This is a genomic window from Streptomyces sp. NPDC054783 (genome assembly GCF_053611725.1).
The window spans coordinates 227,579-285,249 of record NZ_JBSHAY010000006.1 but is presented as its reverse complement, the minus strand read 5'-3'; the positions used below and the strand labels follow the sequence as shown (position 1 = coordinate 285,249).

41 protein-coding genes and 2 pseudogenes (2 of these 43 running past the window's edge) are annotated in these 57,671 nt (G+C 70.4%); 33 read left to right on the top strand and 10 right to left on the bottom strand.

Annotation, left to right across the window (positions count from 1 at the left end):
• From dapF to hflX, 4 genes are all read left to right on the top strand, one after another.
• Positions 1–89, top strand: the 3' end of a protein-coding gene (gene dapF / locus ACWGJ5_RS14390) for a diaminopimelate epimerase (protein WP_453310042.1). 787 nt of this gene lie to the left of the window's left edge; only the last 89 of its 876 coding nucleotides appear in the window; its start codon lies beyond the left edge, outside the window; its stop codon occupies positions 87–89.
• 282 nt (positions 90–371) lie between these two features.
• Entirely contained in the window at positions 372–2,642 is a 2,271-nt protein-coding gene (locus ACWGJ5_RS14385) for a RelA/SpoT family protein (protein WP_453310041.1), read from the top strand.
• Between the two features lie 159 nt (positions 2,643–2,801).
• A complete protein-coding gene (locus tag ACWGJ5_RS14380; protein ID WP_453310040.1) occupies positions 2,802–4,370 on the top strand; it encodes a M1 family metallopeptidase in 1,569 nt (522 codons plus the stop codon).
• A 156-nt stretch (positions 4,371–4,526) separates the two neighbouring features.
• Positions 4,527–6,017, top strand: coding sequence for a GTPase HflX (hflX, locus tag ACWGJ5_RS14375; protein ID WP_453310039.1), 1,491 nt, complete (start codon positions 4,527–4,529; stop codon positions 6,015–6,017).
• 146 nt (positions 6,018–6,163) lie between these two features.
• Here the strand turns inward: hflX and ACWGJ5_RS14370 are convergent, their stop codons facing one another.
• Entirely contained in the window at positions 6,164–7,387 is a 1,224-nt protein-coding gene (locus tag ACWGJ5_RS14370) for a trypsin-like serine peptidase (RefSeq protein ID WP_453310038.1), read from the bottom strand.
• Positions 7,388–7,792: 405 nt separating this feature from the next.
• On the opposite strand from ACWGJ5_RS14370, the gene ACWGJ5_RS14365 reads away from it, so the two are divergent.
• From ACWGJ5_RS14365 to ACWGJ5_RS14350, 4 genes are all read left to right on the top strand, one after another.
• A complete protein-coding gene (locus tag ACWGJ5_RS14365; protein WP_453310037.1) occupies positions 7,793–9,229 on the top strand; it encodes a diaminobutyrate--2-oxoglutarate transaminase family protein in 1,437 nt (478 codons plus the stop codon).
• 281 nt (positions 9,230–9,510) lie between these two features.
• Positions 9,511–11,466 (top strand): IucA/IucC family protein, encoded by a 1,956-nt coding sequence (locus ACWGJ5_RS14360; RefSeq protein ID WP_453310036.1) that lies wholly within the window; start codon positions 9,511–9,513, stop codon positions 11,464–11,466.
• A 68-nt stretch (positions 11,467–11,534) separates the two neighbouring features.
• A complete protein-coding gene (locus tag ACWGJ5_RS14355; RefSeq protein ID WP_453310035.1) occupies positions 11,535–12,377 on the top strand; it encodes a GNAT family N-acetyltransferase in 843 nt (280 codons plus the stop codon).
• Between the two features lie 169 nt (positions 12,378–12,546).
• Positions 12,547–14,538: an ATP-dependent DNA helicase gene (locus ACWGJ5_RS14350; protein ID WP_453310034.1), complete on the top strand. Its 1,992-nt coding sequence runs from the start codon at positions 12,547–12,549 to the stop codon at positions 14,536–14,538.
• A gap of 166 nt (positions 14,539–14,704) precedes the next feature.
• On the opposite strand, the gene lexA is transcribed toward ACWGJ5_RS14350, so the two are convergent.
• Positions 14,705–15,484, bottom strand: a complete 780-nt coding sequence (gene lexA, locus ACWGJ5_RS14345; protein WP_055710152.1) for a transcriptional repressor LexA — start codon at positions 15,482–15,484, stop codon at positions 14,705–14,707.
• A gap of 564 nt (positions 15,485–16,048) precedes the next feature.
• On the opposite strand from lexA, the gene nrdR reads away from it, so the two are divergent.
• Both nrdR and ACWGJ5_RS14335 read left to right on the top strand, forming a co-directional pair.
• On the top strand, positions 16,049–16,600 hold the full coding sequence (gene nrdR / locus ACWGJ5_RS14340) for a transcriptional regulator NrdR (RefSeq protein ID WP_453310033.1): 552 nt from the start codon (positions 16,049–16,051) through the stop codon (positions 16,598–16,600).
• 165 nt (positions 16,601–16,765) lie between these two features.
• Positions 16,766–19,669 (top strand): vitamin B12-dependent ribonucleotide reductase, encoded by a 2,904-nt coding sequence (locus ACWGJ5_RS14335; RefSeq protein ID WP_453310032.1) that lies wholly within the window; start codon positions 16,766–16,768, stop codon positions 19,667–19,669.
• Between the two features lie 60 nt (positions 19,670–19,729).
• On the opposite strand, the gene ACWGJ5_RS14330 is transcribed toward ACWGJ5_RS14335, so the two are convergent.
• The gene (locus ACWGJ5_RS14330) at positions 19,730–20,260 is read right to left on the bottom strand and encodes a TerD family protein (protein ID WP_453310031.1); all 531 of its coding nucleotides are present in this window, start codon (positions 20,258–20,260) and stop codon (positions 19,730–19,732) included.
• 152 nt (positions 20,261–20,412) lie between these two features.
• Here ACWGJ5_RS14330 and ACWGJ5_RS14325 point away from each other — a divergent pair, with 152 nt between their 5' ends.
• The 3 genes from ACWGJ5_RS14325 to ACWGJ5_RS14315 all read left to right on the top strand — a co-directional run bounded on the left by ACWGJ5_RS14325 (position 20,413) and on the right by ACWGJ5_RS14315 (position 22,747).
• The gene (locus ACWGJ5_RS14325) at positions 20,413–21,018 is read left to right on the top strand and encodes a YdbC family protein (protein ID WP_453310030.1); all 606 of its coding nucleotides are present in this window, start codon (positions 20,413–20,415) and stop codon (positions 21,016–21,018) included.
• 152 nt (positions 21,019–21,170) lie between these two features.
• Positions 21,171–21,830, top strand: coding sequence for a histidine phosphatase family protein (locus ACWGJ5_RS14320; protein ID WP_453310029.1), 660 nt, complete (start codon positions 21,171–21,173; stop codon positions 21,828–21,830).
• 11 nt (positions 21,831–21,841) lie between these two features.
• On the top strand, positions 21,842–22,747 hold the full coding sequence (locus ACWGJ5_RS14315) for an ADP-ribosylglycohydrolase family protein (RefSeq protein ID WP_453310028.1): 906 nt from the start codon (positions 21,842–21,844) through the stop codon (positions 22,745–22,747).
• Positions 22,748–22,940: 193 nt separating this feature from the next.
• On the opposite strand, the pseudogene ACWGJ5_RS14310 reads toward ACWGJ5_RS14315, so the two are convergent.
• From ACWGJ5_RS14310 to ACWGJ5_RS14300, 3 genes and pseudogenes are all read right to left on the bottom strand, one after another.
• Positions 22,941–23,191, bottom strand: a pseudogene (locus ACWGJ5_RS14310) (MFS transporter); the annotation flags it as partial.
• A 175-nt stretch (positions 23,192–23,366) separates the two neighbouring features.
• Positions 23,367–24,839, bottom strand: coding sequence for an MFS transporter (locus ACWGJ5_RS14305; RefSeq protein WP_453310027.1), 1,473 nt, complete (start codon positions 24,837–24,839; stop codon positions 23,367–23,369).
• Positions 24,840–25,711: 872 nt separating this feature from the next.
• Positions 25,712–25,906, bottom strand: a complete 195-nt coding sequence (locus ACWGJ5_RS14300; RefSeq protein WP_453310026.1) for a CU044_2847 family protein — start codon at positions 25,904–25,906, stop codon at positions 25,712–25,714.
• A gap of 1,130 nt (positions 25,907–27,036) precedes the next feature.
• On the opposite strand from ACWGJ5_RS14300, the gene ACWGJ5_RS14295 reads away from it, so the two are divergent.
• The 4 genes from ACWGJ5_RS14295 to ACWGJ5_RS14280 all read left to right on the top strand — a co-directional run bounded on the left by ACWGJ5_RS14295 (position 27,037) and on the right by ACWGJ5_RS14280 (position 29,755).
• Entirely contained in the window at positions 27,037–27,450 is a 414-nt protein-coding gene (locus tag ACWGJ5_RS14295) for a hypothetical protein (RefSeq protein WP_453310025.1), read from the top strand.
• 197 nt (positions 27,451–27,647) lie between these two features.
• The gene (locus ACWGJ5_RS14290; protein WP_453310024.1) at positions 27,648–28,271 is read left to right on the top strand and encodes a TetR/AcrR family transcriptional regulator; all 624 of its coding nucleotides are present in this window, start codon (positions 27,648–27,650) and stop codon (positions 28,269–28,271) included.
• 81 nt (positions 28,272–28,352) lie between these two features.
• A complete protein-coding gene (locus ACWGJ5_RS14285; protein ID WP_453310023.1) occupies positions 28,353–29,054 on the top strand; it encodes a ribonuclease HII in 702 nt (233 codons plus the stop codon).
• Between the two features lie 68 nt (positions 29,055–29,122).
• Positions 29,123–29,755: a hypothetical protein gene (locus ACWGJ5_RS14280; protein ID WP_453310022.1), complete on the top strand. Its 633-nt coding sequence runs from the start codon at positions 29,123–29,125 to the stop codon at positions 29,753–29,755.
• Between the two features lie 529 nt (positions 29,756–30,284).
• Here ACWGJ5_RS14280 and ACWGJ5_RS14275 read toward each other — a convergent pair.
• Positions 30,285–30,905: a hypothetical protein gene (locus tag ACWGJ5_RS14275; RefSeq protein ID WP_453310021.1), complete on the bottom strand. Its 621-nt coding sequence runs from the start codon at positions 30,903–30,905 to the stop codon at positions 30,285–30,287.
• A gap of 266 nt (positions 30,906–31,171) precedes the next feature.
• Positions 31,172–33,337 (bottom strand): RecQ family ATP-dependent DNA helicase, encoded by a 2,166-nt coding sequence (locus tag ACWGJ5_RS14270; protein ID WP_453310020.1) that lies wholly within the window; start codon positions 33,335–33,337, stop codon positions 31,172–31,174.
• 143 nt (positions 33,338–33,480) lie between these two features.
• Between ACWGJ5_RS14270 and ACWGJ5_RS14265 the strand changes: the two genes are divergently transcribed.
• The 7 genes and pseudogenes from ACWGJ5_RS14265 (at position 33,481) to ACWGJ5_RS14235 (ending at position 45,430) form a co-directional block, all read left to right on the top strand.
• On the top strand, positions 33,481–35,046 hold the full coding sequence (locus ACWGJ5_RS14265) for a DUF4192 domain-containing protein (protein WP_453310019.1): 1,566 nt from the start codon (positions 33,481–33,483) through the stop codon (positions 35,044–35,046).
• 830 nt (positions 35,047–35,876) lie between these two features.
• A pseudogene (locus ACWGJ5_RS14260) lies at positions 35,877–37,787 on the top strand (glycogen debranching N-terminal domain-containing protein).
• Between the two features lie 130 nt (positions 37,788–37,917).
• The gene (locus tag ACWGJ5_RS14255; protein ID WP_385317948.1) at positions 37,918–38,676 is read left to right on the top strand and encodes an NUDIX hydrolase; all 759 of its coding nucleotides are present in this window, start codon (positions 37,918–37,920) and stop codon (positions 38,674–38,676) included.
• Between the two features lie 164 nt (positions 38,677–38,840).
• Positions 38,841–41,408, top strand: a complete 2,568-nt coding sequence (locus ACWGJ5_RS14250) for an ATP-binding cassette domain-containing protein (RefSeq protein ID WP_453310018.1) — start codon at positions 38,841–38,843, stop codon at positions 41,406–41,408.
• Between the two features lie 162 nt (positions 41,409–41,570).
• A complete protein-coding gene (locus ACWGJ5_RS14245) occupies positions 41,571–42,458 on the top strand; it encodes a FadR/GntR family transcriptional regulator (RefSeq protein WP_055706109.1) in 888 nt (295 codons plus the stop codon).
• 446 nt (positions 42,459–42,904) lie between these two features.
• Entirely contained in the window at positions 42,905–44,449 is a 1,545-nt protein-coding gene (locus tag ACWGJ5_RS14240) for an RNA polymerase sigma factor (protein ID WP_453310017.1), read from the top strand.
• A gap of 120 nt (positions 44,450–44,569) precedes the next feature.
• Complete coding sequence (locus ACWGJ5_RS14235) at positions 44,570–45,430, top strand: serine protease (protein WP_453310016.1); 861 nt, start codon at positions 44,570–44,572, stop codon at positions 45,428–45,430.
• 100 nt (positions 45,431–45,530) lie between these two features.
• Here the strand turns inward: ACWGJ5_RS14235 and ACWGJ5_RS14230 are convergent, their stop codons facing one another.
• Positions 45,531–45,761: a DUF7455 domain-containing protein gene (locus ACWGJ5_RS14230; RefSeq protein WP_030735014.1), complete on the bottom strand. Its 231-nt coding sequence runs from the start codon at positions 45,759–45,761 to the stop codon at positions 45,531–45,533.
• A gap of 440 nt (positions 45,762–46,201) precedes the next feature.
• Here ACWGJ5_RS14230 and ACWGJ5_RS14225 point away from each other — a divergent pair, with 440 nt between their 5' ends.
• From ACWGJ5_RS14225 to ACWGJ5_RS14200, 6 genes are all read left to right on the top strand, one after another.
• Positions 46,202–48,325 carry a DNA gyrase/topoisomerase IV subunit B gene (locus ACWGJ5_RS14225; protein ID WP_453310015.1) on the top strand — a complete coding sequence of 708 codons (2,124 nt, stop codon included), beginning with the start codon at positions 46,202–46,204 and terminating at the stop codon, positions 48,323–48,325.
• 1,096 nt (positions 48,326–49,421) lie between these two features.
• Positions 49,422–49,943, top strand: coding sequence for a DUF1453 domain-containing protein (locus ACWGJ5_RS14220; protein WP_453310014.1), 522 nt, complete (start codon positions 49,422–49,424; stop codon positions 49,941–49,943).
• Positions 49,940–51,091 carry a sensor histidine kinase gene (locus ACWGJ5_RS14215; RefSeq protein ID WP_453310013.1) on the top strand — a complete coding sequence of 384 codons (1,152 nt, stop codon included), beginning with the start codon at positions 49,940–49,942 and terminating at the stop codon, positions 51,089–51,091. Before ACWGJ5_RS14220 ends, ACWGJ5_RS14215 begins: the two co-directional genes overlap by 4 nt.
• A complete protein-coding gene (locus tag ACWGJ5_RS14210) occupies positions 51,088–51,777 on the top strand; it encodes a response regulator transcription factor (protein WP_453310012.1) in 690 nt (229 codons plus the stop codon). The genes ACWGJ5_RS14215 and ACWGJ5_RS14210 overlap by 4 nt, the downstream gene beginning before the upstream one ends.
• Before the next feature lie 69 nt (positions 51,778–51,846).
• Positions 51,847–52,395, top strand: a complete 549-nt coding sequence (locus ACWGJ5_RS14205; RefSeq protein ID WP_453310011.1) for a DUF485 domain-containing protein — start codon at positions 51,847–51,849, stop codon at positions 52,393–52,395.
• Positions 52,392–53,984, top strand: coding sequence for a solute symporter family protein (locus ACWGJ5_RS14200; protein ID WP_453310010.1), 1,593 nt, complete (start codon positions 52,392–52,394; stop codon positions 53,982–53,984). The genes ACWGJ5_RS14205 and ACWGJ5_RS14200 overlap by 4 nt, the downstream gene beginning before the upstream one ends.
• Positions 53,985–54,000: 16 nt before the next feature.
• Here ACWGJ5_RS14200 and ACWGJ5_RS14195 read toward each other — a convergent pair whose 3' ends face one another.
• Positions 54,001–54,693, bottom strand: a complete 693-nt coding sequence (locus tag ACWGJ5_RS14195; RefSeq protein WP_453310009.1) for a response regulator — start codon at positions 54,691–54,693, stop codon at positions 54,001–54,003.
• Between the two features lie 158 nt (positions 54,694–54,851).
• Here ACWGJ5_RS14195 and ACWGJ5_RS14190 point away from each other — a divergent pair, with 158 nt between their 5' ends.
• From ACWGJ5_RS14190 to ACWGJ5_RS14180, 3 genes are all read left to right on the top strand, one after another.
• Positions 54,852–55,667 (top strand): ABC transporter ATP-binding protein, encoded by an 816-nt coding sequence (locus ACWGJ5_RS14190; RefSeq protein WP_453310008.1) that lies wholly within the window; start codon positions 54,852–54,854, stop codon positions 55,665–55,667.
• Complete coding sequence (locus ACWGJ5_RS14185; RefSeq protein WP_453310007.1) at positions 55,657–56,535, top strand: ABC transporter permease; 879 nt, start codon at positions 55,657–55,659, stop codon at positions 56,533–56,535. Before ACWGJ5_RS14190 ends, ACWGJ5_RS14185 begins: the two co-directional genes overlap by 11 nt.
• A gap of 132 nt (positions 56,536–56,667) precedes the next feature.
• On the top strand, positions 56,668–57,671 hold the 5' portion of the coding sequence (locus ACWGJ5_RS14180; protein WP_453310006.1) for an ABC transporter substrate-binding protein. 55 nt of this gene lie beyond the right edge of the window; the window shows 1,004 of its 1,059 coding nt (coding positions 1–1,004); the start codon lies at positions 56,668–56,670; the stop codon falls past the right edge of the window.

The following is a 57,671-nucleotide window of genomic DNA, read 5'->3' as shown; positions in this document are numbered from 1 at the left end:
CCGACGGCGAGATCGAGATGACCGGACCCGCCGTGATCGTCGCCGAGGGTGAAATCGACGGCGAATGGCTGGAAAACACCCTCCGCTGACGCCGTGTCACCGCGAGGAGGACGCCCCGCGGCTCCCGGATCAGCGGTTTCCGGTGCCCGGGGCGTTCGAAGCCTCGGGCGATTCCAGGGCAGTTGGCGCAAACGCTAAACCTCCTTTTCGTCGCTCGAATGGGTGATCCGTTTCACGCTCGGCGAGAGGCGGTCGGTCGCACGTGGTGGGCTCGATAGCATCAAGCACCGGCACGGACGGGGGAACGTCGCCATCCCTGAGCCGCGTACGCCCTGGGGCCCCGTCCGCCGGTCCACGAGCCGGAGGTGCCCATGAGTGCGGAGGCCACGAACCCTGCGACCCCTGGCCCGGTAGCGCCCACGGCGTCCGCGGCGGCGACCGCCCCCGCGGTGCCCAGGTCGGACCGCAGGAAGTCCCGGGCCCGGATCGACCTGCGCAGGCTCGGCCGGGCCGCGCTGCTCGGCCCCGCCGTTCGCGGCAAGCTGCCCGACGCCATCGGCCATGTCGTGGAGGCGCACCGCGCCCATCACCCCGACGCGGACCTCGATCCGCTGCGCCGCGCCTACGTCCTCGCTGAGTCCTCGCACCGTGGCCAGATGCGCAAGAGCGGCGAGCCGTACATCACCCACCCGCTCGCCGTGACCCTGATCCTCGCCGAACTCGGTGCCGAGACCACGACCTTGACGGCCTCCTTGCTCCACGACACCGTCGAGGACACCGATGTGACGCTCGATCAGGTGCGGGAACAGTTCGGTGAGGAGGTTCGATATCTGGTCGACGGCGTCACGAAACTGGAGAAGGTCGACTACGGAGCCGCCGCCGAACCGGAGACCTTCCGCAAGATGCTCGTCGCCACCGGCAGCGACGTGCGCGTGATGTCGATCAAACTCGCCGACCGTCTGCACAACATGCGCACGCTCGGCGTGATGCGCCCGGAGAAACAGGCGCGGATCGCCAAGGTCACCCGGGACGTCCTCATCCCGCTCGCCGAACGCCTCGGCGTGCAGGCCCTGAAGACCGAGATGGAGGACCTGGTCTTCGCCATCCTGCACCGCGAGGAGTACGAGCACACACGCGGACTCATCGCGCGGAACGCCGCCCGCTCCGACGACCCCCTCGCCGAAGTCGCCGACGAGATGCGCGGGGTGCTGCGCGAGGCCGGCATCCAGGCCGAAGTCCTCATCAGGCCCCGGCACTTCGTCTCCGTGCACCGCGTGGCCCGCAAACGCGGACGGCTGCGCGGCACCGACTTCGGCCGCCTGCTGGTGCTGGTGAACGAGGACGCCGACTGTTACGGCGTCCTCGGCGAACTGCACACCTGTATGACGCCGGTCGTCTCGGAGTTCAAGGACTTCATCGCCGTACCGAAGTTCAACCTGTACCAGTCGCTGCACACCGCCGTTGCCTGCCCCCAGGCTCGAACCGACTCGCCCGGGGGGACCCCCACCGCCGCCCAGGTCGTCGAAGTCCTCATCCGCACCCACCAGATGCACAAGGTCGCCGAGGCCGGCGTCATCGCCCTCGGCAACCCCTACGCCCCCGCCTCCGACACCTCCTCCTCCGACGCCCCCGCCGACGGTGAGCGCGCCGACCCCACCCGTCCCGGCTGGCTCTCCCGGCTCCTCGACTGGCAGCAGGCCGCCCCCGACCCCGACACCTTCTGGTCGACCCTGCGCGAGGACCTGGCCCAGGACCGCGAGATCACCGTCTTCCGCCCCGACGGCGGCACGCTCGGCCTACCCGAGGGCGCCACCTGCGTGGACGCCGCGTACGCCCAGTACGGCGAGGACGCGCACGCCTGCATCGGCGCCCGCGTCAACGGCCGCCTGGCGACCCTCAGCACCGTCCTGAAGGACGGCGACACCGTCCAGCTCCTCATGGGCCAGGACCCGGCCTCCGAGCCCTCCCGTGAATGGCTGGAGCACGCCCACACCCCGGCCGCCCGCATCGCCATCCAGCGCTGGCTGGCGACGCACCCCGGCGGCGGCACCGGCACGGACGACATGACGGGCACCCGCGCCGAAACCACCGAGGGCACCGCCCCAGCGTGGCGCGCCGACCCGGCCCCGGGCACCGCCGCACCCCACCCGGCGGCACCCGCCGAGGGCGGCTCCGCGGCCCGGTCTCGCGGCGCCGACGTCCTCGCGGACCGGCCGGGGGCCTCCGTACGGCTCGCCCGGTGCTGTACGCCCGTGCCGCCCGACGAGATCACCGGCTTCGCGGTACGCGGGGGAGTGGTCACCGTCCACCGGGTGGAGTGCGCCGCGGTGGCGCACATGAAGAGCAGAGAGCGCGCGGAGATCGGCGTGCGCTGGGGGGACACCACCGAGTGCCGGGTCACCCTGGTCGCTGAATCGTTCGGCCGCCCTCATCTGCTCGCCGACCTCACCGAGGCGATCTCCTCGGCGGGCGTCGACATCGTCTCGGCGACCGTGGAACCGCCCACCCAGCAGCGGGTACGCCACACGTACACCCTCCTGCTCCCCGACGCGGCCCGCCTCCCGGCCCTGATGCGCGCCATGCGGGACGTCCCGGGCGTGTACGACGTGGCCCGCGCCCAGCACCAGGCCCCGGCCTCCTGAGGGCGCGTGAGGCGACGGGGGAGCGCCAGGCACGGCCGAGGAAGGCCGGCGCTTGACGGGGGGCGGCTTGGATCAGAAGGGCCTCGGAACCGAACCCGTTCGGGTGGGCCGGGCGCGAGTCGCCGTCGTAGCACGGGAACGCACTGGTAGCGGTGGTGCATGCTGCTCACCCCCCGCGTCGGCCTCCGCGCCTCCTCCGAGTCCCGGACCCGGTCAAGGACTCGGTCCGGGACACCCCGGACCCAGCCCCGGGTCTCCCGGCACCGGAAGGCGGCCCTGCTCGCCTCCGCCGTCTCCGTCTGCCTCCTCGCCGCGGCGGCCCCGGCCGAGCCCCTCGGCGTCGGCGACCGGCTCTACCCGTACCTGGGCAACCCGGGCTACGACGTGGCGACGTACGACCTGTCCTTCACCTATCCCGGCACCAACGACAAGCCGCTCCAGGCCGTCACCACCATCGACGCCCGGACCACCGCCGACCTGGACCGGATCAACCTCGATTTCTCGCACGGCACCGTGCAGTCCGTCGAGGTCGACGGGCATCCCGCGGCCTTCACCAGCGCCGGCGAGGACCTGGTCGTCACGCCGGAGCACGGCCTCGCGCAGGGCAGCTGGACCAGGATCACCGTGAAGCACACCAGCGATCCCGTCTTCACCAAGGACCAGGACGGCGGCTGGGTGCGCACCTCCGACGGCCTCGCCATGGCCAACCAGGCCGACGCGGCCCACCTGGTCTTCCCCTGCAACGACCACCCGTCCGACAAGGCGACGTTCACCTTCCACATCACCGCCCCGAACGGCTACACCGTCGTCGCCAACGGCCTGCCCGCCGGGGTGGACCGGGCCGCCCGCAGCACCACCTGGACCTTCCGCACCCAGCACCCCATGGCCACCGAACTCGCCCAGGTGTCCATCGGCCGGTCCGCCGTGCTGCACCGCGAGGGACCGCACGGCCTGCCGATGCGTGACGTCGTGCCCAGCGCCGACGCCAAGGCCCTCGAACCCTGGCTCGCCAAGACGCCCGGCCAGATCGCCTGGATGGAGGGCAAGGTCGGGAAGTTCCCCTTCGAGACGTACGGCGTGCTCATGGCACAGGCCTCCACCGGGTTCGAACTGGAGACACAGACCCTCTCCCTCTTCGAGAAGAACCTGTTCACCGAGCCCGGCTACCCCAAGTGGTACATCGAGTCGATCATGGTGCACGAGCTGTCCCACCAGTGGTTCGGCGACAGCGTCAGCCCTCGCAGCTGGTCCGACGTCTGGCTGAACGAGGGGCATGCCTCCTGGTACGAGGCGCTGTACGCCGAGGAGACCGCGCACCGGTCCATGGAGGACCGGATGAAGGCCGCCTACGGCGCCTCCGACCGCTGGCGCGAGGCCGGTGGCCCGCCCGCCCGGCCCAAGCCGCCCGCCCCCGAGCAGAAGATCAGCATCTTCCGGCCCAACGTGTACGACGGCGCCGCACTCGTCCTCTACGCCCTGCGCCAGAAGATCGGCCGGCCGGCCTTCGAACAGCTGGAGCGGACCTGGGTCCGCGAACACCGGGACTCCACCGCCTCCACCGCCGACTTCGTCCAGCTGGCCTCGGCGGTCTCCGGCCAGGACCTGAGCGGCTTCTTCAAGGGCTGGCTGTACGGCGAGAAGACCCCGCCGATGCCCGGCCACCCCGACTGGAAGCAGCTGGCGCCGGACAAGTCCGCCGGGCACAAGGCAAAGCGGAGCGCGCGATAACACGGTGACGAGACGGGCCGCCTCGTGCGACCATCATCGGGTCGGCGCGAGCCGGGGCACGGAATTTCCCGGGGTACTCGTACGTTGACCAGATGCGCGGTCCAGCAGGACCGCCCCACCGACGCCGTAACGGCATCCCATCGACGTAAGGATCCAATGACCTCCTCTTCTTCCCCTTCCCAGGACACCAAGCGCCTCGCCTACGACTTTCCCGAGGGTCTTCGGGCCGATGCCCTGATGGAAGAGGACGTCGCCTGGAGCCACGAGATCGACGGCGAGCGGGACGGCGACCAGTTCGACCGCTCCGAGCGCGCGGCCCTGCGCCGTGTGACGGGTCTGTCCACCGAGCTGGAGGACGTCACCGAGGTCGAGTACCGACAGCTCCGCCTGGAGCAGGTCGTGCTCGTCGGGGTGTGGACCACCGGCACCGCTCAGGACGCCGACAACTCCCTCGCGGAGCTGGCCGCCCTCGCCGAGACCGCGGGCGCGCTCGTGCTCGACGGCGTGATCCAACGCCGCGACAAGCCCGACGCGGCCACCTACATCGGCTCCGGCAAGGCCCAGGAGCTGCGCGACATCGTCCTCGAAACGGGCGCCGACACGGTCATCTGCGACGGCGAGCTGAGCCCGGGCCAGCTGATCCAGCTGGAGGACGTCGTCAAGGTCAAGGTCATCGACCGTACGGCCCTGATCCTGGACATCTTCGCCCAGCACGCCAAGTCCCGCGAGGGCAAGGCGCAGGTCGCGCTCGCGCAGATGCAGTACATGCTGCCGAGGCTCCGCGGCTGGGGTCAGTCGCTGTCCCGGCAGATGGGTGGCGGTCGCGGCGGTCTCGCCACGCGTGGCCCCGGTGAGACCAAGATCGAGACGGACCGGCGACGGATCCGCGAGAAGATGGCGAAGATGCGCCGGGAGATCGCGGACATGAAGACCGGCCGCGAGATCAAGCGCCAGGAGCGCCGGCGCAACAAGGTGCCGTCCGTCGCCATCGCGGGCTACACCAACGCCGGCAAGTCCTCCCTGCTCAACCGCCTCACGGGCGCAGGCGTCCTGGTCGAGAACGCCCTGTTCGCGACCCTGGACCCGACCGTCCGCCGGGCGGAGACCCCGAGCGGCCGGCTGTACACGCTGGCGGACACCGTCGGCTTCGTCCGGCACCTGCCGCACCACCTGGTCGAGGCGTTCCGCTCCACCATGGAGGAGGTCGGCGACTCCGACCTGATCCTGCACGTGGTGGACGGCTCGCACCCGAACCCCGAGGAGCAGCTGGCCGCCGTGCGCGAGGTGATCCGGGACGTCGGCGCCACCGACGTGCCCGAGATCGTCGTGATCAACAAGGCGGACGCGGCCGACCCGCTGGTCCTCCAGCGGCTGCTCAGGGTGGAGAAGCACTCCATCGCCGTCTCGGCCCGCACCGGCCGGGGCATCGAGGAACTGCTCGCCCTGATCGACAACGATCTGCCGCGCCCCTCGGTCGAGATCGAGGTCCTCGTGCCGTACACGCACGGCAAGCTCGTCGCCCGCGCCCACACCGAGGGTGAGGTGATCTCCGAGGAGCACACCGCGGAGGGCACCCTGCTCAAGGTCCGGGTGCACGAGGAACTGGCGGCGGACCTGGCGCCGTACGCACCGGTGTCCGCGGCCTGACCCAAGGCCATGCGAAAGGCCCGCTCCCTTGTCGGGGGCGGGCCTTTCGCGTCCCGTCAGGGGCGCGGGGAACTGCGCGGATCAACCACGACGGCCGTCAGCCGCCCGCGCACAGTCACCCCTGCGCCGAGAGGCGAAGCCAACCGTCACTGCCCGGCGAACTTCTTGCTCACCGACTGATACACACCCTTGGCCACGTCACCGAACCGCGGCCCGGCCAGCCAGCCCGACGTCACCGGGCCGATCGACGTGTTGGACACCAGCGCCGGCTTACCGTCGGAACCCGTCTCCACCCAGCCACCGCCGGATGAACCGGCGGTCATCGTGCAGCCGATCCGGTACATCGTCGGGGCCGACTGCTCGATGGACAGCCGACCCGGCTTGTCCTTGCACTGGTAGAGCGCCTGACCGTCGAACGGAGCCGCCTCCGGGTAGCCGGACGCCGTGATGCTGTCGACCTTCGGTACCGCCGGAGCGTTGAAGTTCACCGGCAGCGCCCCGCCGACGGTCTCCTCCAGCGACTTGCCGCCGTTGCCCTGCTCCGGCGTCACATGGATCACCGCGAAGTCGTACGGGGCACCGTTGCCGCCGGTCTCACCACCCTGGTCGATCCACTGCTGCGAGGTCCGCGCCGCGTCGGCCCACCAGACGCCGTACGGGGCGATCTCGGACCGGCTGGCGTTCTGCAGCTGGGCCACCGACTTGCCGGAGTTGTTGTACGACGGCACGAAGGCCATGTTGCGGTACCAGCCGCCCTTCTTGCCGGCGTGCACACAGTGACCCGCCGTCCAGACCAGGTTGGACTTGCCCGGGTGCGCGGGGTCCTCCACGACCGTGCCCGAGCACACCATGTGGCCCTCGGGGGAGTCGAAGAACACCTTGCCCGAGGCGGCCGCGTTGGTGTGGTACGGCGGCGCGACCGCCTGGGCCTTCACCGGCTGCGGGGTCGGGTCCGTCACGCCCTGGTCACCGGAGATGTCGTTGTCGTTGACACCCTTGTTCGGGTCGTTGGCGTGGCGCATCCGGTTGGGATCCCACAGGCCCTTGATGATCGGGTTGATGAAGTCGTTGGCCTCGCGCAGCCAGTCCTGCTGATTCCAGTTCTTCCAGGCGCCGTTCTTCCACTTGTCGATGTCGATCCCGTGTTCCTTGAGCTTCTGCTTGAGGTCGTCCGGGATCCTGATCTTTCCGTCGCCGCTGCCGGCCGCGGTCGCGGAGGCGGTCGGCTGGCCGTCGGCCTTGTCGTCGCCGTTGCAGGCGGTGGCGGTCAGTGCCAGCGCCGAAGCGAGGGCGACGGCCGCCAGTGCGGAGGAGGCGCGGCGGGGGCCCCTCCCTCGCCGAACGGTGGACGACGGCCGTATGGATCGCATGTTGTGACTCCCCCTGCTGTGAAGGTACTCGGCGCTTCGGTCGTGCCACCGGCCGCGAACCCATGAGGAGTTCACGCCGGTCTCACGACCGTCTAGGAACGGCATCACACACTATGCGCTCGCTGTGGGGGACTTCCGACGGAACGGCAACGGTTCGGCTACAAGCCGTCTGACCAGGCCAGTCATCCCTGGATTGCCCGATTTGACGCCCACTCACCGCTGCGGTCTTCCGGGTTGCCGCGCATGCTGTCGTCCCGTCGTGGCAATGATCTTGCGCAAACCCGTAACCCGCCGAACGGACCACGGTTGTAGCGGTGGGGGGCCAGCTGCCTGTACCCGGTCCCCATGGATCAACTCGCCTCTGGACAGCGGGGAGGACAGCGAGCCGTGGCCGTTACGGAGTCGATGGCTGGAGGCCGACACGGGGAAGCGCGTGCGGTGCACGAGGGCATCCTCAGACGCCAGTCGGCGCGTGAGTCCGCCGCCCGCACCTATGCCCGGGCCCTGCCCATCGTCCCGGTCCGGGCACGAGGGCTCACCATCGAGGGCGCCGACGGCCGCCGCTACCTGGACTGTCTCTCCGGCGCCGGCACACTCGCCCTCGGGCACAACCATCCGGTCGTCCTGGAGGCCATCCGCAGGGTTCTCGACTCCGGTGCTCCTCTCTCCGTCCTGGACCTGGCGACCCCCGTGAAGGACGCCTTCATCACCGAGCTGTTCCGCACCCTCCCGCCCGGACTCGTCGACCGCGCCCGCGTCCAGTTCTGCGGCCCGGCCGGTACCGACGCCGTCGAAGCCGCTCTCAAACTGGTCCGGGCCGCGACCGGCCGCACCGGCATCCTCGCCTTCGCCGGCGCCTACCACGGCATGACCGCCGGCGCCCTGGCCGCCTCCGGCGGAGCCCGGGACGTCCAGGTCACCCGCCTGCCCTATCCGCAGGACTACCGCTGCCCCTTCGGCGTCGGCGGACCGCGTGGCGTCGAACTCGCCGCCCGCTGGACCGAGTCCCTCCTCGACGATCCCAAGTCGGGCGTGCCCCTGCCCGCCGGGATGATCCTCGAACCCGTCCAGGGCGAGGGCGGGGTGATTCCCGCCCCGGACGACTGGCTGCGCCGTATGCGCCGGCTCACGGCGGACCGGTCCATCCCGCTGATCGCCGACGAGATCCAGACCGGAGTGGGCAGGACGGGCGCCTTCTGGGCCGTCGAACACAGCGGCATCACCCCCGACGTCATGGTCCTGTCCAAGGCCATCGGCGGCAGCCTTCCGCTGGCAGTGATCGTCTACCGTGACGATCTCGACGTATGGCAACCCGGCGCCCACGCCGGAACCTTCCGAGGCAACCAACTCGCCATGGCCGCCGGCACCGCGACCCTCACCCACGTCCGGGAGAACGGTCTGGCCGAACGAGCGGCCGACCTCGGCTCCCGCATGCTGACCCAACTCGGGGAACTGACCGACACGTTCGCGTGTGTGGGCGAGGTGCGGGGGCGCGGGCTGATGATCGGGGTCGAGCTGGTGGATCCGGCGGGCACCGGACCCGAGCCCGTCGACCACCATCCCGCGACCACGGATCCGGAGCCCAGCCACGCCCCGTACCCGGCCGCGCCCGAACTCGCCGCCGCCGTACAGCGGGAGTGCCTCCAACGCGGCTTGATCGTCGAGCTCGGCGGCCGTCACTCGGCCGTGGTCCGGCTGCTTCCCCCGCTCACGATCAGCGACGAGCAGGCGGCGGCCGTTCTGGACCGCCTGTCGGACGCGGTGGCCGCGGTCGCCCGCGGTCACGAAGAGCAGGGCCCACACCGCGACGGACACCACGGCCCCGGCCACCGCGCGGGCTGAGGCCCACACCCACACCGCCCGCCCCTCGAAGCCGCCACCAGCCTTCCGACCCCTGTCTTTCAACATCCAACCGCACCTCCTGCCAAGGACGTCAGGCCGAAACGGCCTCCCATGACACACCCACAGCCCTCTCGCCCACACCCGCTCTGCCCGCCGACCCGGCCCTTCGACCCGGCCGAGCCAACCGCCGACGCCGCCGAGGCAACCCCCGGCCCAGAAGGAACGGCGCCGCGGCGACGGCACGCGCCCAGCACCACCTCAGCCAGCCACGAGGAGCCGTCATGAACGCCACTCCCACTCCCGACGGCAGCTCCGGCGCTCCCGACGAACAGGGAGACTCCGCCGCCCCGGCCTCTTCCGTGCCGCTCGCCGAGTCCGTCCCCCCGCAGAAGAGGCGCACCGCGGATCTCACCCGAGTGACCGAGCCCGGCGCAGACCTGCTGGAACATCCCGACCCGCACATCGCGGCCCAGGCCGCCGCCGTGGAGAACCTGCTGCGGTGCTGGGTACGCGAGACCGACCTCGACGCCCCCCCCGGCTTCACCCTCCGCATCCCCCTTCCGGCCAGCGGCACCTCTCTGCTCGTGCCCGTCCGGTACTGGTCGCCGACCGGCACGCACCGCTTCGGTCCACCACGCCTGTTCACCGCCTCCGACGCCGCCCCGGCCGTCGACGCCGTCACCTTGGCGGCGCTGCTGGCCCGGGAGACACCCGGTGACACCGGCAGCTCTTCCCGCGCACAGTCCTCCAGCGCAGCCGACCCGCACGACGGCGGCGATCTCACGGTCAGGGTGGCCGACTCCCTCCGCCGCACCGCGACCTTCATCCACGACCGGCGCGAGCACCCCACCGACGCCACCGACCTCTTCCTCTCCGCCGAACAGGCCCTCCTCCTCGGCCACCCCCTGCACCCGACCCCCAAGAGCAGGGAAGGGCTGACCGAGGCAGAAGCCCGCCTCTACTCACCGGAGCTGCGCGGCTCCTTTCCCCTGCACTGGATGGCTGTCGCCCCCTCTCTCCTGGCCACCGACTCGGCCTGGACCGAACGTGGTCGTCCCGTCCCTGCCGACCACCTCACCCGACGCCTCGCCGCAACCGACCTCCCTCTGCCCGACGGCCACGCCGCCCTTCCCCTGCACCCGTGGCAGGCCCGCGAGCTGCGCCACCGTGAACCCGTCGCCGCCCTGCTCGACTCCGGTCTCCTCCGGGACCTCGGTCCCCTCGGCACCGGCTGGCATCCCACCTCCTCTCTGCGTACGGTCCACCGATCCGGCACCCCCGCGATGCTCAAGCTGTCGCTGGGCCTGCGCATCACCAACTCCCGCCGGGAGAACCTGCGCAAGGAACTCCAGCGAGGAGTCGAGGTGCACCGGCTGCTGCGCACCGGCCTGTCCAAGCAATGGCAGGCCGTACACCCCGGCTTCGACATCGTCCGCGACCCGGCCTGGCTCGCCGTCGACGCCCCGGACGGCCGGCCCGTGCCCGGACTCGACGTGGTGATCAGGCACAACCCGTTCAGCCCGACCGACAACGTCGGCTGTGTCGCCGGACTCGTCTCGCCCCGGCCCGTTCCCGAACCCGGCGGCAACTCCTCGATCCAGCAGGCGGCCTGGCCCATGCGCTCCCGGCTGGGCCGGCTCGTGGCGGGGCTCGCCGCAGGCACCGGGCGGCCCGTCGGAGCCGTTGCCGCGGAGTGGTTCCTGCGCTACCTGGAGCAGGTCGTCCGCCCCGTGCTCTGGCTGGACAGCGAGGCCGGCATCGCCCTCGAAGCACACCAGCAGAACACCCTGCTTCTCCTCGACGGGCATGGCTGGCCCGTCGGCGGCTACTACCGCGACAACCAGGGCTACTACTTCCGCGAGTCCCGGCGAGCCGAACTGGACGCCCGGTTGCCCGGTATCGGTGAGCGCACCGACACCTTCGTCTCCGACGAGGTCACCGACGAGCGCTTCGCCTACTACCTCGCCATCAACAACGTGCTGGGCCTGATCGGTGCGTTCGGTTCGCAACGCCTGGCCGACGAGCGACTCCTCCTCGCGGCCTTCCGCCGCTTCCTCACCGATGTCGCCGCAGGACCCAACGCCCTGCGCACCTTCCTGCCCCGCCACCTCCTCGACTCACCCGTGCTGCGCTGCAAGGCCAACCTGCTGACCCGGCTGCACGGCCTCGACGAACTCATCGGCCCGGTCGACACCCAGTCCGTCTACGTCACCATCGCCAACCCCCTCCATTCCTGAACGCATCGCACCTTCTCCCCGCACTTCCGAGGACCATGACCCCCCTCGTCTCCTGAGAGGAGCGCACCATGCCTCCCACCGACGCGAACACCGGCCCCGGCCCCACCCCTGCTCGTCCGGGAGCCCCTGCCGACCCGGGCGCCCCTGCCCACGTGGGGGTGCCCCCGCGCGAGCGAAGCCGAGTGTGGGGGAGCACCGTCGGCCCCCGAGCGGACGGCACGGGTGCCTGGAGGGCCCCGTTCACCGGGTTCGCCATCGAGGACGACGAGGTGGACTGCGAGGACACGCTGGACCTGCATCTGCCCGCCGAGTACCTCGCGCTCTTCGCCAGCGGCACCTCCTACCTCCTGGACCAACTTCACACGTGGGGCCCCGTGGTCACTGGTTTCGGCTCCTTCCAACTGGCTCCTGTCCGCCTCGATGAAGACCTGCCGCTCGTCCATCGCTGGATGAACGACCCGGCCGTCGCGCAGTTCTGGGAGCTGGCCGGGCCCCAGAACCGGACGGAGGGCCACCTGCGCGCCCAACTGGACGGTGACGGACGCAGCGTGCCGTGCCTCGGCGTGCTGGACGGCACACCGATGAGCTACTGGGAGATCTACCGGGCGGACCTGGATCCGCTGGCCCGCCACTACCCGGCCCGTCCCCATGACACCGGGATCCACCTCCTCGTCGGCGCAACGGCGGATCGAGGGCGGGGGCTGGGATCCTCCCTGCTCCGAGCCGTGGCCGACCTGATCCTCGACCGACGCCCATCGTGCGCTCGGGTCGTAGCGGAACCGGCTCTTCGCAACACCCCCTCCGTCGCAGCGTTCCTGAGCGCCGGCTTCCGGTACGCGGACGAGGTCGACCTGCCCGACAAGCGGGCCGCCCTCATGATCCGGGACCGAGTCCTGCGCGATGTGCTGTAGCGCTGTGTGACTGCGCGTTCACATGTAGTACGAAGGGCGGGGCGCCGGAGTTCCCCCGTTCCGAGAAATTCTCGAAGCCCGTTTCCCCCAGGAGCCCGGCCGTGATCCCGCCCTCCCTCACCCGCTTGACCGCCCGTTTGTCGGTGCCGGGCCGTAGGGTGGTCGGGCTATGACGAAGCCCTCCCTCCCCGAACTCCTGCATGCCGCTGTCACAGCCGTCGGCGGCACGGAGCGCCCCGGCCAGGTGACCATGGCCGAAGCGGTCGCCGAGGCGATCGACGACGGATCCCATCTGCTGGTCCAGGCCGGCACCGGCACCGGAAAGTCGCTCGGCTATCTCGTGCCCGCGCTCGCGCACGGGGAAAGAGTGGTCGTGGCGACGGCAACCCTGGCGCTCCAGCGCCAGCTCGTGGAGCGTGACCTGCCGCGCACGGTCGAGGCCCTTCAGCCGCTGCTGCGCCGCCGCCCGGAGTTCGCGATGCTCAAGGGCCGGTCGAACTATCTCTGCCTGCACCGCCTGCACGAGGGCATGCCGCAGGACGAGGAGGACGGCCTCTTCGACCAGTTCGAGGCCGCCGCGCCCACCAGCAAGCTGGGCCAGGACCTCCTGCGGCTGCGCGACTGGTCGGACGAGACGGAGACCGGCGACCGGGACGACCTCACTCCGGGCGTGTCGGACCGCGCCTGGGCGCAGGTGTCGGTGTCGTCGCGGGAGTGCCTGGGCGCGTCGAAGTGCGCGTACGGCGCCGAGTGCTTCGCGGAGATGGCCCGCGAGCGCGCCAAGCTCGCCGAGGTCGTGGTCACGAACCACGCGCTGCTGGCCATCGACGCCATCGAGGGCGCGCCAGTGCTGCCGCAGCACGAGGTGCTGATCGTGGACGAGGCCCACGAACTCGTCTCCCGGGTCACCGGCGTCGCGACCGGCGAGCTCACGCCCGGCCAGGTCAACCGGGCGGTGCGCCGAGCCGCCAAGCTCGTGAACGAGAAGGCCGCCGATCAGCTCCAGACCGCCGCCGAGGGCTTCGAGCGGCTGATGGAGCTGGCTCTGCCGGGCCGTCTGGAGGAGATCCCGGAAGACCTCGGCTATGCCCTGATGGCGCTGCGGGACGCCGCCCGGACGGTCATCTCCGGGATCGGCGCGACGCGCGACAAGTCGGTGCAGGACGAGGACGCGGTCCGCAAGCAGGCGCTGGCCTCGGTGGAGACGGTGCACGACGTGGCGGAGCGGGTCCTGAACGGCTCGGAGTGGGACGTCGTCTGGTACGAGCGGCACGACCGCTTCGGTGCGTCCCTGCGGGTCGCCCCCATGTCGGTCTCGGGCCTGCTCAGGGAGAAGCTCTTCGCCGACCGCGCCGTCGTCCTCACCTCCGCGACCCTCAAGCTGGGCGGCGATTTCAACGGCGTCGGGGCGTCCCTGGGCCTCGGCCCCGAGGGCGCGGCCGGCGAGGACCTGCCGAAGTGGAAGGGCGTCGATGTCGGCTCGCCCTTCGACTATCCGAGGCAGGGCATCCTCTATGTCGCCAAGCATCTCTCGCGCCCCGCGCGGGACGGTGAGCGTTCCGACATGCTCGACGAGCTGACGGAACTCATCCAGGCGGCCGGCGGCCGCACCCTCGGGCTGTTCTCGTCCATGCGGGCCGCGCAACTCGCGGCGGAGGAGCTGCGCTCCCGGATTCCCGAGTTCCCGATCCTCCTCCAGGGCGAGGAGACCCTCGGCGAGCTGATCAAGAACTTCGCGGCCGACCCGAAGACCTGCCTGTTCGGCACCCTGTCCCTGTGGCAGGGCGTCGACGTGCCGGGCCCGAGCTGTCAGCTGGTCGTCATGGACAAGATCCCGTTCCCTCGCCCCGACGATCCGCTGATGAGTGCCCGGCAGAAAGCCGTGGAGGACGCGGGCGGCAACGGCTTCATGGCGGTGGCCGCCACCCATGCGGCCCTGCTCATGGCCCAGGGCGCCGGCCGGCTCGTCCGCGCTTCGGGGGACCGGGGCGTGGTCGCCGTACTGGACCAGCGGCTGGCCACCGCACGGTACGGCGGCTATCTCAAGGCGTCACTGCCCGACTTCTGGTACACCACGGACCGTAACCAAGTGCGCAAGTCGCTGGCGGCGATCGACGCGGTGGCGAAGGCGGCGGAAGCGCAGCCGGCCGAGGCGAAGTGATCGCGGGGGTAGCCTGACCGCGCCGGTCAGGCTACCCCCGCGATACGAAGACACCGGGCAGGCCCCTGGACACAGCAGGGGACACAGCGGGACCCCGGAACCGGCGCAGGGGTTCCGGGGTCCGGTCAGGGAGCGGGCCGGCCGTACGGCCCGCCCGCCGCAGGCGTCACACGCGCCGCAGCACCGCGACGACCTTGCCCAGGATGGTCGCGTCGTCGCCGGGGATCGGCTCGTAGGCCGCGTTGTGCGGGAGGAGCCAGACGTGGCCGTCCTCGCGCTTGAAGCGCTTGACGGTGGCTTCGCCATCGAGCATCGCCGCCACGATGTCGCCGTTCTCGGCGACCGGCTGCCGGCGGACGGTGACCCAGTCGCCGTCGCAGATCGCGGCCTCGATCATGGAGTCGCCGACGACCTTGAGGACGAACAGTTCACCATCGCCGACGAGCTGGCGGGGGAGAGGGAAGACGTCCTCGACGGACTCTTCCGCGAGGATGGGGCCACCGGCGGCGATGCGGCCGACCAGCGGGACGTACGACGCGGCGGGCTTGCCGGCGGTGTCCGTGGGCTGCACGGTCACGGCCTGGTCCGACCCCCGGACCTCGTACGCGCGCGGGCGGTGCGGGTCGCGGCGCAGGAAGCCCTTGCGCTCCAGCGCCATCAGCTGATGCGCGACAGATGAGGTGCTCGAGAGGCCGACGGCCTGGCCGATCTCCCGCATCGACGGCGGGTAACCGCGCCGCTGGACGGAGTCCCGGATGACTTCGATCACTCGGCGCTGGCGGTCGGTGAGTCCGGAGCTGTCCGCCCGGATGCCTGGAGGTCGGCCCGGCAGGGAGCGCTTGTGCCCCTCGGGATTCGTGGCTTCGTTCATCACGTGTACCGGCTCGACTCGTCCCTGGGAGCGGTCCTGGGCGGTGATGGTGGCACTGTCTGCGGTGGTGGTCACGTCGGCCCCTCTCGATGGTCTCCCTGCTGGACAACGGTAGTTGCTTTCGAAAGGTTGCGCCAAACACACGTTCGAGTGAAAAAGTGCGATTCACCTGACGCGATCACGAGTCTGGGTGTATTGCTGACGCGCCACCTGGCGGGCAAAAGTGCCCATTGTTGTACTCTTCCCCGCTGGGGTTGCCGACCTTGTGGGCCGCCGCCCCAGTCTGCCATCCGGAACCTGCTCGTCCGGGCTCCGGGGCCCTTCTGTGCCGGAGTCCCACGCGTCCTCCGTGCGGCGCCCACGGTATCCCCGTAAGTCGCACAGCGATACGCCTCTGCGCCCGCGTGTCTCTGGCGGACCCTGCGGCTCGGGCGTCCGCATTCGTTCCTCGCGACACGCGAGTTGGCCTTGATGTATGAGCCAATCCCCACATCTAGTGGTTGGATGGCTACACCGGCCCAGAAGTTGTGGTCCCCCGGGTCTGAGGCGGCTCAGCGATCGCCTATGCTTAGGGCTGCTTCACGGGGCTCATGTGGCTCGGTGAGGTTCTTGAGTCTGCTGTGAGGAGGGTTGGAGATCATGCACTGCCCCTTCTGCAGGCACCCCGACAGCCGCGTGGTCGACAGTCGTACGACCGACGACGGCACGTCGATCCGAAGGCGCCGCCAGTGTCCTGACTGCTCCCGTCGTTTCACGACCGTGGAGACGTGCTCGCTCATGGTGATCAAGCGGTCCGGGGTCACCGAGCCTTTCAGTCGCACCAAGGTCATCAACGGTGTGCGCAAGGCATGCCAGGGGCGGCCTGTCACCGAGGACGCGCTGGCCCAGCTCGGCCAGCGGGTCGAGGAGGCGGTGCGGGCCACCGGGAGCGCCGAGCTGACCACCCATGACGTGGGGCTGGCCATACTCGGCCCGTTGCAGGAGCTCGACCTCGTCGCCTATCTGCGATTCGCCTCCGTCTACCGGGCGTTCGACTCGCTCGAGGACTTCGAGGCCGCCATCGCGGAGCTGAGGGAGGCGACGCGAGGCCCCGCCGCGGACGAGGAAGACGCGGGGACGGGGAGCCCGCAAGACGATCGCGGGCCCGGCGGGACCACTCAGGTTCCCGTGCCCGCCAACGCCGCCGACTGACCGACGGGCCGGAAACCGGGAGGAGAGCCGGGTTCCGGCCGGGGGGCGGCGACCGAAGACCTGTTGCGGGGCGCAGCTGAGGGTGCCCGCAACACAAGACAGAACACTGTGCCACGGGAACAAACGTGGCACTTCAGGGCGTTTTTGCCTGTACAGGGAGGCGGCATGACAGAGACGGCGAGCGGTCCGGCACGAGGTTCCCGAGCCAAGGGCACCAAGGCGGGTAACAAGGGACTGCACATCGAGCGTATCCACACCACCCCTGGCGTACACCCGTACGACGAGGTTTCGTGGGAGCGCCGTGACGTCGTCATGACCAACTGGCGCGACGGCTCGGTCAATTTCGAGCAGCGTGGCGTCGAGTTCCCCGACTTCTGGTCGGTGAACGCGGTCAACATCGTCACCAGCAAGTACTTCCGCGGTGCCGTCGGCACCCCGCAGCGCGAGACCAGCCTCAAGCAGCTGATCGACCGCATCGTGAAGACGTACCGGAAGGCCGGCGAGGACCACAAGTACTTCGCCTCGCCCGCCGACGCCGAGATCTTCGAGCACGAGCTGGCCCACGCCCTCCTGCACCAGATCTTCAGCTTCAACAGCCCCGTCTGGTTCAACGTGGGCACCCCGCAGCCCCAGCAGGTCTCCGCCTGCTTCATCCTGTCCGTCGACGACTCCATGGAGTCGATCCTCGACTGGTACAAGGAAGAGGGCATGATCTTCAAGGGCGGCTCCGGTGCCGGCCTGAACCTCTCCCGCATCCGCTCCTCCAAGGAGCTGCTGTCCTCCGGCGGCAACGCCTCCGGTCCGGTCTCCTTCATGCGCGGTGCCGACGCCTCCGCCGGCACCATCAAGTCCGGTGGTGCCACCCGTCGCGCCGCCAAGATGGTCGTGCTCGACGTCGACCACCCCGACATCGAGGACTTCATCGAGACCAAGGTCAAGGAAGAGGAGAAGATCCGCGTCCTGCGTGACGCGGGCTTCGACATGGACCTGGGCGGCGACGACATCACCTCCGTCCAGTACCAGAACGCCAACAACTCGGTCCGTGTGAACGACGAGTTCATGAAGGCGGTCGAGGAGGGTGACAGGTTCGGCCTGCGCGCCCGTATGACCGGTGAGGTCATCGAGGAGGTCGACGCCAAGGCGCTGTTCCGCAAGATCGCCGAGGCCGCGTGGGCCTGCGCCGACCCGGGCATCCAGTACGACGACACCATCAACAACTGGCACACCTGCCCCGAGTCCGGCCGGATCACCGCGTCGAACCCGTGCAGCGAGTACATGCACCTGGACAACACGTCCTGCAACCTGGCCTCGCTGAACCTGATGAAGTTCCTCAAGGACGACGGCAAGGGCAGCCAGTCCTTCGAGACCGAGCGCTTCCAGAAGGTCGTCGAGCTGGTCATCACCGCGATGGACATCTCGATCTGCTTCGCGGACTTCCCGACCCAGAAGATCGGCGAGAACACGCGCGCGTTCCGCCAGCTCGGCATCGGCTACGCCAACCTCGGCGCCCTGCTGATGGCCACCGGCCACGCCTACGACTCCGACGGCGGCCGCGCCCTCGCCGGCGCCATCACCTCCCTGATGACGGGTACGGCCTACCGCCGCTCCGCCGAACTCGCCGCGGTCGTCGGCACGTACGACGGCTACGCCCGCAACGCCGATGCCCACAAGCGCGTCATGGCGCAGCACGCCGACGCCAACGGCAAGGCCGTCCGCATGGACGACCTGGACACCCCGGTCTGGGCCGCCGCCACCGAGGCCTGGCAGGACGTCGTCCGTCTCGGTGAGAAGAACGGTTTCCGTAACTCCCAGGCGTCCGTCCTCGCCCCGACCGGCACCATCGGTCTGGCGATGTCCTGCGACACCACCGGTGTCGAGCCCGACCTGGCGCTCGTGAAGTTCAAGAAGCTGGTCGGCGGCGGCTCGATGCAGATCGTCAACGGCACCGTCCCGCAGGCCCTGCGCCGCCTGGGCTACCAGGAGGAGCAGATCGAGGCGATCGTCGCCCACATCGCCGACCACGGCAACGTGATCGACGCCCCCGGCCTGAAGCACCAGCACTACGAGGTGTTCGACTGCGCCATGGGCGAGCGCGCCATCTCCCCGATGGGCCACGTCCGCATGATGGCCGCGATCCAGCCGTGGATCTCCGGTGCCATCTCCAAGACGGTCAACATGCCGGAGACGGCGACCGTCGAGGAGGTCGAGGAGATCTACTTCGAGGCCTGGAAGCTCGGCGTCAAGGCGCTCGCGATCTACCGCGACAACTGCAAGGTCGGCCAGCCGCTCTCCGCCAAGAAGAAGGACTCCGCGGACGAGAAGAAGACCGAGGAGCCCGCGGCGGTCGAGCCCCGGGTGGTCGAGAAGGTCGTCGAGTACCGCCCGGTCCGCAAGCGCCTCCCCAAGGGCCGCCCGGGGATCACCACGTCCTTCACGGTCGGTGGCGCCGAGGGCTACATGACCGCCAACTCCTACCCGGACGACGGTCTCGGCGAGGTCTTCCTGAAGATGTCCAAGCAGGGCTCGACCCTCGCGGGCATGATGGACGCCTTCTCCATCGCGGTCTCCGTCGGCCTCCAGTACGGCGTGCCGCTGGAGACCTACGTCTCGAAGTTCACCAACATGCGCTTCGAGCCGGCCGGTATGACGGACGACCCGGACGTGCGGATGGCGCAGTCGATCGTCGACTACATCTTCCGCCGCCTGGCGCTGGACTTCCTGCCCTTCGAGACCCGCTCCGCGCTCGGCATCCACTCGGCCGAGGAGCGTCAGCGGCACCTGGAGACCGGTTCGTACGAGCAGTCCATCGATGACGACGAGGTCGACGTCGAGGGCCTCGCCCAGTCCGCGCCGCGCGCGCAGGAGCTGAAGGCGGTCGCCACGCCGAAGGCCGAGTCCGAGGCGGCCAAGCCCGCCCCGAAGCAGGCCCACACCAGCGCCGAACTGGTGGAGATGCAGCTGGGCATCCAGGCCGACGCCCCGCTGTGCTTCTCCTGCGGTACGAAGATGCAGCGGGCCGGTTCCTGCTACATCTGCGAGGGCTGCGGCTCGACCAGTGGCTGCAGCTGACGACGCGCGGTTCCTGAAGTGAAGTGAGGGGCGCCGGCCATTGGTCGGCGCCCCTCAGCGCTACCGGGCTCTGCCCATGACCCGGGTGAAGGTCGCCGGGTCCTCCTCGAAGCCGTGCACGCCGGGGCGGAAGGCCCACTCTCCGGAGGCGTCACGGACGAATTCCGCGATCGTCGCAGCCGTCGCCCCGAGGACCGAGCCGAAGTCGTCCTGGGCGAGCACGGTGTAGCGCTCCACCCGGATGCGCATGGCCGGATTCAGTACGTTGACGAACGTCCTGTGGCCGAACCGCTGTTGGATGACGACACCGACCACCACGCGCGCGTACCGGTCGTCGAGCCGGTCCAGTTCCAGCGTCATGACCTCGTCCCAGCCGAAGCCCCTGCCGTCGGTGCTGTCCCGGTTGAGGAAGATCGTGCCGTCCGGTGAACGGCTGTCGAAGTGCACCAGATAGGCCGGGGTCCCGTACGGATCGCCCGACAGGAACGTCGCGGCGACCAGGTCGAGATCGGCCGGCGGCTGGCCCGCAGGACTGGGGTCCCACTTGAGCCCCACCTCGACCTTGCCGATTCCCTTGCTGAAGCCGGTCAACAGGCTTCCCCTTCCCCCGGTGGTGGCCTCACTCCCCAACTCGGGTGCAGTCAGGGCTCCTTGTCCATCGTGCCACGCGCGCGGGGCTCATGCGCGGGCGATCTCCGCCGGAGCGTGACCGACGCCACGTCCGCTGGCCTTACGATGGCGCGGTGCTGGTCAAGTGGATTCGCTGCACCGTGGTGGACCGCCGCGGTTTCGAGCGGGGGCAGCGGAAATGGGCGGGGCTTCTGGGGGAGCCGGGTTTCCGGGGGCAGGGTGGAGGCTGGAGCCGGCAGCGGCCGGGGATGGCGCACATCTTCGCCTTCTGGGAGAGCCGTGCCTTCTACGACTCCTTCATGGCCCGCTCGCACGACCGCCTGGCGGCCGCCCAGTCCGGCACGTTCAAGGACGCGCAGGTCAAGCTGTTCGAGTACCGCTTCGATGTGAAGACGGGCTTCGAGCCGCGGTTCACCGACTCCGATCTGATCCGGGTGGCCCTGTGCCGGATCCACGAGGAGCGGGTCGAGCACTTCACGCTCATGCAGGAGAAGGTCTGGAACCCGGCGATGGCCGGTTCACCCGGCATGATCCGCGGGATGTTCGCCGAGGCGCCCGAGCAGGAGTTCCTGGTCCTGTCGATGTGGCGGTCGGCGGCCGAGCACGGCAAGTACCGCACCGAGCGCGTGGAGCGCCTGGCGCTGCGTGCCCAGACCGAGGCCGACGTCGCGGCGCTCTCCGGTGACATCGTGGAGCTGGAGCCGTCCTGGACGGTCTGAGACCACCGTCGTACGTTTGAATAGCAAACTTACCGCCCCAAGGTGCGGCTCAGTGCGTCCGGGACGGCTCTGGAGGCGGGATTCGTGTGACCTACGCCGTATGGAGCCCGTACGGGTGCTCGACTCCCCCTGGCTCGATCTAGGGTTCTGGCATGGCACGACCACGGCGCATCGTCCTTGTCCGGCACGGCGAGTCCACGGGCAACGTCGACGACTCCGTGTACGAGCGCGAGCCCGACCACGCTCTCGCGCTGACCGAGCGCGGCCGGCGGCAGGCGGAGGAGACCGGCAAGGAGATCCGGCAGCTCTTCGGCCGGGAGCGCGTGAGCGTGTACGTCTCCCCGTACCGCCGGACGCACGAGACACTCCGCGCCTTCCACCTCGACCCCGACCTCATACGGGTCCGGGAGGAGCCGAGGCTGCGCGAACAGGACTGGGGCAACTGGCAGGACTGCGACGACGTGCGCCTGCAGAAGACCTACCGCGACGCGTACGGCCACTTCTTCTTCCGGTTCCCGCAGGGCGAGTCCGGCGCGGACGTGTACGACCGGGTCGGCGGCTTCCTGGAGAGCCTGTTCCGCAGCTTCGAGGACCCGGACCACCCGCCGAACGTCCTCCTGGTGACCCATGGTCTCGCGATGCGACTGTTCTGCATGCGCTGGTTCCACTGGACGGTCGCGGAATTCGAGTCACTGTCGAACCCCGGGAACGCCGAGATGCGGATGCTCGTTCTCGGGGACAACGGCAAGTACACGCTCGACCGGCCTTTCGAGCGCTGGCGGGAACCGGTGCCGTACTGGGTGAACGGATAGGGTGGCGAGCGATGACCGCTGACTCCTCTTCCTCCGGGCGCCTGGAGCGCGCCCTGGCGAGCCTGCGCGGACTGGCCGTGGGGGACGCCCTGGGCTCCCAGTTCTTCGTCCCGGCGAACTACCCCCTGCTGAAGCGGCGCGAGCTGCCCGCGGGGCCCTGGCAGTGGACGGACGACACCGAGATGGCCTGCTCCGTGGTCGCCGTCCTGGCCGCCCACGGGCGTGTCGACCAGGACGCACTGGCCCGCTCCTTCGCCGAGCACCACGACTTCGACCGGGGCTACGGCCCTGCCGTCAACCGGCTGCTGAGGCTCGTCCGGGAGGGCGAGGACTGGCGTGAACTGGCGGCCGCACTGTTCAACGGACAGGGCTCCTGGGGCAACGGAGCGGCGATGCGGATCGCGCCGCTGGGCGCCTGGTACGCGGACGACCCGGAGCAGGCGACCCACCAGGCGGAGATCTCGGCCTACCCCACCCACCAGCACCGTGAGGCCGTCGTCGGCGCCATGGCCGTGGCAGCCGCGGCGGCGCTGGCCGGCTCGCCGGACGGTCCGCCCAGCCCCGGGGCGCTCCTCGACGGCGTCATCGCCCTGGTGCCGAAGAGCGCCGTCGGCCAGGGACTCCGGCGCGCCCGGGACATGCTCGACTACGGCGACGCGGGCACCGTCGCGGCGGTGCTGGGCTGCGGACGCCGTACGACCGCGCACGACACCGTTCCCTTCGCCCTCTGGTCCGCCGCGCGGAGTCTGGGTGACTTCGAGGCGGCCTTCTGGACGACGGCCGGGGTCGGCGGTGACGTGGACACGACCTGCGCGATCGTGGGCGGTGTGCTCGCCTCCGGCAAGGCGGGGACGCCGCCCGCCGAGTGGGTGGAACGCTCCGAAGCGCTGCCGGACTGGGTGCCGACCGGGCTCTGACGGGTCCGACGGGCCTGGCCGGAGCCGTCATCCGGGTGTGATCTCGCGACCGACGCCGGTACTTTTCGCGCCCCGGTGGGCCGGGGGGAGACTCTCCGTGCCCGCCGGGAACTCTCCGTGACACGTGCACGTTCCTCTCATGTCCGTCGTAAGCCGCGGCTTGCGGCGGCGGGTCGATGGACAGGCGTGGAGCGACGGGTCGGAGAGGGTGTGGAGACGGTCTGCACGGTGTCGTGAAGGCGAGCAGCAGCACCAGGGCCGCGCCGAACGAGCCGAGGGTGAGGCCGTACCCGTGAGGTGGACGCGCCCAGGATGCGGCTCGGACTCGTTGATGTACAGCGACGCGACCGAGGCGATCAGCACGCCGATGGCACCGCCGACCGCGGACACGGCGGCGAACACACCGAAGGCCCGGTTGCGTTCCGGCCCTTCGGGGAAGACCGTGGCTCCTTTGCGAGGCCGACCAACAGGGAGGCGAGGTGAACAGCAGGATGCGGTCATGAAGACCCGGCGACGGGAGCTGCCTGGTCAGGGGACGGCGCACGGCGTCCGCAGGCCGACGTACCCGTGGCGGGCGGGGAGATCGGTTACGGACGCCGTGATCGGGGGACGCGCCGGGTCACACGGCGGGGGCGCCGCCGGCGCCGCTGAGGGCTTGCAAGTCGCTCTTGCGGACGCGTATGACGACCGCAGCGACGACGAACGCGAGGACGGCCATGGCGGCGGCCGGGATGAAGGCAGTGGAGATCCCCTGGGCGAGGACTTCGTGGCTCCACGGGGCCGGCAACTGGTGGGACTTGGCGAACGCGGCCTTCTGCTCAGGCGTGGCCCGCGCCATGAACGACGAGACTTGCTTGGTCGCCTCGTCGCGGCTGGCCGAGCCGAAGACGGTGGTGAGGATGGACAGACCGAGCGAACCGCCCACCTGTTGTGTCGCGTTGAGAAGAGCGGAGGCCGCGCCCGCCTCGTGGGGGGCGACGCCGGATACGGCGGTCACGGTGACGGTGACGAAGTTGAGTCCCATGCCGAAGCCGAAGACGAGCATCGGGCCGAGCACCCCGCCGACGTACGAGCTGCCCGAGTCGACCAAGGACTGCCAGGCCAGGCCGATGGCGACGAGGACGGTTCCGGTCATCAGGAACGGCTTGGGGCCGAGCACCGGCAGCAGCCGCTGTGATACCCCCGCGCCCACCGCGATGACCACGGTGACGGGCAGGAAGGCCAGGCCGGCGCGGGTGGGGGAGTAGCCCAGCACGTTCTGCACGAACAGCACGATGTAGAAGAACATGCCGAACATCGCCGCCGCGAGGCTGATCATGATCACGTACGTGCCCGAGCGGTTGCGGTCGGCGAACATCCGCAGGGGGGTGATCGGTTCCTTGGCACGGCTTTCGACGAACATGAAGGCGGCGAGCAGTACCACGGCCGCGCCGAACGCGCCGAGCGTCAGCGAGTCCCGCCAGCCGTCGGATGCCGCCCTGATGAACCCGTAGACCAGCGCGACCATGCCGAGCGTAGAGGTGAGCGCACCGGTCAGGTCGAAGTGGCCGGGGTGGCGCTCGGACTCGTTGATGTAGCGCGGTGCGAGCGCCGCGATGAGGATGCCGATGGGCACGTTGACGAAGAGCACCCAGCGCCAGTCGAGCCAGTCGGTGAGCAGTCCGCCGGCCAGGAGTCCGATGGCGCCGCCTCCCGCGGAGACGGCCGCGAAGATGCCGAATGCCCTGTTGCGTTCGGGACCTTCGGGAAACGTGGTGGTGATCAGCGCGAGCGAGGTGGGTGATGCGATGGCGCCGCCCATTCCCTGCAGGACTCGTGCGGCCAGCAGCTGCCAGGGTTCCTGGGCGAGTCCGCCGAGCAGCGAGGCGAAGGTGAACAGCAGGATGCCGGCGATGAAGACCCTGCGGCGCCCGAGGATGTCCCCGACTCGCCCGCCGAGCAGCAGCAGGCCGCCGAAGGTGAGGGTGTAGGCGCTGACCACCCACGTCAGGTTGGTCGTGGAGAAGTTCAGCGCGGTCTGGATGTGGGGCAGGGCAATGTTGACGATCGTGGAATCGAGCACCACCATCAGCTGGCACGCGGCGATGACCATGAGCGCGATGCCCGGGTGTGATGGGCGTGAGGCCGGACCCGGTGGCGCGGGCACGGGTGACTGCGTCTGTATCTGATCGTGCGTCACAGAATGTCCCCCAGGGGCGAATTAGTGAACGTATGCGTTCACTACTCGGGACGATAGCGAGTCGGCCTTCGTGAACACAAGCGTTCCCTAACGGGTAGACCTTGAAGTGGCGCCGTGGGTTGAGAAGATCGGCGGGACCGCTGCCCGAGCCGCTGCCACTGGTAGTGATGTTCAGCGCCTCGCCCTCGACGCTCGGCCGCAGGTTCGAGTCCCCGGCGGCCTGGTCGGGGCTCTCGTGCATCTGGACGGAGTGCCCGCGTCCGGTTTCCTGGGAATTCTCGGGCGGGAACAGGAGCGTGCTCAGCGCGTGCCCGCCGCCCGTCTCAGCCGAACCTCAGCGAGTGCCCGGGTGACCTCGGAGGGATCGAAGGCCGCCCGTCGTACTTCGCCCACTCCTCACCGTCGGCCGGACGACCATGGGACGTGGGCACGCCCCGTCCTCTTAGCGCTGCGGCAGCTCGGCCAGGCCCCACACGCCGCCGGGGCCCTTGGCGGTGTGTGGGGCGCGCCGCCCGCCCGTGCACAGCGCAACGGCGGGTGCCCTGTGCCTGAGCCGGCAGCCCGGATGCAACGACGGCAAGTTCTGCCGGCTTCCCCTGCCGGGGTGGTACGCGGTCGCCTCCAGGCCCCGCCCGGAGTTGACACGGCCGACCGATGCCGCACCCCGTCACCCCGCCTCTTCGTTGCTCGGGATCTGATGATCTCGGGTTCGAGTGAGCGGGCACACACGGCGAAGCACTACCTGATGGTGTCGGCTCGGTCGTCCGCGTCCTTCCGGCGCCATGTCACCTGTACCTGGATGTGGCCCTGTGCCCCGTGCGAGCCAGGACGGCACCGACCTCCGCGTCGAGTTGGATGCCGAATTCGACGGTGACCTCGTCCGGGCGCTGGGGCAGCCTGCTCATCCGCCGCAGGGTGGACGCTGCCGCGGTGCGCACTCCTTCCAGCGCCGCCTCGAACGATCCGGCGGCACGGGCCACGCCGTGACCTCGGCACCTGGCCCGCGCGGAAGCGGCAGATCTACGGGCCGTCCGGCGGGCCCGGCACACGCGGCCGGATCCAGGTCAGGTGCGGGCGCTCACTGAGGCATGGCTGCACGGGGCGGATCCGCGCACGGCGCCCGGTGTCCGCTCCTGGCCGCTCCCCGACCCGCGCACGGGCTCTCCCGATGCGCGCGGCGAGCTGAGGCGCCTACGGCTGGCGGCACCCGAAGCGTTGCTCGCCCGGGCGCGCGCTGTGAGCGATGCCGCATCCCGGCCGCGCGCCTTGGTGGCTGCCGACGTCGCCCTGCTCCGCGGTGAACCTGACCGCGCCGTGAGCGGCTACGTGAATACGCTCGTCGGATACCCCGAACTACCGTCGGCCTGGGCGGGGTTGGGGCTGTCGCTGGCAGAGGCCGGCGAACCCGGCTGCCGCGCAAGCCCTGGTGCGCCGTCCGGAGGCGGTCCGGGCAGTGCACCGGCAGGCACATGAGTGGTGTGGGCGGTCGCCCGATCCTGTCGAGGTGGCCGACTGGATCGGGCGGAATCCCGCGGTGTGCGAGGAATCCTGACGCGGACCGGCGAACAGGCAGGGCCCGGCCCGTGCCGTTACAGAGGCATCGGATCGATGTCGCAGTTGGCGAGCTTGTCGTCGGCCGCAGCGCGAGTGGCCGGATGGTCGGTGCCGAGTACTCGTTCGAAGCGTCCCAGCGTGCCCGCAGGGTGTCGGCCTCATCGGACCGGCCCAGCAGCTGAAGCCCCAGCGTGAGGTTGACGCGCGTGGCAAGGGTTGCCGGGTGGTCCTCGCCGAGCCGCCACCGGCTCTGCTCCAGGGTGTGGGTGCTGAGATCGACGGACGCCTGGGCCTCACCCAGCTCGTAAAGGTCAGCGGCGAGGTTGGTGGCACAGGCCAGGACATTCGGATGATCGGGACCCAGCCTCGCACCGGGGGCCGAAACGATCTGCTCGTTCAGCCGGCGGGCTTCCTCGGTGAGCCCCAGAAGCCTGAGACGGACCGCATGGCGGCCGGCTCCTCAAGGACCCGGACACGTTGATTGATCTGGCTCGGAATGGGCCCATGTCAATCCCCGCCGCGCAGCAAGGGTTGGATCAGGGCGCCGCGACCCAGGGTGACCCAGGCCGCCGGCCCCATGAATGCCGAATTCGGTCAGCTGCGCCGACTCCGGGAGGAGGTCGTCGCACGGCAGCGCCAGAACGAGGCCGCCCATGAGTCGCCGGACCGCTGGAACGCGCTCGGTATCCGGGAGTGCATGGTGCAGACCCTGATGGAGTGCGTGGCGATTCCAGCCGTTCCGGTGCTCGAACCATCGAAAGAGCCGCCGTTGCCTGACATGCTGGTCGAGGGCGTGGTCGATCCTCGCTTGTTTCACACGGACGATGACAATGACAGGGACGGCGAAACGCGCGGTGGAACGGTCGCGTCGAGGACCACCAAGATTTGGCAGGCCGTGATGACGGTGAGTGCGATACCGGGATGCCCCTCCCGGCGGGCCACGCCCGGTTCTGGTTCCTGGAGCAGCTGAGAGGTCGTCACTATGGGTCCTCCGTAAAGACGTTAGTGAACGATTGCGTTCACTGTCGCGTCCACGGCAGCGAGTCCCCGACAGTGAACGTAAGCGTTCACTCAAGCCTGTGCGCCGCCTCGCGTCCCCCTGTTGCTGCAGCGCGGCGCACCCTTCCCCCGGAATCCCCGCTTCCCTTGCATGTTGGAGAGACACAGATGGTTACCTCGCGCTGGACGGCCGCTTCCGATCGGGCGGCTTCCCCTCGTCGGCGCGGCGTGGTGCTGGAACGCGCGATCCTCGAAGCCGCGCTGGAGCAGCTCGGTGAGGTCGGCTGGAAAGGGCTGACCATGGAAGGAGTCGCCGCCGGTGCCCAGACCGGCAAGGCCGCGGTGTATCGCCGCTGGCCCTCCAAGGAGGACCTTGTCGCGGACGCCCTGGTGGCCGGACTGCCCCGGGTGGAGGCGGCTCCGGACCTCGGCGGTGTGCGCGAGGACCTCCTCGCCCTGTGCCGGCAGGTGCGTCGGATCATGTACTCGCCTCCCGGTGTGGCGCTGCGGTCCGTGATTCACGAATGCGATCAGATCCAAGCGGAGCGCTTCCAGGGCGTGATCGTCGGAGGAGTGGTGGAGCCGACCGTCAAGCTCCTGGGTGAGGTCATCACCCGAGGGATCGAGCGGGGGGAAGTGCGTCCGGACGCGGCCAACGGCTACGTCTTCGACGCCATCCCGGCCATGATGATGTACCGCTCGAAAATGTGCGCCAGCGAATGGAGTGATCAGGATCTCGAGGAGATGATCGACCAGCTGATGCTCCCGCTGCTGCGGCCCTACGGAAGCTGATCCCGCACGTCGTTGAGCCCTGTGGCGGTGAGGCGACCGGGGTGTCGGCCGACGACCCCGGCGGCGTACGCTAAGGGCGCGATGCCGTACGAACCTCCTACTCACACCGTCGAGCGCTCCCTGCGCGCCACGACCGGAGCGAAGGTCATTGCCGGTCTCGACGAGGTGGGGCGCGGCGCCTGGGCCGGACCTGTCACCGTCTGTGCCGCGATCACCGGACTCCGCCGCCCGCCCCAGGGGCTGACCGATTCCAAGCTGCTCACGATCAAGCGGCGCACGGAACTGGCGGAGGTCCTGCGGGCATGGGTGACGGCCTATGCGCTGGGGCATGCTTCCCCCGAGGAGATCGACGACCTGGGGATGACGGCCGCACTGCGGCTCGCCGCGGTCCGCGCCCTGGACTCCCTGCCCCTCCGTCCCGACGCCGTGATCCTCGACGGGAAGCACGACTACCTCGGCGCCCCCTGGAGGGTGCGCACGGTGATCAAGGGTGATCGGTCGTGCGTGGCCGTCGCGGCGGCGTCGGTGATCGCCAAGGTTCAGCGCGACAAAATGATGGCCGAACTGGGTGTCGACCATGCAGACTTCGGATTTGCGGACAACGCCGGGTATCCGTCGCCCGTGCACAAGGCCGCACTGGAGGAGCGGGGGCCCACTCCGCTCCACCGCTTGTCGTGGGCGTATCTTGATGCGTTGCCTCAGTGGCGGCACCTCAAGAAGGTCCGCAGCTGGGCGGACGGAAGCGTTCCGGAAATCGAGGGTCAGCTCGGCTTCGATTTCTGACGGTTCCGCTCGCACTGATGTGCCACCCGGCCATCCGCACCGCACCAACGTTTGATAGATATCAGCTCATGCCTCTCATTCCCGAGGAGCCTCAGATTCACGAGAGTGCCCAGGGTCCCCGCGCCACTCCGGCCAGTGGCCGTACCGCGCCGACCCCCCGTCCCGTACCCGGCCCCCGCCCCGCGGCTCCGTCCCGCCCCGGTCGTCCCGGCCCTCCGCGGCCGGCGCCGCCGGTGCAGCGCGCGCCGCGTGACGGGGCTCCGGCCAAACCGGGCCAGTCCGGCCCGGTCGCTCCCGCCGCCTCGGCGGCCACCCCGCAGATCCAGCTGATCCCGGCCTCGGCCGAGGGCGCGCTCGACGCCGCCGATGAGGCGGTGGACCTGCTGCTGGACTCGGGCCGTGCCCCCGGCGACGTGCTCGTGATCACTACGGGCTCCCAGCACCCGTGGGCGGAGCACGAGCTGTCCTTCGGTGAAGCTTCCTACTGGGCGCAGCACGACGCCGGTGACGACGTCTTCTACGCGGACGCCGCCATCGCCTCCCGCGCCGGGTCCCGCCCCGTGGTCGTCGTGGCCGTCAACGGAGGCCCTGCTTCCGCTGCTGCCTCGGCCCTTCCGCTGGCCCACACCCGGGCCGGTGCCCTGCTGATCGTCTGCGGCGACCCGCAGCAGATCAACTCGGTGCTGGGCGCAGGCGTCTGAGCCTCGTCCGGCCCCGCGGGGCACCGGGGTGACAAAGGAACCGCCCCGGCGGAATCCGCACGGCGTGGCCTTTGGCGTGCCCGCACGACCGCCGGACCTCCTCGAGCGGACGGCTTCCCGGCAGTATGCCGAGACGCCAGGTGCGGGGCAGCGGCTGCAGGGCGAAGGTTGGACCCCGGCTTGCGCTGCTTGCCCTGCCGAGGCCGGACAGTGACGCTGCCGCCCGCAGAGCCATGGCCCCAGCCGCTCGGGGTGTGGCTCTCGTGGCTCGTAGGGCTCGTACGGCTGCCGGATGTGGCGCGGTTCCCGCCTGCTCGGCCCAGCACGACCGTGTGCCCCTGGGCAAGGTGTGGCTCTTGCGGCGCTTCGGGCACGGGCGACCCTTGCGTTCCTCGAAGCACGGCCCGGTCCGGCCGGCGTGGCGTGGGCGACCTGGAGGCCGAGCGAAGTGTGGTCGGCTAGCCGTCCGTGCGGGCCAGGCGGTGGCCGGAAGGCGGTCGGGCGCAGACCCGGCGTCCTGCCGTGCCCTTCAGCGAGCCGCCGCGCGGCGCAGGACCTCGGAGACGGGTCCGCCGGTGCGCGGCGCGAGCGGCGGGGTCTCGGATGTGGCGAAGGGTTCGGGTGCGGAGTCGGCGTTGGGGCGGCGGCCGCTGCGTCCTTCGCCGAGCACCTGCCAGCCCTCGTGGGTCAGCGTGATGTACGCCCCGCACCGCAGCCCGTGCAGGGTGCAGGCGTCACGCAGGCCCCACATCCAGGCGCCGTCCTCCTCCGTCCAACGCGCATCCCCCTCACGGCAGTAGACGAGGATGGCCGTGCGCACCGGGGTCCGGCGTCTCAGGTCGTGCGGAATCACCCGGCGCAGCTGCGCGAGCAGCGCGTTGCGGAACATCCAGCCGTCGGCCGGGGCCGGCCGACGCGTGAACGACGCGCTGGCGCACAACCGCTCGTCCGGATCGAGCACTGCCACGATCGCCGTGGAGGGCCTCGGCCGATGGCGGGCGTGCAGCCCGCTGACGACCTCACGGGGGTTGCTCAGCAGAGGGATTCCGGCGGCGGCCCATTCGGCCGGCTCGAGCAGGCGACTGGCGGAAGCGGCGGACGCGGAGGTCGACAACGAGGCCGCCGAGGACGAGGCGAATCCGAAGGTCACGTTCCTCCCTTCGGCTACGCGCCCACACTGCGGGCGAGGTCGGATTCGAGGGACCGCGCACCGCAGCAGAGCCCGACCGATCACGGGCGAGCCGCGCGGGGAGCGGACCTCAATTCTTCCTGCCGAACTTGGATGCGGCAACGAGCAATTGGGGCCACCGACTGTTATCTGCTGGTGCGTGGCTTATATCCATACCCAAAGCTCAGCCCGATGACGCCTGAGGCGCCGGACCGTGTCACTGTACGGCGGCCGTTGCGGGCACGCGGTCAGCCCTGGACGGCCAGGACCAGCGGCAACACCGCCCGCGCGCCGGACTTTCTGAGCAGACGTGCCGCGACCGCGAGCGTCCAGCCTGTATCCGTGAAGTCGTCGACCAGCAGCACCGGGCCGCCAGCCGCGGTGAGCGCCGCGGTGAGGGCGGGCGGTACCGTCAGCGCACCGTCGAGGGCCTTCAGCCGCTGCGCGCTGTTGCTGCGCGACACCCGCTGCACGTCCTCGGCGTACTCCACCGAGCCGAGCAGCGGCAGTCGGCCGATCTCGGCGATCCGGGCGCCCAGGGAGTGGATCAGCAAGGGCCGGGTTCGCGAGGCCACGGTGACGACGCCCACCGGCCGGGCCTGGGCGTCGGACACACCGGAGGTCCAGCCGCTGGGGCCCTTCGCCCAGTCGGCCAGGACACCGACCACGGCACGTGCCACATCGTCCGGCACAGCGGTGTCCGGCGCCTGCGGTGCGAGGAGTGGACGCAACCGGTTGCCCCAGCCGATGTCCGACAGTCGACCCAGAGCCCGCCCCGAAGAGGCCTGTTCACCGGCCGGAATGCGTCCCTTGAGATCGATGCCGATGGCCGGCAGGCCCGTCGGCCACATGCGGCGGGGCTCCACCTCGACGCCGGCCCGGCCCAGGTCGCTGCGCGCGGCGTCCACCGCCGCCGTGGACGTGTCGGCGGTGAAGCGCGGGCCGGCGCAGTTGTCGCAGCGACCGCAGGGTTTGGCACCCTCGTCGTCCAGTTGGCGCTGCAGGAACTCCATCCGGCAATCGGTGGTGGACGCGTAGGCGCGCATCGCCTCCTGCTCGGCCGCTCGCTGCCGAGCCACCCAGTCGTAGCGCTCGGTGTCGTACGACCAGGGCTGGCCGGTGGCGATCCAGCCGCCCTTGACGCGGCGGACCGCTCCGTCCACGTCGAGGACCTTCAGCATGCTCTCCAGCCGGGAGCGGCGCAGCTCGACCAGGGGCTCCAGCGCGGGCAGCGACAGGGGGCCGTCCGCCCGGGCGAGGACGTCCAGTGTCCGCCGGACCAGTTCCTCGGAGGGGAAGGCGAGCGACGCGAAGTACTGCCAGATCGCCTCGTCCTCCTTCCCCGGCAGCAGCAGTACCTCGGCGTGTTCGACGCCGCGGCCCGCCCGGCCGACCTGCTGGTAGTAGGCGATGGGGGAGGAGGGGGAGCCGAGATGGACCACGAAACCGAGATCCGGCTTGTCGAAGCCCATACCGAGTGCGGAGGTGGCGACCAGCGCCTTGACCCGGTTGGCGAGCAGATCGTCCTCGGCCTGCTGACGGTCGGCGTTCTCCGTCTTGCCCGTGTACGAGGTGACGGTGTGCCCGCGCTGCCGCAGAAACGCGGTGACCTCCTCGGCGGCGGCGACGGTGAGCGTGTAGACGATGCCGGAGCCGGGCAGGTCGTCGAGGTGGTCGGCGAGCCAGGCCATCCGGTGCGCGGCGTCCGGCAGCCGCAGTACGCCGAGACCGAGGCTCTCCCGGTCCAGTGGACCGCGCAGCACCAGTGCGTCCGATGTGCCGCCGGTGCCCAGTTGCTCGGCGACATCCGCGGTCACCCGGGCATTGGCCGTGGCGGTGGTGGCCAGCACGGGAACACCGGGCGGGAGATCGCCGAGCATGGTGCGCAGCCGCCGGTAGTCGGGGCGGAAGTCGTGACCCCAGTCGGAGATGCAGTGGGCCTCGTCCACGACCAGCAGGCCGGTCGCGGCGGACAGTTTCGGCAGGACCTGGTCGCGGAAGTCCGGGTTGTTCAGCCGCTCCGGGCTGACGAGCAGGACATCGACCTGGCCTGCCGCGATCTCGGCCTGGACGGCGTCCCACTCCTCGGTGTTGGAGGAATTGATGGTGCGGGCGTGGATGCCGGCCCGGGCCGCGGCCTCCACCTGGTTGCGCATGAGCGCGAGCAGGGGAGAGACGATCACCGTGGGTCCACTGCCTCTGGCGCGCAGCAACGAGGTCGCCACGAAGTAGACCGCGGACTTGCCCCACCCCGTGCGCTGCACGACCAGGGCCCGGCGCCGCTCGGCGACCAGCGCCTCGATCGCCCGCCACTGGTCCTCGCGCAGCCGGGCCGCGCCCGTGGCATCCCCGACAAGCCGGGCGAGGACGGCGTCAGCCTGCGCCCGGAGATCCGCGTTGCTCGTGTGCTCCATGCGTCCCATACAACAGGACGGCACCGACAATCGGGCGGGCCACTGCCGCGGGCTGTGGACAACCAGGCCGCTCTTGTCGTGTCCCTGATCCGACTTGTCCACAGGCTCAACCGGAATCGCAAGATCCGCGAGATCGTCTGCGCATGACGAATCACAGCGAAACCACCGGACCGTTCGAAAACAGCGACATCTCGGGGCAGGAGCCGTTCACCGGCCCGTCCGCGCACGACACGCAGGTCACCCTGCGCACCCCGGCCGAGCTGGCCGACGCCCTCCCCTACCTCCTCGGCTACCGGCCGGAGGACAGCATGGTGCTGGTGGCCCTGCACGACCGCGAAAGCCGGGGCAGGTTCGGCGGCCGGGCCCGGCTCGGCATCCCGCCGAACGAGGAGGACTGGGAGGCGGCCGCACGCCAGCTGGCCCACGGACTGGTGACCGGCAGTGAACGGCGGGGCGCCCGGCCCGAACAGATGGTCGCCTACGTCTGCCAGGAACCGGCCCCGGGAGAGTCAGGCCGCGACGTCAAACGGCGGCTCGAGCGGCTGGCCCACCTGTTGCGCACCCAGTGCGGCGATCTCGACGTGCCGGTCATCGAGGCACTGTGCATCTCCGACGGCCGTTTCTGGTCGTACTGCTGCCCGATCGAGAGCTGCTGCCCCGAGGACGGCTCGCCCATGGGCCTTCCCGGCACCTCCGTCCTGGCCGCCGCGGCCACCTACGCAGGCATCCAAGTGCGCGGCACACTCAGGGAGTTGCGTGCCAGGCTGCAGCCCTGGGAGACGACCGCGGCTCTGGAGCAGGAGATCGCCCTCGACGCGGCCGGTATGACCCTGGTGCCCCGGATTCTCGAGGAGGCGTCCCGCGCGGAAGTGGCGGAGGAGACCCTGGACCTCGCCGAGCGGATCATCCACCGCTTCGCCGCCGCGGCACCGGTGTCCGGCACCCATCCGGCGGACCTGCGCGACGACCGCCTGCTCGCCCACGACGAGGCGGCGACTCTGATCCTCGGGCTCCAGGACCGCACGACCCGCGACAGGGCGGCCGCGTGGATGGAGGGCGACGAGGCGGGGCCGGCCCTCCGGCTCTGGCGTGCCCTGGCCCGCCGCTGCGTCGGACCCTACGGCGAGCACGCCGCGGCCCCGCTGACCCTGGCCGGCTGGGTCGCCTGGTCGACAGGTGACGAGCTGGAGGCTCGTGAAGCGCTGGCCATGGCGCTGGGTGCGGATCCCGACTATCTGTTCGCCCGGCTCCTGCACCAGGCCTGCAACGAAGGCCTCGACCCGGAAGCGGTCCGCCGCTGCCTGCGCGGGGCCCCTGCCGATCGCGCGAGTTGTACGCCGGCGGAGACGAGCTCACAGCCGCACGCGGAGGAGACAACGGCTCGAGCCGAGCTCCCGGCAACCGAAGACACGACGCACGCGAGCGCCGGAGCGGACGACCGGGGCGCCGAAGCGGGCCGGGGAACCGGCATGCGCCGACGACGCCGTGCTCGATCCGCCGACGGGGGCGATGCCCCTCGCGCGGCCAGGCCCACGGGCGGACGGCGGAGGCCGGCCCGTTCCCACCCCGGCTCGTTGGCGGCCGAACCCTCGCGCCCCGGCAGCCGCGGCCTCGGCAGCACACGCACCCGAGCGACGGAACCGGGCGGCACCACGACCGGCGCAGCCCTGTCGAAGAACGACCACCGCAAGCCCGAAGAGGAAGGTTGATCGCTATGCGGGGGAGCAGGGGCGGGTGCCTGGCCGAGCAGCAGGTCTGCCCAAGGGAGGAGACGCGTGAGGCATCAACGGAACCCCCGGGATGCCGCACACGCCCCTGGAGGCTGTTCCGGAACCGATCTCACGCGAGCCGGTTCGGCTGCCGTGGCGGTGGCGCACTTCTGGGCCGTCTGGCCGACCGGGTCCATCGGTCATCCCCGACTGCTCGGCGCGCATACGAAGGGCCATCGCGTGCCCATGGGCGGAAGCGGCTCGCGACGGTCTTGAGCGACACCATTCCTCTCTTGCGCCGCCATCCGGTCGGCCTCTCCGAGGCGAGCCGTGACCCGGACGAGTCCCCCTCCGTTCACCTGAGTGGCGGAACGCCTGGACGGGCCCTGCCGCCGTACGACCCTTGTCCGCCGGGGCGTCCCACGGGTCGCCCAGCATGTTCGAGGCGCCGCCAGCGCGGAGGAAGCAATCCCATGTACCAGCAGCCGACTCCGCCCTCCGCCGTCGATGACGAACGTCCGCCCTGGGACAGGGGTGCGTGGTCGCCGCCGGACGGTGCCGAGGTCACCGAACGGCTGATCATCGGCGCGTCGCCGGCGGCCAGGGACGTTCGGGCGAACTCCTCGACGGGCCAGGGCAGGCCACCGGCGTCGACGCCCGTGCCAGGCCAGGGCAGGTCACCGGTGCAGGCTCCGGCTGAGGGCCGAGGCGACTCGCCGGTACTCACCCCGGCCCCGAGCTGCGGCCGCCGGTCCGCCGTGGCCCCGTCGGTGCGCACACCGCAGGGCAGTCGACCGGCGCCCGAGCTGCCGCCCACACACACCGCCTTGATCTGCGTCGCCCTGCCCGGTCTCGCCATCTCCGATGGCGGACAACTGACCGGCCGGGGACTGGACGGGTTCTACCGTGCCGGCAGGCGCCTGCTGTCGCGGTGTCAGGTGCGCGTCGCCGGACGCGAACCGCTCGCCGTGCTGGCCAGGATGACCGGTGCCGACAGTGCCCGCTTCGTGGGGACACTGCGGGCTTCCCCGACAGGAGGCTCGATCCGGATGTCGTGGTCGAGCGGACCCGTCGTGCCGACGGAACCGAGCGGATCACGCTCCGCAGTGCCGCCGTGCGACCGCTGAGGCTGCCCGTCGAGGTCGCCCTTGGCACGGACCTCGCCGACCTCGGCGCCATCGCTTCCGGCAGGGCAGGCCCCGAACTCCCGGCCACCGTCCACGACTCCGGCCTGCGCTGGGCCACAGCCGGCGCCGCCGCCTCCGTCATCGCCGACCCGCCTCCCGCCGACGCTCTCGCATCCGCCGGAGTGCTGCGCTGGGAGCTGGAACTTTCGCCGGGCGGTACGGCAGCCGTGGAACTGAGGGTGCGGCTCGACGGCGCCGGCCCCCTGCGGGCGGCGGCACAGGCCACGACCAGCCCGTTCGCCCCCGCCCGGGCGAGGGGCGACGACCCCCGCGTAGCCCCGGTACTGGACTGGGCGATCGCCGATCTCCAGGCGCTTCTTCTGCGGAACCCCGCCCACCCCTACGACACCCATCTTGCGGCGGGCGTGCCCTGGCGCTGCGGAATGTCCCCTGCCGAGGCCCTGGCCGCGGCCCGCATGGCCCTGCCGCTCGGCACTCGGCTCGCCGCGAGCACCCTGCGTACCCTGGCCCGTACCCAGCTTCCGGACCGGAGCCCACAGGCCGGCATGATCCCCGGGCCACGACGCGACGCCGGCCCCCTCCTTCCGCCCGGCTGTACGGGTACGGAGGCCACACTGCTCTTCCCCGCCCTGCTCGCCGAGGCCCGCCGCTGGGGACTGCCCGAGCAGGAGACAAGCGAGCTGCTGCCTGCGGCAGAACGCTGCCTCACCTGGCTGCGGACGACCGTCCGCGAGCGTCCCTACCTCCGCGATCCCCAGCCCGGGGGCCCGGCCCGCTGCGCGACACAGGCCTACGCGCATCGGGCGGCCATGCTCGGTGCCGACCTCCTCGACGCCTACGACCGCCCTGGCGCCACCGAGTTGCGTCAGTGGGCCCAGGCCCTGCAGACGGCATTCCGGGCCGACTTCTGGGTCGAGGACCTCGGCGGCGGACGTCCGGCCGCGGCCCTGGCACCGGATGGCCGACCCGTGCCGCACCTGGGCTCCGCGGCAGTCCACCTCCTCGACACCGGCCTGCTCGGTTCCGGCCGGCTCGCACCGGGCCTGCTCGACTCCGCACAGACCGCACACCTCGCCCGGCTGCTCGGGGCCCCCGCCATGGACGCGGGCTGGGGACTGCGGGGTCTCGGCGCCAAGGAGGCGGTACAACCGGTTCGGCCACCGGACCGGAGCCGTCCGGGTCCACGACACCGCAGTCGCCATCGCCGGACTGGCCGCCGCCGGCTTCGAGAAGGAAGCCGGCGGCCTGCTGAAGGGACTGCTTGACGCGGCGGAACACTTCGACCACCGGCTGCGCGAGATGTTCGCCGGAGAGCAGCGCTCCGCCGCAAGCGCTCCTCTCCCGCATCCCGCGGCCTGCCGGCCGGCGGCTACCGCGGCAGCGTCCGCGATCATGGTTCTCACCTCGCTCGCGGGCATCCGCCCCGACACCCCCGCCCGCACGGTCACCCTGTGCCCCGTGCGCAGCGCGCCGCTCGGTGAACTCGGCCTCACCGGGCTGCGCGTCGCCGGCGCCCCGTTCGCCGTCCGCATCAGCCGGCTGGGGCTCGCCATGGTCGAGGAGGCGGCGGACGGCCTGCAACTGGGAGTGTGACCTCGTACGACGCCACGGAGGTGAAGACGAGGAGCCGGTCCGGCGCCCCATACCAGAACGAAGCGGAACCACCATCGATGCGGCCGGGGAAGAGAGTGTTTATCGTCAGGAAGACGACTATGATCGCGGCATGCCCTACGACCCGTCAGCCTTTCCGCCCTTCGCCGTCACCGTGGACCTGGTCGTGCTGACCGTGCGCCGCCATGCCCTGTGCGCGCTGGCGGTCCGCAGGGGCGAGCCACCGTTCCAAGGGCGCTGGGCACTGCCTGGAGGCTTCGTACGGGCCGACGAGGATCTCTCCCAGGCGGCGGCGCGCGAGCTCGCCGAGGAGACCGGGCTGTGTGCACACGACCCCTCGGCCCCGGCCCAGGACAACGGGGCTCATCTCGAGCAGCTCGCGACCTATGGGGACCCCAAGCGGGATCCGCGCATGCGCGTGGTGAGCGTCGCGCACCTCGCGCTCGCGCCCGACCTGCCCGCCCCGCGTGCGGGAGGCGACGCCAGCAACGCGCGCTGGGCACCGGTCGAGGAACTACTCCAGCAGAGCGGTTACGGCCGCGACGGCGAGCCCGTGGCACCGCTCGCCTTCGATCACGCCCAGATCCTCGCCGACGGGGTGGAACGGGCGCGTTCCAAGATCGAGTACTCGTCGCTGGCCACCGCGTTCTGTCCGAGCGAGTTCACCGTCGGCGAGTTGCGCCGGGTGTACGAGGCGGTGTGGGGGGTGGCCCTGGACCCGCGCAACTTCCACCGCAAGGTCACCGGAACCCCCGGATTCCTCGTCCCCACCGGAGGAACGACCACGCGCCAGGGCGGTCGACCGGCACAGCTCTTCCGGGCGGGCGGTGCCACCCTGCTCAACCCGCCGATGCTGCGCCCCGAGGTCTGAGGCGTACTCGGGGTCGCGTGCCCGGACGATCAGGTGGGCCGACCGCGCGGGCGGGGCGTCGATTCACGCGAACGGCGGACGTGAACCGGGTCTATCGGCAGTATGTGTGGTAGCAGATCGAGTGATACCCGAAAAAACGGACATCGCGCGCTATCTTGCTGCAGGTGATCGAGGCCTTCGGACTGACCAGCAATCCCCGCAAGGCGCACCCGCCCGCCGTCGACGACCTCTCCTTCGAAGCGTGCGCGGGACATGTCACCGTGCTGCTCGGAGGCGACGGCGCGGGCAAGACGACAGCGCTCAGACTGATGCTCGAGCTTCAACATGGGCGCGGTGCCACCTACTTCAGAGGGCGGCCCCTGCATCGGATCGCCCATCCCTCGTGGGAGGTCGGCGTGCTCCTCGGCGATGTGCCGGGGCACCCGGCCCGCTCGGTCCGCGGGCATCTGCGCATGCTGTGCGCGGCATCGGGAGTTCCGGCGCGACGGGCCGACGAGGTCCTCGAAGTGGTCGGCCTCGTCAGTTTCCGCGACGAACGCCTCGGCACGCTGTCGCGCGGGATGGACCGCAGGCTCGGCCTGGCGTGCGCTCTGCTGCCCGACCCGCACACGCTCGTACTGGACGAGCCCACCGACGGTCTCTCCGTCCGTGAGGCGCAATGGCTGCACGGCATGCTGCGCGCGCACGCCGGCCAGGGTGGCACGGTGCTCTTCACCACGGCCGACCCCAAGGAGGCCGCCCGCACGGCCGACCGGGTCGTGACCCTCGACGGCGGCAGACTCGTGGCTGATCAGGAGGCCAGGGAGTTCGCCCGTACCCGGCTGCGTCCGCGCGTGGCCGTCCGCAGCCCGCACGCAACACGCCTCGCGGCCCTGCTCACCAAGGAGGCCCGCACCGGGCGCCGGTCCGTCGAGGTCGTGCGGGAGGGAGGCAATCGCCTCTCGGTGTACGGCTCCACGACCGCCGACGTCGGCGAGACGGCGTTCCGCCACGGCATCCTCGTGCACCAACTCGCGGACGAGGTCGGCGACATGGGGCCGGTATCCGGCGGTGGGGTCACAGTCTCGTCCGGGGAGGCGGCCGCGGAGGCGGCGAACGAGCCACCTGCGGAGCGGGTAGACGCCGGGCCCGGTTCTTCACCCGTGGAGCCCGAGCCGACGGTCCATGGCTTGGCGCCGGTGGAGACGTGTGCCTCGGAGGTCGGCCTCGCCGCCTCCGTGTCCGGTGTCCCGGCGCCCGGTTCACCGGCGGCTGAGTCCGGCGGGCCGTGGTTGGACATGTCCGTGTCGGAGCAGGCCTCGATGGCGTCCGGAATTTCGTCGGGGGAGCCGGGAGTCACGGCGTCGGGTTCCTCGGGGATGGAACGGGGTGTCATGCCGTTCGGCTTCTCGGTGGGCGACCGGGAGGACTCCCCGGCGGACTCCCCGGCGCCGCAGCGGGCTGTGTCCAGCGTCTCCTCGGGCGAGGAACCGCTGGCCGGCGAGCGGGCACAGGCCCCAAGCGGAGAGCAGCCGCCGCTCGAGGAGACGTCCGAGGCCCGGCCGGGGACGGAGCACACGGAACCCATCCGGGGCGTACCGGCCGAGGGAGCGTCACCGGACGACGCGGTACCGGGAACCGGCAGCGCGGCACAGGGCGATGACAGGCCCGCTGATGACGACGTGCTGGACGGAGGCGCCGGAGTGGTGCCCGCCGAAGTGCTCGCGGGAGTCGACGGCGGCCGGACCGCGGAGGCGGCGGTCACCACGGACTCCGGGTGCGATACGGCCTCGGCTGTCCAGGAACCGCAGACCGGCAGCGCGAGCACTGCGGCTGCGGTCATCTCCACCCTGCGCACCAGCCTCCCCGGCGCCAGGAACCCCGGCACCCGCCAGGCGCGGGCCACCGGCGTTGTCCGCCCCGACGGTGTACGTTCCCTTGATTCCCTCTCCCCCCTACCACCTCCCATCTCCCCCCGCCCCGCCCCCAGCCCCCTGCGCCCTCTTCGCTACGAGATCCGACGCGCCGCCGGCATCGGCGTCGGCTTCCTCACCTGCGGTGCCGTACTGGTGGTGTCCGCGCTCACCGCCGTACTGCTGGCCAGGACCGGGCACACCCCGCAGGCGCGGCTGTTCGCCGCATGGCCGCGGGAGCTGCCGCTGCCGCCCGCGGCGCTCGCGGCGGGGCTGCTCGGTGCACTGGCCTTCGGAGACGAGTTCCGCCACCCCGCCCTCGCGGCGGACCGCGGCACCGTGCCCCGCCGGCTGGGACTGCTCACCGCGAAACTGCTCGTCTCCGGGGCCACCGCGGCCATGCTGGCCTTCCTCACCGTGGGCTGCGATGCCGAAGCGCTCTACATTCTCTACGGACGGGAGCTGACGCAAGTTCCCGCGGACTGGCTCTCGATGGGCGCGAGTTGGTTCGGTCTGGTCGTCGGCTGCGCCTGGGCCGGTGTGCTGGCGGCCGGTGTGTTCCGGTCCACCGCGGGCGGCATGGCCGCCGTTCTCGCCGTACCCGTTGTCGTCGTCCCGCTCGTGCACGAGGCGCTGCAGGGGCCCGCCCCGCGCATGGCCGCCGGTTTCCCGGTGCGGATGCGAGAGGTCCTCCTGCTGCAGTGGCCCTTCGGTGGTGAGCGCTACCTGCTCGGGATGGCGCGGGTGCTCGCCCAACCCGTGGGCAGCGCACTGGCGTTGTCGCTGTCGGCGCTGCTGTGCGCGTATCTGTACGCGACACTGCGCACCCGGTTCCGATGACGGACGTGCGTCCACTTCCGATCCCGCCGTGTGCACAACTCCCCGACGAAAGCCCATTTCTTTCCGATAAGGCGTCAATTGCGACGGGGTGAGCGATCACCCTTTCGTGTGCTTTTCACCAAAGACCTCAAGGGAGTTGGAGGCGGCGCCGACAAAGGATCCGTGAGTACCCTTGCGCACACCATGATGACCGCCGCCCGCTCCACCGACTCCGGTCTGGCCGGCCCGGGCGAACTCGACCGCTACCCCTACGCAGAGCCCCAGGTGGCCGATCGCGTCGGAGCGCCCTCCTGGGAGGGCGCGGACCCCGATCTGGGCCGCGTCGGCCGGCGCGCCGCGGGCAGCCGCGGACGCGGACTGCACGGCCAACTCGTTCAGCAGCTGGGACAGATGATCGTCTCAGGCGACCTGGGCGCGGATCGCCCGCTGGTCCCCGAGGAGATCGGCCAGCGCTTCGAGGTCTCCCGCACCGTCGTCCGCGAGTCCCTCCGTGTCCTCGAGGCCAAGGGCCTGGTCAGCGCCCGCCCGAACGTCGGCACGCGCGTGCGTCCCGTCAGCGACTGGAACCTGCTGGATCCGGACATCATCGAGTGGCGGGCCTTCGGGCCCCAGCGCGACGACCAGCGCCGCGAGCTGAGTGAGCTGCGCTGGACGATCGAGCCGCTCGCCGCCCGCCTCGCCGCCGGGCACGGGAGGGAGGACGTGCAGCAGCGCCTCTGTGACATGGTCGAGATCATGAGTCACGCCATGGCGCAGGGCGACGCGCTGACGTACTCGCGCGCCGACAACGAGTTCCACGCACTGCTCATCCAGATCGCCGGAAACCGCATGCTGGAGCACCTCTCCGGGATCGTCTCGGCGGCCCTCCAGGTGTCGGGCGGTCCGGTCACGGGCTGCGACCGGCCGAACGAGGCGTCGCTCGCGCAGCACGCGCGGATCGTCGACGCGCTCGGCACCGGCGACGGCGCGGCCGCCGAGACGGCCATGCGTCAACTGCTTACGGTCCACCCCGAGGTCGAGCGCGTGGTGCCCGCCCCGCGTGAGCACTGACCTCACGCGGTCGGCGCGGTGCGGTCGCCGGTGTGTGCCGTCAGTCTGACTGTCGTGGCGACCGTCTCGGCGCCGGGCTCGTTGACGGCCGCCGCTGGACCCCGCCGGACCCTGTGCGGTCCGGCGGGGTCCAGCGGCGCGACGGGCCCCGGGCCATGCGCGCGACCGGGCAGGGCGGCAACGGTGATCTCCTCTGTCCACGTCTGACCGGTTTTGACCGCTTACGGGGTGTGACTCGGGCCACGCAGATTGGGCGTAACGCTCGTGGGAACAGCGCGATGACCTAAGAGGTGACAGCCGCGGAGGGAATACGGACGCCATCACAGGCGCTGTGCACCTTCCCCGGCCCCCGCCCGCGCCGTCGGCCCATCCCCAGGCCGGTGGTCGGCTCCTGTCCGAAGTGGACGGTGCCGGAAGCCGTTTTCCAACGTTCCGAGAGGTTGTTCGTGTCGGCCAGCACATCCCGTACGCTCCCGCCGGAGATCGCCGAGTCCGTCTCTGTCATGGCGCTCATTGAGCGGGGAAAGGCTGAGGGGCAGATCGCCGGCGACGATGTGCGTCGGGCCTTCGAAGCTGACCAGATTCCGGCCACTCAGTGGAAGAACGTACTGCGCAGCCTCAACCAGATTCTTGAGGAAGAGGGTGTGACGCTGATGGTCAGTGCCGCAGAGCCCAAGCGCACCCGCAAGAGCGTCGCAGCGAAGAGCCCGGCGAAGCGCACCGCCACCAAGACGGTCGCGGCGAAGACGGTGACGACGACGAGGAAGGCCACCGCCACCACGGCCGCCCCCGTGGCGCCCGTCGCTCCGGCCGCAGCCGATTCCGCCGAGGAAGCCGCACCCGCCAAGAAGGCCGCGGCCAAGAAGACCGTCGCCAAGAAGGCGGCCGCCAAGAAGACCGTCGCCAAGAAGACGGTGGCCAAGAAGACCACGGCCAAGAAGGACGAGGCCGAACTTCTCGAGGACGAGGTTCTCGAGGACACCAAGGTCGCCGAAGAGCCGGAAGGTGCCGAGAGCGCGGGCTTCGTCCTGTCGGACGAGGACGAGGACGACGCGCCCGCGCAGCAGGTCGCCGCGGCCGGCGCCACTGCCGACCCGGTCAAGGACTACCTGAAGCAGATCGGCAAGGTCCCCCTGCTCAACGCCGAGCAGGAGGTCGAGCTGGCCAAGCGCATCGAGGCGGGTCTGTTCGCCGAGGACAAGCTGGCCAACGCCGACAAGCTGGCGCCGAAACTCAAGCGCGAGCTGGAGATCATCGCCGAGGACGGCCGCCGCGCCAAGAACCACCTCCTGGAGGCCAACCTCCGCCTGGTGGTCTCCCTGGCCAAGCGCTACACCGGCCGCGGCATGCTCTTCCTGGACCTCATCCAGGAGGGCAACCTCGGTCTGATCCGCGCGGTCGAGAAGTTCGACTACACCAAGGGCTACAAGTTCTCCACGTACGCCACCTGGTGGATCCGTCAGGCCATCACCCGAGCCATGGCCGACCAGGCCCGCACCATCCGTATCCCGGTGCACATGGTCGAGGTCATCAACAAGCTCGCGCGCGTGCAGCGCCAGATGCTCCAGGACCTGGGCCGCGAGCCCACCCCGGAGGAGCTGGCCAAGGAGCTCGACATGACCCCGGAGAAGGTCATCGAGGTCCAGAAGTACGGCCGCGAGCCCATCTCCCTGCACACCCCGCTGGGTGAGGACGGTGACAGCGAGTTCGGTGACCTCATCGAGGACTCCGAGGCCGTCGTCCCCGCCGACGCCGTCAGCTTCACGCTCCTGCAGGAGCAGCTGCACTCCGTCCTGGACACCCTGTCCGAGCGCGAGGCCGGCGTCGTCTCCATGCGGTTCGGTCTCACCGACGGTCAGCCGAAGACCCTCGACGAGATCGGCAAGGTGTACGGCGTGACACGTGAGCGTATCCGCCAGATCGAGTCCAAGACCATGTCTAAGCTGCGCCACCCGTCGCGTTCCCAGGTGCTGCGCGACTACCTCGACTAGGTCGCGGTCGTACGGCGGCGAAGGCCCGGCCCCCTCGCGGGAGCCGGGCCTTCGTGCTGCGCGCCACGGCGCAGTGGATCACTCTGGGTGTCCCGGTAACACCGAGAGTGAGGAGTCTGTATGCGCCGTTCCCTTGGGCGGGCACTGATCGGGCCGCTGGCCCTGGCCGCCGCCATGACCGCCATACCGCTGGAGAGCGCGGCACCCGTGGCTGCCGACAGCGTGGTGGTCGGAGGCTTTCCGATAGACGTCTCCCAGGCCCCGTGGACGGTCGCGCTGTCCAGCCGTGACCGGTTCGGAGGTACGCGGGCGGGCCAGTTCTGCGGCGGCGTCGCGATCGCACCGACGGCGGTGCTCACCGCGGCCCACTGCCTGAGCGAGGACGTCCTCGGGGCGCCCCCGAACCGTGTGCCCGACTTCCGGGTGATCGCGGGACGCACCGATCTGCTGTCGGGAGAGGGCCAGGAGATCGCCGTACGCGACGCCCGGATCAACCCCGGGTACGACAGCGCGACCAACGCCGGTGACTTCGCCGTCCTCACCCTCGCCAAACCGCTGCCGCAGAGCGCGGTCATCGGCATGGCGGGCGCGGGCGATCCGGCCTACAAGGCGGGAACGCAGGCCCTGGTCTCCGGATGGGGTGACACGACCGGCAAAGGCGCCTATGCGCACAGTCTGTACGCCGCACACGTGCGCGTGCTGCCCGACCACCTCTGCGCCCGCGCCTATCCGAGCGGTCCGGACGGCACCTACCGGGCCGACAGCATGCTGTGCGCCGGAGAGGCCGCCGGCGGTCCGGACGCCTGCCAGGGAGACAGCGGCGGCCCGCTGGTGGCGGGAGGGCGGCTGATCGGGCTCGTGTCGTGGGGTAGCGGCTGCGGCAGGCGCGGAAGCCCCGGCGTGTACACACGCGTCTCCGAGGCCGTGAGAACCCTGGAAGGAGCCTCAGGGGGTCTGAAAGGGGCCCATGGGCGCTCCTGAGGTGCCGGTACGGGACATGAGCACGGGCGGCCACTCCTGGAGAGGAGCGGCCGCCCGTTCACCGGCCTGTACCGGGGCTGGCTCGTCGTGTGTGCGAGATTCAGCGCTCTTCTTCGGAAGCGGTGTTCGGAACGGACGTGAGCCGCTCCGTCTCGTCCTGTATCTCAGCGGCGATCTTCTTGAGTTCCGGCTCGAACTTGCGACCGTGGTGGGCGCAGAAGAGCAGTTCTCCGCCGCTGAGCAGGACGACGCGCAGGTATGCCTGGGCGCCGCAGCGGTCGCAGCGATCGGCGGCCGTCAACGGGCTCGCGGGGGTCAGAACAGTAGTCACGTCGCCTCTTCTCTAGCTCGACGAGCTGTCGTACCAGGGTCAACATCCAACCAGCCCGAAAACGTTCCCGCTCGTGGCTCTTCCTCGAAAAAATCTTCCGGGGCGGCTGTCTGCTGCCGGTTGGCGGCGAATGTGCCGTAGTGCGTCTCTTGTGGTGCTTACGGTTTCGCGCGGTGTTGTATCTCGGTCCTCCAGGCCGGGTTGCCTGTTGTTCATGAGGACGTGCCCGGAGCCTAAATGGTTCATGCCTCCAATGGAACGTGATATGTACTTCACTCCATCGAGGGATCGAACATGCATGCGAGCCTGGACTAGTCTGAGTTCTCGACGAGGGTGGCGTTACACCGGCTCTACCAGGCCTCGGTACCCTCTGAGCGGCAACCGAAGCCGCCCCCTTACCCAGTAGGGGGTCAACTGAAATTCAGCGAGGAGCGAACCGCGTGACCGCCGATACGTCCGTGCCGTCCACAGCGCTGCTGGCAGGAGCAGACCGGGACGGTTCCAACTACACCGCGCGGCACCTGCTCGTCCTCGAGGGCCTCGAGGCCGTGCGCAAGCGCCCGGGCATGTACATCGGCTCGACCGACAGCCGCGGTCTGATGCACTGCCTGTGGGAGATCATCGACAACTCCGTGGACGAGGCCCTCGCGGGCGTCTGCGACCGCATCGAGGTGATCCTCCACGACGACGGCTCCGTGGAGGTGCGCGACAACGGCCGCGGCATCCCCGTCGACGTGGAGCCCAGGACCGGCCTGTCCGGCGTCGAGGTCGTCATGACCAAGCTCCACGCGGGTGGCAAGTTCGGCGGCGGCTCGTACGCCGCCTCCGGCGGTCTGCACGGCGTCGGCGCGTCCGTGGTCAACGCCCTCTCCGCCCGTCTCGACGTCGAGGTGGACCGCGGCGGCCACACGCACGCCATCAGCTTCCGGCGCGGCGTGCCCGGTGCCTTCGCGGCCGACGGTGCCGACGCCAAGTTCGAGGCCAAGAGCGGTCTGCGCAAGACCAAGAAGATCCCCAGGACCCGTACCGGCACGCGAGTGCGCTACTGGGCCGACCGTCAGATCTTCCTCAAGGACGCCAAACTCTCCCTGGAGAACCTCCACCAGCGCGCCCGGCAGACCGCCTTCCTGGTGCCGGGCCTGACGATCGTCGTCCGCGACGAGGTCGGCCTGGGCGACGGCGGCAGCAAGGGCGAGGAGTCCTTCCGCTTCGACGGCGGCATCAGCGAGTTCTGCGAGTACCTGGCGAGCGACAAGCCGGTCTGCGACGTCCTCCGCTTCTCGGGCAAGGGCACCTTCAAGGAGACCGTCCCCGTTCTGGACGAGCACGGCCAGATGACCCCCACCGAGGTCACCCGTGAACTCGGCGTGGACATCGCGATGCGCTGGGGTACGGGCTACGACACGACTGTCCGGTCCTTCGTCAACATCATCGCCACCCCCAAGGGCGGCACCCATGTCTCGGGCTTCGAACAGTCCGTGACAGGCGTGTTCAACGATGTGCTGCGCGCCAAGAAGCTGCTGAGGGTGGCCGAGGACAACATCGTCAAGGACGACGCCCTCGAAGGCCTCACCGCCGTCGTGACCGTGCGCCTGGCCGAGCCGCAGTTCGAGGGCCAGACCAAGGAGGTCCTGGGCACCTCGGCGGCTCGCCGCATCGTGAACAACGTGGTCACCAAGGAGCTGAAGGCGTTCCTGACCAGCACGAAGCGGGATGCCGCTACGCAAGCCCGCGTCGTCATGGAAAAGGTGGTGGCCGCCGCTCGCACGCGCGTCGCGGCCCGCCAGCACAAGGACGCCCAGCGCCGGAAGACCGCCCTGGAGTCCTCGTCCCTGCCGGCGAAGCTCGCCGACTGCCGCAGCGACGACGTCGACCGCAGCGAGCTGTTCATCGTCGAGGGCGACTCCGCACTCGGTACGGCCAAGCTGGCGCGGAACTCCGAGTTCCAGGCCCTGCTGCCGATCCGCGGCAAGATCCTCAACGTGCAACGCTCGTCGGTGACCGACATGCTCAAGAACGCCGAGTGCGGCGCGATCATCCAGGTCATAGGAGCCGGCTCGGGCCGCACCTTCGACATCGACCAGGCCCGCTACGGCAAGATCATCATGATGACTGACGCCGATGTGGACGGCTCCCACATCCGCTGCCTGCTGCTCACGCTGTTCCAGCGCTACATGCGGCCGATGGTCGAGGCCGGCCGGGTCTTCGCCGCGGTGCCGCCGCTGCACCGCATCGAGGTCGTCCAGCCGAAGAAGGGCCAGGACAAGTACGTCTACACGTACTCCGACCGCGAGCTGCGGGACAAGCTCATGGAGTTCCAGAGCAAGGGCATCCGGTACAAGGACACCATCCAGCGCTACAAGGGTCTGGGTGAGATGGACGCCGACCAACTGGCCGAGACCACGATGGACCCCCGTCACCGCACGCTGCGCAGGATCAACCTGTCCGACCTGGAGGCCGCCGAACAGGTCTTCGACCTGCTGATGGGCAACGACGTGGCGCCGCGCAAGGAGTTCATCTCCAGCTCGGCGGCGACGCTGGACCGGTCGCGCATCGACGCGTAGCCGCTGCGCCGGGCTTCGGCCGACGGGGTTGCCCGGGTTGGCTGACCTGGTTGGTCGAGGCCGTCGACGGGATTGGTGGCTGGCGGAGGGAGACAGTGCTCTTCCTTCGCTGGCCGGGTGGTTCTTTTCGGTTGGGCGGGTGGTCTTCGGGGGCCGGTGCGGTCGGCTTACGCCGGCGGTCTGGTGGTCTTCTGCGGTTGGCCGGAGGGGCTTGGGCCCGTAGCCGGGTGGTCTTCCGCGGTCGGCTGGTTGGCCTTGCGCCGGTCGTCGAGTGGTGTCCCTTCGCCGGTCGGGTGCGGCGGCCGGTGGGTCCTGACCTGGACACGGCGGCCGCGCCTTCCGCTGCGATGAAGACGTTTTTGACCGCGACGAGAGAGCTGGTGCCGGCCTCGGGGTGCCGGCCTCGCAGCCAACAGCGGCACGCGACGCCCCACCACGACGTTTCCCGCGCGGCTGGCAGAATTCCGCCCTGCCGACGGCGACCTGGTGGGCCTGCTCTCTCCCCGACGAGCACACCGCCCGGAACCGCCGCGCAGTCCGGCTACGTCGTCTCCCCCCGGCGCGATTCCCGGTCGCGTGGGCTGATCCTGCCGAGGCCGATTAGGCCTGATCGTGCCGGGCCTGAGGCGACAATGATCCTGCTGGGCCGGACAAGGCCTGGTCCGGCGCGGCTGGCGTGGGGCTCGCGGGTGTCTGTGGGCGTTTCCTTCAGCTCCCTCCCATTCCAGGCCCTGCGGTTGTGAGCAGTTGGGGGTCCCGGTGTTTCAGGCGGATACCGGACGCCGGCGGTGGTGCCGGGCGTCGTGTGCACCCGGTCACCGACCCTGTCGGCCATGGGGCACTGCCGCCCAGAGGCCCGCGCCGCTCACGGTCGGTCGCCGGAAAACTGGCCCATTCTGCCCTGACCGATCTCCGTCCCTACCCCGGACCGGTAGGTGCACCCGCCGGGTCTACACCCGTGGGTGGAGACGAGCCGCTCAGGGTTTCCACCCTTGATCCACCCCGGCTCCGATCTCCCGACCTGCGCTTTTCCGTAGCTTCGTAGGTGTCGGCAGCACCCGCTCCCGGCACCACCTTCTCGCTCACGGAGGCTTTGATGTCCGGGCTCGTCAACGCGCTGGTGATCGTGGCCGTCGCCGCCGTAGTGATCGCGCGGCAGTTCCGCGCCCGCGCGATCAACACCGACCGGCGCTGGTGGCTGATCCCCGTGATCCTCGCTGTCATCGCGCTGCGCGAACCCGGCATCCTCGACGCCCACCACCGTGCGGAATCCGCCGTGCTGCTCGCCCTGGAGCTGGTCATCGGTGTGGCCACCGGCGCCGGCTGGGCCTGGACGACCCGCATCTGGACGGAGCCGGACGGCGTCGTGTGGACCAAGAGCACCAAGGCGAGCGTCGCGGTATGGATCGTGGGCATAGCCCTGCGCATCGGCATCTACGCCGTCGGCGCCGCACTCGGCCTGCACCAGGACAGCTCCGCCCTGATGTGCGCTCTCGCCGCCACCCTGCTGGTCCGCGGCGGAATCCTGGTCTGGCGGGCGCAGTCCCTCGGCACCGCGAACGGCCCCACTCCGGCGTACGGTGACGGCATGCGGTCGGTCAGGAGGGAGCGCGCGTGAAGGAGAACGCCTGGACACGCTGGCCGTCGCGGGAGGCGCTCGGCCGCCAGGGAATCTCCCGGCCCCGGCGCCTGATCGCCTGGTCCGTCAGGATCCTCGTGATCGGCATGCTCCTGTGGGGCGCGTACAACCAGAGGCACATCGGCCCCTGGGGCGGACTCGCCGCGATGGCCGGGGTCCTCGTCACCGCTCTCCTCGCCTGGGCCTTCTTCAGGACCACCTACCAGCACCGGCTGGTGCCCTCCCTGGCGCTGATGGGCGCGATCATGGGCATCGCGGTCATGGCTGAGGCCACGGGGTTCAGAGGACCGGCCCTCGTGATCTGGTGCGGCTGCGGGATCAGTGCCCTGGAGCGGCTGCCGCTCGCGGCCGCGGCTCCGGTGACCTCGGTGGGCCTGGCCGCGTACGCCGCATTCAACAACGACGTGTGGCTGACCACGGCCGCCTCGGTCGCGGGCATGGCCCTCGCCGGATACGTCCTGCGGCTGGACGCCGAAGCCCGCGGCCACGCGCAGCAACTGCTTGCCCAGGAGCGCGCTGCCCGGGCGGCCGAGGCGGAGTCAGCGGCGCTGGCCGAGCGAGCCCGCATCGCACGGGAGATCCACGACGTGCTGGCCCACAGCCTCTCGGCTCAGCTGGTGCACCTGGAGGCCGCCCGGCTACTGATCGAGAACGGCGCGGACCGTGAACGCATCCTGGAGCGGGTGGTGGCCGCCCGTGGCATGGCCCGCGACGGACTCGCCGAGACCCGGCAGGCCCTGTCCGCGCTGCGGGGGGAGCTGACACCGCTGGAGGATTTCCTGGGCGAGCTCGTCAGCGGGGCCGACGGCGCGGAGGTCACCGTGACGGGTGAGCGCAGGCCCCTGTCGGCCGAGGCCTCCCAGGCCGTGCGCAGGGTCGCCCAGGAGGCGCTGACCAACATCCGCAAGCACGCGCAGGGCGCCAAGGTGCACGTGCGACTCGACTACAGCGAGCACGAAGTGACGCTGGACGTACGGGACTCGGGCGGACGGCCGGGCGAGCTCACGGGATCCGGAGGCGGGTACGGTCTGCTGGGGATGCGCGAGCGGGCCGAGCTGCTGGGCGGCTCACTGGACGCGCGGCCGGACGAGGAGGGGTTCGCGGTGACGCTGAAGGTGCCTGTATGACGGAGACGGAGGGGGAGAAGAAGCCCGCACGGGTCGTGGTCGCCGACGACCAGACCGTGGTCCGGGAGGGCATCGTGATGCTGCTCGGGCTGCTGCCCGGGGTGGAGGTCGTGGGTGCCGCGGGAGACGGCGAGGAGGCGGTGCGGCTGGTCGGGGAACTGGCCCCGGACGTCGTCCTGATGGATCTCAGGATGCCGCGCTGCGACGGTGTGGAGGCCACCCGGCGGATCCGGGCGCAGTATCCGGGGACCCAGGTCGTGGTGCTCACCACGTACGCGGACGACGAGTCGCTGTTCCCCGCGCTGCGTGCCGGCGCCCGGGGGTATCTGACCAAGGACGCGGGCGGTGACGAGATCGTGCGTGCCGTGGAGAGCGTGCTGTCGGGGGATGCCGGTCTGTCGCCGAGTGTCCAACGCCGGTTGCTGGAGCGGCTGTCACAGCCCGAGCCCGGCCCGCCGACGGCCGTTGAGGCGCCGCCCGACGGACTGACAGGGCGGGAGACCGAGGTACTGCTGCTGATCGCCGAAGGGCTCAGCAACCAGGAGATCGCCCGCAAGCTGCATGTGTCGACCGCGACCGTGAAGACACACATCAACAACCTCTTTGCCAAAACGGGCCTCAAGGACCGGGCGCAGGCGGTGCGTTACGCCTACAGCAAGGGGCTGGTGCGGCCGCCCACCCAGTGAATCACCTGATGGGGTGAAGAGCCGGAGGAAGAAGAGTCAGGGATCTTCCCGATCTGTCCATCCTTGGGCATGCAGTCAAGCAACGGTCGTGCCCGTGGAACCGGGGACGGTCCCGAGAGTTCGGCCGAGAACCAGCAGGACCACGGTGCGCCCTCCCGCGACGTGACGTACGAAGACCCTTGGTACGACGCTCTGGCCTCCGGCTGGGGCGAGCTGGACGGCACCGGTGCGCCGGCGCCGGGGGTGCCACCCGCTCGTGGGGAGCTGAGCGAAGCGGCGGTTCGCGCACGCGATGTGTACGTCGAGGTGCAGCGCAGCGCGGCCTTCCAGGAGGTGCGCACCAGGTATCGGCGGTTCGTCGTGCCGGGAGTCGCCGCCTTCCTCGCCTGGTACGTGGGCTATGTGGTCACGGCCACGGCCGCGCCGGGGCTCATGGCGCGGCCCGTGGCGGGCGCGGTGAACGTGGCCATGCTGGCCGGGCTGGGACAGTTCCTCACCACGTTCCTGCTGACCTGGGCCTACGCCCGGCATGCGCGGCTGCGCCGGGACCGGGCGGCGCTGGAGTTGCGCTGGGACACCCAGGAACTGACCCGCGAAGTGCGGGGAGATGCCTCGTGACCGGTGAGCATCAGACGCTGGCGCTGGTGATGTTCAGCGGTTTCGTGGCCGTCACCCTCGGGATCACGACGTGGGTGAGTCGTCGCCGGCATGGTTCGGCGGAGGAGTTCTACGCGGGAGGGCGGCTGTTCTCTCCGATGGAGAATGGTTTTGCCATCGCTGGTGACTACATGTCGGCCGCCTCCTTCCTCGGGGTCACGGGGCTCATCGCGCTGTACGGGTACGACGGGATGCTGTATGTCGTGGGGTTCCTGGTGGCCTGGCTGGTCGTGCTGTTCCTGGTGGCCGAACTGGTGCGGAACTGCGGCCGGTTCACCCTGGCCGACGTGGTGGCCGCGCGGATGAGCGAGCGGCCGGTGCGGATCGCGGCGGGAACTTCCTCGGTCACGGTGTCCGTTCTGTATCTGGTGGCGCAAATGGTCGGCGCGGGCAGTCTGGTGGCGCTGCTGCTGGGACGGACGAGCGGAGCAGCGCAGGCCTGGGCGGTCGTCGGGGTCGGCGCGCTCATGGTGATCTATGTGTCGTTGGGAGGGATGCGGGCCACCACCTGGATCCAGATCGTGAAGGCGGTGCTGCTGCTGAGCGGCACGATCGCGCTGACCATTCTCGTCCTGCTCCGCTTCCACGGCGACGTCGACCGCCTGCTGCTCACGGCCGCGGACCGCAGCGGTCACGGACGGGCGTTCCTGGCGCCGGGCCTGAAGTACGGCGGAAACTGGACCGCCCGCCTGGACTTCATCAGCCTGGGAATCGCCCTCGTGCTGGGCACGGGAGGACTGCCGCACATCCTGTCCCGCTTCTACACCGTGCCCACCGCGCGGGCCGCCCGCCGTTCCGCGGTGTGGTCCATCGGGCTGATCGGCGGCTTCTACCTGATGACGATCGTCCTCGGCTTCGGGGCGGCCGCGGTGGTGGGGACGGACGCGCTGCGCGGGTCGAACACGGCCGGGAACACGGCGGTGCCGCTGCTGGCCCTCGACCTGGGCGGGGGCGCGGGCTCCACCGGTGGCACTGTTCTGTTCGCGGCCGTCGCCGCCGTCGCCTTCGCCACCATCCTCGCGGTGGTCGCCGGCATCACGCTCGCCTCGTCGGCGTCGGTGGCGCACGACCTGTACGCGTCGCTGCGGAGCTCGCGCGGCACGGCACTCAGCGAGGTGGCGGTCGCGCGCTGGGCGGCGGTCGGTATCGGGGTCGTGGCGATCGCCCTCGGTCTGCTGGCCCGTGACCTCAACGTCGCCTTCCTCGTCGGACTGGCCTTCGCCGTCGCCGCGTCGGCGAACCTCCCGGTGCTGCTGTACTCGCTGTTCTGGCGCGGCTTCACCACCCGCGGCGCGGTCTGGGCCGTGTACGGCGGGCTGATCCCGGCGCTCGGGCTGGTGCTGCTCTCCCCCGTGGTGTCCGGCAGCCCCACATCGCTGTTCCCGGACGTCGACTTCCAGTACTTCCCGCTGCAGAACCCGGGCATCGTCTCCATTCCGCTCGGCTTCCTCGCCGGCTGGCTCGGCACGATCACCTCCGACGAGGTCGCCGACGGGGCCAGGTACGCCGAGACGGAGGTCCGGTCGCTGACCGGCGCCGGCGCCGTGTAGCGCGCCGGACCGATCGCTACGGCGCCACCCAGGCGTACCGGTGCTCCGGCCGGCCGGTGTCGCCGTACTTCAGGGAGAGCCGGAGCCTGCCGGCCTGTTCCAGATGGCGGAGATAGCGCTGGGCCGTGGAGCGGCTCAGGCCGGTCCTGGCGGCCACCTCGTGGGCGGACAGCGGCTGGCCGGCGCGGTGCAGGACGCCGCAGATGAGATCGGTCGTGGGCTCCGAGTGGCCGCTCGGCAGGCCGGGCGCGGACGGTGCGGGAGACGTCCGCAGCGCCCCGAAGATCCGGTCGACCTGCTCCTGCCCGGTCAGGCCGTGGCCGCCGACCCGGTCCACTGTGCGGCGCAGCGCGGCGTAGGAGTCGAGGCGGGCCCGCAGGGCCGCGAAGGTGAAGGGTTTGACCAGGTAGTGCAGGGCGCCGAGGCGCATCGCCTGCTGCACGGTCGTCACATCGCTGGCGGCGGTGATCATGATGACGTCCGTGCCGTGGCCCTGCTCCCGCATGCGGTGCACGAGATCGAGACCTGTCTGGTCCGGCAGATAGTGGTCGAGCAGGACCAGGTCGATGGTGCCGCGTTCGACGGCGGCCAGCGCCTGGGCGGCGCTGTGTGCGCGGGCGGTCACCCGGAAGCCTGGAACCTTTCCCACGTACTTGGCGTTTATCTCAGCGACGCGGAAGTCGTCGTCCACGACCAGGACGTCAATCATCAGGCCTCTCCTCCAAGGCCGACGAGCGTTAAGCCCGTGTTTCGGCTCCGCAGTTGTAGCGCGAGCAAAAAGAGCACAACAGGCTCCTGCGAGCAAAAGAACGGCTTGTGCTCACAAGACTCCTGCAGTGGCCGGGGCCACACCTACCGTCCCGGGCCATGAGCGCAGACACCAGCCCCGCCATCGAGATGCGGGGCGCGACCAAGACCTTCAGAACCCCGTCAGGGGGACGGCACACGGCCGTGCGCGGTCTGGACCTCACTGTCGAACGCGGTGAGTTCGTGGCCGTCGTGGGCCCGACCGGCTGCGGCAAGTCCACCACGCTGACGCTGGTCAGCGGTCTGGAGGAGCCCACCGAGGGCGAGGTGCTGGTGGCCGGCGAGCCGGTGGACGGCGTCGGCGACAAGGTCGGTTTCGTCTTCCAGCAGGACGCCACCTTCCCCTGGCGCACGGTCCTGTCCAACGTCATGGCGGGCCCCCGCTTCCGGGGCCTACCGAAGACCGAGGCCAAGGAGAAGGCCCGGGAGTGGCTGGCCCGCGTCGGCCTCGCCGCCTTCGAGGACCGTTACCCGCACCAGCTCTCCGGCGGTCAGCGCAAGCGCGTCGCGCTCGCCGCCACGTTCGTCAACGATCCCGAGATCCTGCTGATGGACGAGCCGTTCTCGGCGCTGGACGTGCAGACCCGGGCACTGATGTCGGACGAGCTGCTGGAGCTGTGGGAGGGCACGGGCGCCTCCGTCGTCTTCGTCACCCACGACCTGGAGGAGTCCATCGCGCTCGCCGACAGGGTCGTCGTGATGACCGCTGGACCCGCGACCGTGAAGCAGGTCTTCGAGATCGACCTGCCGCGGCCGCGCAAGGTCGAGTCGGTGCGCCTGGAGCCGCGGTTCATCGAGATCTACCGCGAGATCTGGGAGTCCCTCGGCGAAGAGGTCCGCATCACCCGCGAAAGGGGTGCCGCCCATGTCGCCTGACGTCATGCCCGAGGCCCAGGTCGCCCTGACCATGACGGAGCCCGCCAACAAGACGAACCGTGCGCAGACCCGCGCCCAGGCAGCTCGCCGCCGCAAGGCCTTCGTCGCCGCCGTACGCGTGCTGCTGCTGGTGGCCGTTCTCGGGCTGTGGGAGGGACTGTCCCGGGCGAAGATCATCGATCCGTTCAACTTCTCGATGCCCTCGAAGATCTGGGACCAGATCTGGACCTGGGTGATGCACGGGACGGCGCTCGGCTCCCTCGGCGAACAGATCTGGTACACGCTCTACGAGGCTCTGCTCGGCTGGGTCCTCGGTGTGGCCGGCGGTGTGCTCCTCGGTATCGCACTCGGGCGGATCAGATTGCTCGCCGAGGTCTTTGGTCCATACATCAAGGTGCTCAACTCGATCCCCAGGATCGTCCTGGCACCGATCTTCCTGATCTGGTTCGGCCTCGGGCCGTCCTCGAAGGTCGCCTCCGCCGTCGTCCTGGTCTTCTTCCCGGTGTTCTTCAACGCCTTCCAGGGCGCCCGTGAGGTGGACCGCAATCTGGTGGCCAACGCCCGCATCCTGGGCGCCAGCGACCGCCGGGTGACGCTCCAGGTGGTCATCCCTTCGGCCACCTCCTGGATCTTCACCAGCCTCCACGTCAGCTTCGGCTTCGCGCTCATCGGAGCCATCGTCGGCGAGTACATCGGCGCGTCCAAGGGCATCGGCCTGCTGGTCTCGCAGTCGCAGAACACCTTCAACGCGGCCGGCGTCTACGCCGCGATGGTCATCCTCGCGGTCGTCGCCCTCGCCGCCGAGGGGCTGCTGACCTTCGCCGAGCGCCGCATCTTCCGCTGGAAGCCCGCCGGTTCCGACAGCTGATCGGCCGCTCACCGGTCCGTCCCGGCCCCTCCCCGGGCCGCCTCCGGGCCTTTCCGGACCAGCCCCCACGACCTTCCCGGACCGGCCCCCCACGCCTTCCCCGTACTGCCCTCTCACAAGGACGTGAACCGCATGCGCAAGACCGCCAGATACGCCTCCCTGGCCGCCGCCGGCCTGCTCGCGCTCTCCTCCCTCACCGCCTGCGCCAACGACGTGGCCGGCTCCACGGCCGACACCGGAAGCGACTCCGGCGGCGGGAAGGGCGTGAGCGTCAAGATCATGGTCGGCGGCCTGGACAAGGTGATCTACCTGCCCGCGATGCTCACCCAGCGCCTCGGCTACTTCCGGACGGAGGGTTTGAACGTCCAGCTCCTCAGCGAGCCCGCCGGTGTCCAGGCCGAGACCGCGCTCGTCTCCGGTCAGGTACAGGGGGCGGTCGGCTTCTACGACCACACCCTCGACCTGCAGACCAATGGCAAGTCGGTGGAGTCGGTCGTGCAGTTCTCGCGTGCGCCGGGCGAGGTCGAGGTGGTCTCCAACAAGGCGGCCGGCGACCTCACGTCGCCCAAGGACTTCAAGGGCCGGAAGCTGGGCGTGACCGGGCTCGGTTCCTCCACCGACTTCCTCACCAAGTACCTCGCGGTCAAGAACGGCGTGAACGTCAGTGAGTTCACGCCCGTCGCCGTAGGCGCCGGACCGACCTTCATCGCGGCCCTCCAGAAGGGGGCGATCGACGGCGGCATGACCACCGACCCGACCGTCGCCACGATCCTGGACAAGAAGGCCGGCAAGGTCCTCATCGACATGCGCACCCCCGAGGGCTCGCAGAAGGCGCTGGGCGGGCCGTACCCGTCGTCAAGTCTGTACATGCAGACGGACTGGGTGAACGGGCACAAGGACACCGTCCAGAAGTTGGTCAACGCATTCGTCAAGACGCTCAAGTGGATGTCCACCCACAGCGCCGACGAGATCGCCGCCAAGATGCCGGCCGACTACTCCCAGGGCGACAAGGCGCTCTACGCACAGGCCGTCAAGAGCACCCTGCCGATGTTCACCGACGACGGCGTGATGCCCCAGGGCGGTCCGGAGACCGTTGAGAAGGTCCTCAAGTCGTTCAACCCCAACATCAAGAACGC

Excerpts from the sequence above, each read along its gene's own strand:
- ACWGJ5_RS14385 (WP_453310041.1), top strand. The coding sequence starts at position 372 with ATGAGTGCGGAGGCCACGAACCCTGCGACCCCTGGCCCGGTAGCGCCC.
- ACWGJ5_RS14380 (WP_453310040.1), top strand. The coding sequence starts at position 2,802 with ATGCTGCTCACCCCCCGCGTCGGCCTCCGCGCCTCCTCCGAGTCCCGG.
- hflX (WP_453310039.1), top strand. The coding sequence starts at position 4,527 with ATGACCTCCTCTTCTTCCCCTTCCCAGGACACCAAGCGCCTCGCCTAC.
- ACWGJ5_RS14370 (WP_453310038.1), bottom strand. The coding sequence starts at position 7,387 with ATGCGATCCATACGGCCGTCGTCCACCGTTCGGCGAGGGAGGGGCCCC.
- ACWGJ5_RS14365 (WP_453310037.1), top strand. The coding sequence starts at position 7,793 with ATGGCTGGAGGCCGACACGGGGAAGCGCGTGCGGTGCACGAGGGCATC.
- ACWGJ5_RS14360 (WP_453310036.1), top strand. The coding sequence starts at position 9,511 with ATGAACGCCACTCCCACTCCCGACGGCAGCTCCGGCGCTCCCGACGAA.
- ACWGJ5_RS14355 (WP_453310035.1), top strand. The coding sequence starts at position 11,535 with ATGCCTCCCACCGACGCGAACACCGGCCCCGGCCCCACCCCTGCTCGT.
- ACWGJ5_RS14350 (WP_453310034.1), top strand. The coding sequence starts at position 12,547 with ATGACGAAGCCCTCCCTCCCCGAACTCCTGCATGCCGCTGTCACAGCC.
- nrdR (WP_453310033.1), top strand. The coding sequence starts at position 16,049 with ATGCACTGCCCCTTCTGCAGGCACCCCGACAGCCGCGTGGTCGACAGT.
- ACWGJ5_RS14335 (WP_453310032.1), top strand. The coding sequence starts at position 16,766 with ATGACAGAGACGGCGAGCGGTCCGGCACGAGGTTCCCGAGCCAAGGGC.
- ACWGJ5_RS14320 (WP_453310029.1), top strand. The coding sequence starts at position 21,171 with ATGGCACGACCACGGCGCATCGTCCTTGTCCGGCACGGCGAGTCCACG.
- ACWGJ5_RS14315 (WP_453310028.1), top strand. The coding sequence starts at position 21,842 with ATGACCGCTGACTCCTCTTCCTCCGGGCGCCTGGAGCGCGCCCTGGCG.
- ACWGJ5_RS14305 (WP_453310027.1), bottom strand. The coding sequence starts at position 24,839 with ATGGTCATCGCCGCGTGCCAGCTGATGGTGGTGCTCGATTCCACGATC.
- ACWGJ5_RS14290 (WP_453310024.1), top strand. The coding sequence starts at position 27,648 with ATGGTTACCTCGCGCTGGACGGCCGCTTCCGATCGGGCGGCTTCCCCT.
- ACWGJ5_RS14285 (WP_453310023.1), top strand. The coding sequence starts at position 28,353 with ATGCCGTACGAACCTCCTACTCACACCGTCGAGCGCTCCCTGCGCGCC.
- ACWGJ5_RS14280 (WP_453310022.1), top strand. The coding sequence starts at position 29,123 with ATGCCTCTCATTCCCGAGGAGCCTCAGATTCACGAGAGTGCCCAGGGT.
- ACWGJ5_RS14270 (WP_453310020.1), bottom strand. The coding sequence starts at position 33,337 with ATGGAGCACACGAGCAACGCGGATCTCCGGGCGCAGGCTGACGCCGTC.
- ACWGJ5_RS14265 (WP_453310019.1), top strand. The coding sequence starts at position 33,481 with ATGACGAATCACAGCGAAACCACCGGACCGTTCGAAAACAGCGACATC.
- ACWGJ5_RS14255 (WP_385317948.1), top strand. The coding sequence starts at position 37,918 with ATGCCCTACGACCCGTCAGCCTTTCCGCCCTTCGCCGTCACCGTGGAC.
- ACWGJ5_RS14235 (WP_453310016.1), top strand. The coding sequence starts at position 44,570 with ATGCGCCGTTCCCTTGGGCGGGCACTGATCGGGCCGCTGGCCCTGGCC.
- ACWGJ5_RS14220 (WP_453310014.1), top strand. The coding sequence starts at position 49,422 with ATGTCCGGGCTCGTCAACGCGCTGGTGATCGTGGCCGTCGCCGCCGTA.
- ACWGJ5_RS14210 (WP_453310012.1), top strand. The coding sequence starts at position 51,088 with ATGACGGAGACGGAGGGGGAGAAGAAGCCCGCACGGGTCGTGGTCGCC.
- ACWGJ5_RS14205 (WP_453310011.1), top strand. The coding sequence starts at position 51,847 with ATGCAGTCAAGCAACGGTCGTGCCCGTGGAACCGGGGACGGTCCCGAG.
- ACWGJ5_RS14195 (WP_453310009.1), bottom strand. The coding sequence starts at position 54,693 with ATGATTGACGTCCTGGTCGTGGACGACGACTTCCGCGTCGCTGAGATA.
- ACWGJ5_RS14190 (WP_453310008.1), top strand. The coding sequence starts at position 54,852 with ATGAGCGCAGACACCAGCCCCGCCATCGAGATGCGGGGCGCGACCAAG.
- ACWGJ5_RS14185 (WP_453310007.1), top strand. The coding sequence starts at position 55,657 with ATGTCGCCTGACGTCATGCCCGAGGCCCAGGTCGCCCTGACCATGACG.